The sequence below is a fragment of the Oerskovia gallyi genome (genome assembly GCF_014836745.1).
Taxonomy (GTDB): domain Bacteria; phylum Actinomycetota; class Actinomycetes; order Actinomycetales; family Cellulomonadaceae; genus Oerskovia; species Oerskovia paurometabola.
Window position 1 is genome coordinate 121622 of record NZ_JACSQE010000008.1, and the last position, 45106, is coordinate 166727.

Annotated in this window: 37 protein-coding genes and 1 pseudogene; 19 read left to right on the forward strand and 19 right to left on the reverse strand. The window is 72.8% G+C overall.

Annotation, left to right across the window (positions count from 1 at the left end):
* From H9640_RS19160 to H9640_RS11495, 4 genes and pseudogenes are all read left to right on the forward strand, one after another.
* Positions 1 to 570, forward strand: a pseudogene (locus H9640_RS19160) (DUF4350 domain-containing protein); the annotation flags it as partial.
* An 83-nt stretch (positions 571 to 653) separates the two neighbouring features.
* On the forward strand, positions 654 to 1733 hold the full coding sequence (locus tag H9640_RS11485; protein WP_191790912.1) for an AAA family ATPase: 1080 nt from the start codon (positions 654 to 656) through the stop codon (positions 1731 to 1733).
* A gap of 24 nt (positions 1734 to 1757) precedes the next feature.
* Positions 1758 to 3050, forward strand: coding sequence for a DUF58 domain-containing protein (locus H9640_RS11490; protein WP_191790834.1), 1293 nt, complete (start codon positions 1758 to 1760; stop codon positions 3048 to 3050).
* A 275-nt stretch (positions 3051 to 3325) separates the two neighbouring features.
* Entirely contained in the window at positions 3326 to 4507 is a 1182-nt protein-coding gene (locus tag H9640_RS11495) for a winged helix DNA-binding domain-containing protein (RefSeq protein WP_191790835.1), read from the forward strand.
* Positions 4508 to 4532: 25 nt separating this feature from the next.
* Here H9640_RS11495 and H9640_RS11500 read toward each other — a convergent pair whose 3' ends face one another.
* Positions 4533 to 5522, reverse strand: a complete 990-nt coding sequence (locus tag H9640_RS11500; RefSeq protein ID WP_191790836.1) for a stage II sporulation protein M — start codon at positions 5520 to 5522, stop codon at positions 4533 to 4535.
* A 118-nt stretch (positions 5523 to 5640) separates the two neighbouring features.
* On the opposite strand from H9640_RS11500, the gene H9640_RS11505 reads away from it, so the two are divergent.
* A complete protein-coding gene (locus H9640_RS11505; protein ID WP_191790837.1) occupies positions 5641 to 6462 on the forward strand; it encodes an RDD family protein in 822 nt (273 codons plus the stop codon).
* Here H9640_RS11505 and H9640_RS11510 read toward each other — a convergent pair.
* The 5 genes from H9640_RS11510 to ahcY all read right to left on the reverse strand — a co-directional run bounded on the left by H9640_RS11510 (position 6374) and on the right by ahcY (position 13430).
* Positions 6374 to 7762 carry an acyltransferase family protein gene (locus H9640_RS11510; RefSeq protein WP_191790838.1) on the reverse strand — a complete coding sequence of 463 codons (1389 nt, stop codon included), beginning with the start codon at positions 7760 to 7762 and terminating at the stop codon, positions 6374 to 6376. The genes H9640_RS11505 and H9640_RS11510 overlap by 89 nt on opposite strands.
* A gap of 147 nt (positions 7763 to 7909) precedes the next feature.
* Positions 7910 to 8569 (reverse strand): response regulator transcription factor, encoded by a 660-nt coding sequence (locus H9640_RS11515; protein WP_191790839.1) that lies wholly within the window; start codon positions 8567 to 8569, stop codon positions 7910 to 7912.
* A 79-nt stretch (positions 8570 to 8648) separates the two neighbouring features.
* On the reverse strand, positions 8649 to 10124 hold the full coding sequence (locus H9640_RS11520) for a sensor histidine kinase (RefSeq protein WP_318243753.1): 1476 nt from the start codon (positions 10122 to 10124) through the stop codon (positions 8649 to 8651).
* A 128-nt stretch (positions 10125 to 10252) separates the two neighbouring features.
* The gene (locus H9640_RS11525; RefSeq protein WP_191790841.1) at positions 10253 to 11686 is read right to left on the reverse strand and encodes a hypothetical protein; all 1434 of its coding nucleotides are present in this window, start codon (positions 11684 to 11686) and stop codon (positions 10253 to 10255) included.
* A 211-nt stretch (positions 11687 to 11897) separates the two neighbouring features.
* On the reverse strand, positions 11898 to 13430 hold the full coding sequence (gene ahcY, locus H9640_RS11530; protein ID WP_191790842.1) for an adenosylhomocysteinase: 1533 nt from the start codon (positions 13428 to 13430) through the stop codon (positions 11898 to 11900).
* 625 nt (positions 13431 to 14055) lie between these two features.
* Here ahcY and H9640_RS11535 point away from each other — a divergent pair.
* From H9640_RS11535 to H9640_RS11545, 3 genes are all read left to right on the forward strand, one after another.
* Positions 14056 to 15477: a quaternary amine ABC transporter ATP-binding protein gene (locus H9640_RS11535; protein ID WP_191790843.1), complete on the forward strand. Its 1422-nt coding sequence runs from the start codon at positions 14056 to 14058 to the stop codon at positions 15475 to 15477.
* Complete coding sequence (locus H9640_RS11540) at positions 15474 to 16349, forward strand: ABC transporter permease (protein ID WP_191790844.1); 876 nt, start codon at positions 15474 to 15476, stop codon at positions 16347 to 16349. Before H9640_RS11535 ends, H9640_RS11540 begins: the two co-directional genes overlap by 4 nt.
* A gap of 127 nt (positions 16350 to 16476) precedes the next feature.
* Complete coding sequence (locus tag H9640_RS11545) at positions 16477 to 17394, forward strand: glycine betaine ABC transporter substrate-binding protein (protein WP_191790845.1); 918 nt, start codon at positions 16477 to 16479, stop codon at positions 17392 to 17394.
* Positions 17395 to 17526: 132 nt separating this feature from the next.
* Here H9640_RS11545 and H9640_RS11550 read toward each other — a convergent pair whose 3' ends face one another.
* The 3 genes from H9640_RS11550 to H9640_RS11560 form a co-directional block, all read right to left on the reverse strand.
* Entirely contained in the window at positions 17527 to 18471 is a 945-nt protein-coding gene (locus H9640_RS11550) for a cation diffusion facilitator family transporter (RefSeq protein ID WP_191790846.1), read from the reverse strand.
* Between the two features lie 172 nt (positions 18472 to 18643).
* On the reverse strand, positions 18644 to 18862 hold the full coding sequence (locus H9640_RS11555) for a Trm112 family protein (RefSeq protein ID WP_191790847.1): 219 nt from the start codon (positions 18860 to 18862) through the stop codon (positions 18644 to 18646).
* A 10-nt stretch (positions 18863 to 18872) separates the two neighbouring features.
* Positions 18873 to 20354, reverse strand: a complete 1482-nt coding sequence (locus tag H9640_RS11560) for a phosphomannomutase/phosphoglucomutase (protein ID WP_307824180.1) — start codon at positions 20352 to 20354, stop codon at positions 18873 to 18875.
* A 280-nt stretch (positions 20355 to 20634) separates the two neighbouring features.
* Here H9640_RS11560 and manA point away from each other — a divergent pair, with 280 nt between their 5' ends.
* The gene (manA, locus tag H9640_RS11565) at positions 20635 to 21843 is read left to right on the forward strand and encodes a mannose-6-phosphate isomerase, class I (protein ID WP_191790849.1); all 1209 of its coding nucleotides are present in this window, start codon (positions 20635 to 20637) and stop codon (positions 21841 to 21843) included.
* Positions 21844 to 21864: 21 nt separating this feature from the next.
* Here manA and H9640_RS11570 read toward each other — a convergent pair whose 3' ends face one another.
* Complete coding sequence (locus H9640_RS11570) at positions 21865 to 22218, reverse strand: DUF3499 domain-containing protein (protein WP_030150032.1); 354 nt, start codon at positions 22216 to 22218, stop codon at positions 21865 to 21867.
* A 109-nt stretch (positions 22219 to 22327) separates the two neighbouring features.
* Here H9640_RS11570 and H9640_RS11575 point away from each other — a divergent pair, with 109 nt between their 5' ends.
* Positions 22328 to 22879 (forward strand): metallopeptidase family protein, encoded by a 552-nt coding sequence (locus H9640_RS11575; RefSeq protein WP_318243754.1) that lies wholly within the window; start codon positions 22328 to 22330, stop codon positions 22877 to 22879.
* Position 22880: 1 nt separating this feature from the next.
* Here H9640_RS11575 and H9640_RS11580 read toward each other — a convergent pair whose 3' ends face one another.
* The 3 genes from H9640_RS11580 to H9640_RS11590 form a co-directional block, all read right to left on the reverse strand.
* Positions 22881 to 24593, reverse strand: a complete 1713-nt coding sequence (locus tag H9640_RS11580) for a DUF5719 family protein (protein ID WP_191790850.1) — start codon at positions 24591 to 24593, stop codon at positions 22881 to 22883.
* Positions 24594 to 24598: 5 nt separating this feature from the next.
* Positions 24599 to 28117 (reverse strand): glycosyltransferase, encoded by a 3519-nt coding sequence (locus H9640_RS11585; protein ID WP_191790851.1) that lies wholly within the window; start codon positions 28115 to 28117, stop codon positions 24599 to 24601.
* 108 nt (positions 28118 to 28225) lie between these two features.
* Complete coding sequence (locus H9640_RS11590) at positions 28226 to 28555, reverse strand: WhiB family transcriptional regulator (protein ID WP_036570549.1); 330 nt, start codon at positions 28553 to 28555, stop codon at positions 28226 to 28228.
* Positions 28556 to 28705: 150 nt separating this feature from the next.
* Here H9640_RS11590 and H9640_RS11595 point away from each other — a divergent pair, with 150 nt between their 5' ends.
* The 3 genes from H9640_RS11595 (at position 28706) to rfbA (ending at position 31318) form a co-directional block, all read left to right on the forward strand.
* Entirely contained in the window at positions 28706 to 29476 is a 771-nt protein-coding gene (locus tag H9640_RS11595) for a TIGR03089 family protein (protein WP_225227072.1), read from the forward strand.
* A 75-nt stretch (positions 29477 to 29551) separates the two neighbouring features.
* Positions 29552 to 30424, forward strand: a complete 873-nt coding sequence (locus tag H9640_RS11600) for a glycosyltransferase family 2 protein (RefSeq protein WP_191790852.1) — start codon at positions 29552 to 29554, stop codon at positions 30422 to 30424.
* A 27-nt stretch (positions 30425 to 30451) separates the two neighbouring features.
* A complete protein-coding gene (gene rfbA / locus H9640_RS11605) occupies positions 30452 to 31318 on the forward strand; it encodes a glucose-1-phosphate thymidylyltransferase RfbA (protein ID WP_191790853.1) in 867 nt (288 codons plus the stop codon).
* Between the two features lie 26 nt (positions 31319 to 31344).
* Here rfbA and rfbD read toward each other — a convergent pair whose 3' ends face one another.
* The gene (gene rfbD / locus H9640_RS11610; RefSeq protein ID WP_225227073.1) at positions 31345 to 32232 is read right to left on the reverse strand and encodes a dTDP-4-dehydrorhamnose reductase; all 888 of its coding nucleotides are present in this window, start codon (positions 32230 to 32232) and stop codon (positions 31345 to 31347) included.
* Positions 32233 to 32347: 115 nt separating this feature from the next.
* On the opposite strand from rfbD, the gene H9640_RS11615 reads away from it, so the two are divergent.
* On the forward strand, positions 32348 to 32965 hold the full coding sequence (locus H9640_RS11615; protein WP_191790854.1) for a dTDP-4-dehydrorhamnose 3,5-epimerase family protein: 618 nt from the start codon (positions 32348 to 32350) through the stop codon (positions 32963 to 32965).
* Here the strand turns inward: H9640_RS11615 and H9640_RS11620 are convergent.
* The 5 genes from H9640_RS11620 to H9640_RS11640 all read right to left on the reverse strand — a co-directional run bounded on the left by H9640_RS11620 (position 32946) and on the right by H9640_RS11640 (position 37979).
* Positions 32946 to 34076: a glycosyltransferase family 4 protein gene (locus H9640_RS11620; RefSeq protein ID WP_191790855.1), complete on the reverse strand. Its 1131-nt coding sequence runs from the start codon at positions 34074 to 34076 to the stop codon at positions 32946 to 32948. The genes H9640_RS11615 and H9640_RS11620 overlap by 20 nt on opposite strands.
* A 25-nt stretch (positions 34077 to 34101) precedes the next feature.
* A complete protein-coding gene (locus H9640_RS11625) occupies positions 34102 to 35700 on the reverse strand; it encodes a DUF2142 domain-containing protein (RefSeq protein WP_191790856.1) in 1599 nt (532 codons plus the stop codon).
* Entirely contained in the window at positions 35697 to 36092 is a 396-nt protein-coding gene (locus H9640_RS11630) for a DUF2304 domain-containing protein (RefSeq protein WP_191790857.1), read from the reverse strand. Before H9640_RS11630 ends, H9640_RS11625 begins: the two co-directional genes overlap by 4 nt.
* On the reverse strand, positions 36089 to 36826 hold the full coding sequence (locus tag H9640_RS11635) for a glycosyltransferase family 2 protein (RefSeq protein ID WP_191790858.1): 738 nt from the start codon (positions 36824 to 36826) through the stop codon (positions 36089 to 36091). The genes H9640_RS11630 and H9640_RS11635 overlap by 4 nt, the downstream gene beginning before the upstream one ends.
* Positions 36827 to 36887: 61 nt before the next feature.
* Positions 36888 to 37979 carry a UDP-N-acetylglucosamine 2-epimerase gene (locus H9640_RS11640; protein ID WP_191790859.1) on the reverse strand — a complete coding sequence of 364 codons (1092 nt, stop codon included), beginning with the start codon at positions 37977 to 37979 and terminating at the stop codon, positions 36888 to 36890.
* Between the two features lie 66 nt (positions 37980 to 38045).
* Here H9640_RS11640 and H9640_RS11645 point away from each other — a divergent pair, with 66 nt between their 5' ends.
* From H9640_RS11645 to H9640_RS19645, 5 genes are all read left to right on the forward strand, one after another.
* Complete coding sequence (locus H9640_RS11645) at positions 38046 to 39104, forward strand: glycosyltransferase family 2 protein (protein ID WP_318243755.1); 1059 nt, start codon at positions 38046 to 38048, stop codon at positions 39102 to 39104.
* The gene (locus H9640_RS11650) at positions 39101 to 40375 is read left to right on the forward strand and encodes a lipopolysaccharide biosynthesis protein (protein ID WP_191790861.1); all 1275 of its coding nucleotides are present in this window, start codon (positions 39101 to 39103) and stop codon (positions 40373 to 40375) included. Before H9640_RS11645 ends, H9640_RS11650 begins: the two co-directional genes overlap by 4 nt.
* 106 nt (positions 40376 to 40481) lie before the next feature.
* Entirely contained in the window at positions 40482 to 41609 is a 1128-nt protein-coding gene (locus H9640_RS11655; RefSeq protein WP_318243756.1) for a glycosyltransferase family 4 protein, read from the forward strand.
* The gene (locus H9640_RS11660; protein ID WP_191790862.1) at positions 41606 to 42580 is read left to right on the forward strand and encodes a glycosyltransferase family 2 protein; all 975 of its coding nucleotides are present in this window, start codon (positions 41606 to 41608) and stop codon (positions 42578 to 42580) included. Before H9640_RS11655 ends, H9640_RS11660 begins: the two co-directional genes overlap by 4 nt.
* Before the next feature lie 93 nt (positions 42581 to 42673).
* Positions 42674 to 45067: a glycosyltransferase gene (locus tag H9640_RS19645; protein WP_191790863.1), complete on the forward strand. Its 2394-nt coding sequence runs from the start codon at positions 42674 to 42676 to the stop codon at positions 45065 to 45067.
* Positions 45068 to 45106 lie beyond the last annotated feature (39 nt).

Here is a 45106-nt window from a genome sequence, read left to right on the forward strand (position 1 = left end):
CCCCCCCCCCCCCCCCCGCTGCTCACGAACGCCCGCGTCGACCAGGACGGCAACGCCGCCCTCGCCCTGCGTGCGCTCGGTCGCCACGAGACCCTGACGTGGTTCGTGCCCGACCTGCTGGACACCTCGTCGACCGGCGACTCCTCGGTCGGGGCGGCTGCCCTGCCTCCCTGGGTCACGATCGTGCTCGTCCAGCTCCTGGTCGTCGCCCTGTTCGCGGCCCTCTGGCGCGGCCGCCGCCTCGGACCGCTCGTGACCGAGGACCTCCCGGTCGTCGTCCGCGCGTCCGAGACGACGCGTGGCCGCGGCCGCCTGTACCGCCGGTCCCGCTCCCGCGGGCACGCCGCGGCCGGCCTGCGCGCCCACGGCGCCGACCGCATGGCCTCGCGGCTGGGCCTGCCGCGGTCGGCAGCCGCGCCCGTGCTGATCGACGCGATCGTCCGCGCCACGCACCGCCCGGCCGAGCAGGTCGCGCACCTCTTGTACGGCCCACCACCCGCCGACGACGCAGCGCTGCTCGAGCTCGCGCGTCACCTTGACCAGTTGGAGAGCGAGGTCTTCCACCCGTGACGCACCACCCCGAGGGGTCGAACCCCTATCAGCAGCCCGCGGACCGCTACGCGCCGCCGCAGCCTGCACAGCCGGAGCAGCCCGTGCAGACGGCGCCGTCCTCCGCCCACCCCCACGGCCAGGCCGAGCCCCCGGCGCAGCCGCCCGCCTACGGCGCCCCCGTCGCGCACGCCGTCGCCGACGCACCCACCCAGGCTGCGCCGTCGGGTCCCTCGCACGAGCTCCGCGCGGCCCTCGCGGCCGTGCGGACGGAGGTCGGCAAGGCCGTCGTGGGCCAGGACGCCGCTGTGACGAGCCTGCTCATCGCGATGCTCTGCAAGGGCCACGTGCTGCTCGAGGGCGTGCCCGGTGTCGCCAAGACGCTGCTCGTGCGCACGCTCGCGGCCTCGCTCGACCTGGACACCAAGCGCGTCCAGTTCACGCCGGACCTCATGCCGGGCGACGTCACGGGCTCGCTCGTGTACGACGCACGCACGGCCGAGTTCTCGTTCCGCGAGGGCCCCGTCTTCACGAACCTGCTGCTCGCCGACGAGATCAACCGCACGCCCCCCAAGACCCAGGCCTCGCTGCTCGAGGCCATGGAGGAGCGCCAGGTCTCGGTCGACGGGACGCCGCGGATGCTGCCGGACCCGTTCCTCGTCATCGCGACGCAGAACCCCGTCGAGTACGAGGGCACCTACCCGCTGCCCGAGGCCCAGCTCGACCGCTTCCTGCTCAAGCTCGTCCTGCCGCTGCCCGAGCGCGACCAGGAGATCGAGGTCCTCGCGCGGCACGCCGCGGGCTTCAACCCGCGTGACCTCGCCGCCGCGGGCGTGCGCCCCGTCGCGGGCCGCGAGGTCCTGGACCGCGCGCGCGCCGAGGTCGCCCAGGTCCAGGTCTCGCGCGAGGTCCTCGGCTACGCCGTGGACCTGTGCCGCGCCACCCGCCACTCGCCCTCGCTGTCGCTCGGTGTCTCGCCCCGTGGTGCCACGGCGCTCCTCGCGACCTCGCGCGCGTGGGCGTGGCTGTCGGGTCGTGGGTACGTCACGCCCGACGACGTCAAGGCCCTGGCCCACCCGACGCTGCGCCACCGCGTCCAGCTCCGGCCCGAGGCCGAGCTCGAGGGCGTGACCGCCGAGAGCGTGCTCGACACGGTGCTGGCCTCCGTGCCGGTACCGCGCTGAGCGCCGGCAGCCTGAAGGGATGACATGGCTCTGACGTGGCGCGCGGTCGCGCTGGCGGCCCTGGGCGTGGTCGCCGTCCTCGTGGTGCCCTCGTACGGCACCGTGCTGCTCTGGGCGCTCGTCGTGGTGGCGCTGTGCGCGCTCGACGTGATGCTCGCGGCCTCGCCGCGCCAGGTAGCGGTCGAACGGCGCGTGCCCGGATCGGTGCGCCTCACGGGGCGCACGACGTCGCAGCTCGTCGTGACGAACCTGAGCGGACGGCGCCTGCGGGCCGTGGTGCGCGACGCGTGGGCTCCTTCCGCGGGCGCCCAGCGCAACCGTCACGCCGTGGACCTGCCCGCCGGGGAGTCGGCACGCCTGGTGACCACGCTCGTCCCGACGCGGCGCGGTGACCGCGCCGCGGGCGCGGTCAGGATCCGCTCGGCGGGCCCGCGCGGGCGCGCGGCCCGCCCGGGCTCGCTCGACGTCCCCGGACGGCTGCGAGTGCTCCCCGAGTTCGCCTCGCGCCGCCACCTGCCGAGCAGGCTCGCGCGGCTGCGCGAGATGGACGGCCGCTCGGCCGTCCAGGTGCGGGGCGAGGGGACGGAGTTCGACTCGCTGCGCGAGTACGTGATCGGCGACGACGTCCGCTCGATCGACTGGCGGGCCTCGGCCCGCCGCGCGGACATGGTCGTGCGGACCTGGCGCCCCGAGCGCGACCGCCGCGTCCTGATCGTGCTCGACACGTCCCGGACGTCCGCCGCGCGCATCGGTGACGAGCCGCGGCTCGACGCGAGCATCGAGGCGGCCCTGCTGCTCTCGGCCCTCGCGGGACGCGCGGGCGACCGCGTCGAGCTGTTCGCGTACGACCGCGGCGTGCGTGCCAGGGTCGCGGGGGCGGCCGGCCCCCGGCTCATGCCCGCGCTCGCGGACGCGCTCGCGCCGGTCCAGCCCGCGCTGCTCGAGACCGACTGGCCAGGGCTCGTGGGTTCGGTCCACCAGCGGCTCTCGCAGCGCGCGCTCGTCGTGCTGCTCACGACCCTCGACCCGGCCGCGGTCGAGACCGGCCTGCTCCCCGTGGTCGGGCAGCTGACGTCCACGCACCAGGTGGTCGTCGCCTCGGTCGCGGACCCCGAGGTCGCGGCCCTGCGTGCGGCACGGGACTCGAGCGCCGAGGTCTACGACGCCGCCGCCGCGGCGCGCGTCGAGCTCGAGCGCACCGCGGTCCGCACCGTGCTGTCCCGCAAGGGCGTCGAGGTCGTCGAAGGGCTGCCCGAGGAGCTCGCGCCCCGGCTCGCGGACACCTACCTCGCGCTCAAAGCGGCCGGACGCCTCTGACGCCGGGCGCCCTCACCGCACCGTCACACGGCCCGTCGAGATGCTCCCACCCCACCGCCTAGGCTGGAGGTGGAAACCCCCATCTCCCGAGGAGCACCACCGTGACCCGACCGGCCACCCCGCGCGACCGTGAAGCCCGCAACCGACGGGTCGCGATCATCGTGATCTTCGCGCTGTCCGCGACCTTCGTCATCCCGGCGCTCGGCTTCCTGATCTTCTGACCCGACCGGCCCGCGACGCCGCGCTGAAGGGGCGCCGCGCGGCAGGATGGTCCCATGACCGCCGACGGCCGCCACGGGCCGACCCTCAGCCTCGACGACCTCAACCGGGCGCTCCTGGCCCGTCAGCACCTGCTCGCCCCCGCGCCGTGGGCCCCCGTCGTCGAGGTGGACCACCTCGTGGGACTCCAGTCGCAGGCTCCGACGAGCCCCTACCCGGGGTTGTGGTCACGCCTCGACGGCTTCCGGACCGACGACCTCGCGGACAGGTTCCTGGACCGGTCGGTGACCCGCATCGCGGTCATGCGCGGCACGGTCCACCTCGTCACCGCCGACGACGCCCTCGAGCTCCCCGGTGCCCTGCGCCCTCTGCTCGAGTCCGGGGTGCGCACGGGCAGCGCGCACGCCAAGGCGCTCGTGGGCACGAACCTCGACGACGTCGCCTCGGCCGCGCGGGACCTCCTGACCGGGTCCCCCCTGACCTCGGGCGACCTGGGGCGACTGCTCGGCGAGCGCTGGCCCGACGTCCACCCTCAGCACCTGGCCTACACGGCCCGCTGCTTCCTCCCCCTCGTCCAGGTCACGCCCCGCGGGCTGTGGGGCGCGAACGGCCCTGGCACGACGACGACCTGGACCACGGCCGACGCCTGGTTCGGACGGCCGAGCCGCACGCTCCTCGACCCCGACGAACGCGCCGCTGCGCTCGTGCGCCTCGTCCGCCGCTATCTCGCGGCGTTCGGCCCCGCGACCGTCATGGACGCCCAGCGGTGGGCCGGGCTGACGGGCCTGCGCGACGCCGTCGGGCGGCTGCGGCCCGAGCTCGTGACCTTCACCGGGCCCGACGGGAAGGAGCACCTCGACCTGCCCGACGCCCCGCGCCCCGGTGCGCAGGCCCCCGCTCCCCTGGTGCTCGTGGCCGAGTTCGACAACCTGGTGCTGGGTCACGCGGACCGCGCGCGCGTCGTCGACGACGTCCGCCGCAAGGCCATCACGACCGTCAACGGTCAGGTGCCCGGGACGGTCCTCGTGGACGGCTACGTGGCCGCGACGTGGAAGGTGCGCCGCACCGGGACGCGCTCGGCCACGACGCCCGACGCCGTCGCGCACCTCGACGTCGTCCCGCTCGGGCACACGTTCACGCGCGCGCAGCGGGCCGCGCTCGACGCACGCGGCGGTGAGCTGCTGCGGTTCGTCGCACCCGAGGCGTCCGAGCACGTCGTCACCGTCGCGGGCACGTAGCGCGGCCTCGGCGGACCCGGACGGCTCAGGCCGCGACCGGTGCGACGTCCCCCGCGAGGTCGGCCGAGAGGTCGCCCGTCTCCCCCGCCAGCACGGCCCGGCGCCCGAGCACGATCGTGTACGCCCAGAACGCCCCGAGCGCGATCGCCCCGATGACGATCTTGAGCCACCACGCCATGCCCGACCCGGTGACGAACCCCTCGATCAGCCCCGAGACGGCCAGCACCACCACGAGCCCGATCACGACCGTGAAGAGCGAGCGCCCCTCTTCCGCGAGGGCGCGCAGGCGAGGGCGGGGCCCCGGGTCGACCATGGTCCAGAACAGACGCAGCCCTGCTGCCCCGGCCACGAAGATCGCGGTGAGCTCGAGCAGGCCGTGCGGGGCGATGAGCGTGAGGAAGGTGTCGAGCTCGCCGTAGGACGCCATCATGCCGCCCGTCGAGCCGACCGCCACGGCGTTCGAGAACAGCAGGTACGCCGTGAAGACCCCCGTGATCCCGAACGCGACGCACAGCGCGGCGAGCCACGCGTTGTTGGTCCAGACCACGGCGGCGAAGTCCACCCCGGGGTCGTAGTAGCTCGCGAACGCCTCGTCGACGTAGGCCTCGCGCTGGCTGGGCGTGCCCATCGAGGCGAGCGCGTCGGGGTTGGTGGCGACCCACCAGCCCGAGACCACGGCGACGAGCAGGAACAGGGTCATGACCGTCACGGTCCACCAGCGGATCCGGTAGAGCGCGGCAGGCACCGAGACGGTGGCCAGGCGCGTCACGTCGCGCCACGCGGGCTCGTGCGCGCCCGCGATACGGCCCCTCGCGCGTGCCAGAAGGTCGGAGAGCCGCGTGACGAGGACCGGGTCGGGTGCCGACGAGCGGATCGTCGACAGGTGCGTCGCGACCGACTGGTAGAGGCGGACGAGCTCGTCCGCCTCGGCGCCGTCGAGCGAGCGCTTCTTGGTCAGCTCGGCGAGCCGCGACCACTCGTCGCTGTGCACGGCGTTGAAGGCATCGAGGTCCACGCGGCTACCCTGCCACACCTTGCCCTACAGTGGGCCGGACCCCTCGTCGCGTCCCGGTCACCCCTCCGGGCGCGGCGACGACCCCGCGACCTGTGTCGACGACCCTGGAGGAGCACGCGTGCGAGACGGCATCCTGACCGGCGAGGGAGTGGTCCTCGACGCGCGGCCCGCGTCGTTCGTGACGCGCGCCCTGGGAGCCGTGATCGACCTGGTCGCGCTCGGGATCGTGATCCTGGTCGTCCTGTTCGCCGTGGCGGGGGCCGCGCTCAACGCGGTCAGCATCGACTTCGCCCCGGCGGTGTGGATCGTCCTCGTGGTCCTGATCATGGTCGGCATCCCCACGACGGTCGAGACCCTCTCGCGCGGCCGGTCGCTGGGCAAGCTCGCGACGGGCATCCGCGTCGTGCGCGACGACGGCGGCCCGGTCCGTTTCCGGCACGCCTTCATCCGTGCGCTCGTGGGCGTGGGCGAGCTGTGGATGACGTTCGGCTCGGTCGCCATCGTCGCGTCGCTGTCGAACGACAAGGGCAAGCGGGTCGGCGACATGCTGGCCGGTACCTACGCGATCCGCGTGCGCGGCGGGAAGCCGACGTACGCCGCCATCGCGATGCCGCCCTACCTCGCCGGCTGGGCCGCGCACGCCGACATGCGCCGGCTCCCGGACGGGCTGGCCCTCGCGGTCCGCCAGTTCCTGGGCCGCGCCACCCAGCTCAACCCCGCCTCGCGCGTGCGGATCGGCCAGGAGCTCGCCGGGCGGATCGAGCAGTACGTGGCCCCCGGCCCGCCGCCCGGGACCCCCGCCGAGGACTTCCTGTGCGCTGTCCTCGCCGAGCGGCGCAGCCGGGACTGGGTCAGCGCCCAGCGGGGACGGGTGCTCGCTCAGGAGCAGGGCGAGATGCTCCACCGCCTGCCGTACTCGGTGCCCGACCCCCGGACCTGACGGGCACGTTCCGCGCTCCCGCCCTGCGCGGCGACCCGCCCGCCCGGCCAGGAGCCCCCGCCTCGAACCGCCCGAAGGCCAGCACGAGCGCGCCGAGCACGAGCGCGGCCGCACCGAACCACAGGGGCCGGCTCGCCCACCAGTCGGCGCTCCACGACGCGGGCAGGGGCGTGCCGAGCCCCAGCAGGACCACGCCGAGCACGACGAACATCGCGGTCAGGTGCCACAGGTACAGCGTCATGGACCGCCCCGCGACCCACGCCACGAGGACCGCGCCGCGCCCCTGCGCCCAGCGCACGACGACGTCGCGCACCGCGAGCGCCACGCTCACCTGGAGGACCGCGTGGGTCACGGCGAGCGCGGTCGGCGGCCCGAGGTTGGAGATCGCGTCCCCCGGCATCCCGATGAGGCTCAGCGGGTAGGGACCGGCGACGACGAGGCCCGCCATGGCCGCGAGGGCGCCCGCGGCCACGACGGCGAGCGTGCGGCGGGAGGGCAGCGCGTCACGCCGCACGAGGTCGACGTAGACGATCCCCAGGACGTAGGGCACGGCCCAGCCGAGCAGCACGTTCGCGACGGCCACCTGCTCGACGCCCGCCGCGAAGCGCAGCACGTCGACGACGAAGGGTGCGGCGACGACGACGGCGACCGTGCGCCAGCCCCACGCCCGGTAGGCCCGAAGCAGGGCCGGGGTGACGGCGAGCAGCAGCAGGTACACCCCGAGGAACCACAGGAGCTGCGGCGCGATCCGGGCGACCTGCAGCACGGCCGTCTCCGGCACCCCTGCGACGACGAGCACGACGGCCGCCACGGCCCACGCACCGACGAACGCCGCGACCGGCTTCCAGATGCGCGGCATCCGGCGCCGCACGACGTCCCACCCCGCCGCCACGAGGCCCGGTGCGGCGAGGCCCGGTGCGGCGGGGCCCGGGCGCCAGAGCTGGTACGCGGCCGACGCCCCGGCCGCGAAGAACAGCAGGGGCAGGACCTGCAGGACCCACGTGAGGGTCCACGCGCCGCCGTGCGACAGGGCGTTGCCGATCCCGAGGCGTGCGCCGTCCCACGTGACCTCGGGCATGAGCCAGTGGACGCTCAGGACCGCGAGGGTCGCGAGCGCGCGCACGGCGTCGACGAACACGTCTCGACGCGCGGGAGCGCCGGCGCCTTCCCGACGGCGCGGCGCGGGCTCCCGGCGCCGGGCCGCGGAGGCCGCGACGACGGAGGGCGGGCCCGCGGGCCGCGACGGACGGGGCGCCCGGGTGGGGCGAGCGGGAAGACGAGGGACGTCGACGACGGCCACGGGATGCTCCTCGGGACGAAGGGAAGTGGTTCCCCACCAGTCTCGAAAATCCCGGTACGTCCCGGAATGGGAGACTCCCCCGAGGCCCCGGCGGCGGTCCGGTCACCCGCGCGGGGGATGTCCCCCGCAGGCACCACCGCGACTCGCTCAGTCCCGCAGGTACCTGAGCACCGCGAGCACCCGGCGGTGGTCCCCCGCGTCCTGCGGCAGGCCGAGCTTGCCGAAGATCGCCGTGACGTTCTTCTCCACGGCCCCGTAGGACAGGAACAGGTTCTCCGCGATCGCGGTGTTCGAGCGGCCCTGCGCCATGAGCTCGAGCACCTCGCGCTCGCGCGGCGTGAGGCGCGCCAGGCCGTCGTCCGAGCGTGAGGCTCCCATGAGCTGGCTCACGACCTCGGGGTCGAGCACCGTCTGCCCCGCGGCGATGCGCGTCAGGGCGTCGAGGAACTCGCTCACGTCCGCGACCCGGTCCTTGAGGAGGTAGCCCACGCCCTCGGCGCCGCCCGTGAGCAGCTCGCTCACGAACCGCGTCTCGACGTACTGCGAGAACAGCAGGACCCCCAGCCCCGGCGACGCCGCGCGCAGCGCGAGCGCAGCACGCAGGCCCTCGTCCGTGAACGACGGGGGCATGCGGATGTCGATGATGACGACGTCGGGCAGGTCGCCGAGGGCGGCGAGGCGGGCCACCTCCGCGACGAGCGCGTCGCCGTCGCCCACGGCCGCGACGACCTCGTGGCCTCGACGGGTGAGCAGGGCGACGAGCCCGTCGCGCAGGATGACGGAGTCCTCGGCGATCACGAGCCGCACGGTGGTACCTCTTCTGTGTCGATGGGTCGGCCCGGGCGCCTCGGTCGAGGCGTCCGGGCCGCTCCGCGGGTGGGGCCGGCTACACCCTGCTCGGCAGGACGACCGTGACCACGGTAGGCCCACCGACCGGGCTCACGAGGTCCAACGTGCCGTCGACCGAACGAACCCGCTCCTCGAGGCCCGCGAGCCCCGACCGGTGGCCGCGCGCGTCGGGTGTCGAGATGCGCGCGCCGCCCTGCCCGTCGTCGCGCACGCGCAGGCGCAGCCGCGACCCCAGCTCCTCGACGAGCACGTACACGCCCGTGGCGCGCGCGTGCTTGGCGGCGTTCGTCACGAGCTCGGCGACGCAGAAGTACGCGATGGTCTCGACGGCCGGCGACGGCGCGATGCCCGGGTCCACGTCGACCGTCACGGGCAGCGGGGACCGGGCCGCGAGCGTCTCGAGAGCGACCGCGAGGCCGTTGTCGAGCGCGGGCGGGTGGATGCCCCGGGCCAGCTCGCGCAGCTCGACGAGCGCCTCCTTGGTCGACGCGTGCGCGTTGTCGACGAGCTCGAGCGCCTCGGACGCGTCACCGCCCGCGGCGAGCTGCTCCTTGGCCTCACCGAGCTGCATCGCGACCGCGACGAGCCGAGCCTGGGTGCCGTCGTGCAGGTCCCGCTCGATGCGGCGCAGCTTGGCGTCCGCATCCTCGACGGTCTTGCCACGGGACTTCTCGAGGTCGGCCACGCGCAGGCTCGCCCGGGTGGGGCCCAGCAGGTTGACCGTCAGGAGACGGAAGAGCTGGGCGAACCCGCGCACGATCTGCGGCCACAGCCACCACAGCGCGACGCCCACGGCCGCGAGCGCCGACTGGCGCAGCGGGGTGTCGACGTACCAGTCGGGCCCCATCTGCGCGCCGCGGTGCCACGAGCCGTCGGCAGCCATCTGCGCGGGCAGGAACTGTGACCAGAACCAGTGCGTCGCGGCACCCAGCGAGACGAAGAAGAAGGTCACCGACGTGACGAAGGCGACGAGCGCCAGGAAGAAGCTCACGAACATGAACGTCATGGCCCGCCACCCGGGGCCGTCCGAGAGGTTCGACCAGAGCATGCGCCAGAACCCGCGGCGCTGCGTGTGCGGTGCGGGGGCCAGCACGTCCACCGACAGCATCGACCGCGCCATCGAGCGGTACATGCCGCCCCAGCCGCGCGCCCCGAGGACCAGGGCGCCCGAGACCACGAGGCCCACGACCGTCACGAGGATCCCCGCGGTGAAGCTCACGGTGAACATCACGTACGTGAACGCGAAGGGCGCGACGAGCAGCGACAGCCACAGGTAGCCGAACTCGCGCCAGGTCTGGCGCGAGAACGGCGCCGCCAGGAAGCCGACCGGCTCGCGCAGGTCCACGTAGCGGGGGTCGAGCCCGCCGGGGACGTGCCCGAGGTGGGACAGGTCGCCGGTGGGCGCGGCCGACGGGGTCTCGACGGACACGACCGGCTCGGCGGACGGCGCGTACCCGGGCGAGGGCACGCCGTCGGGTGCGGCGTCGCCGAGCGGCGGCTGGGGGGATGTCACAGCAGACATGGTGGCAGGACTCCTGGGTCTGGTTCGAGCGGTACCACCAGTCTTCCCGACCGGCGCCCGCACGCCCAGGGTGCGCTCCGCCGTCGTGCAGGGGGGATGTCCCCCGTCTCGTGGCGTGCTCAGCGCGCGACGGGGGTCCCGGCCTCCTCCTCGGCGGCCCCCTGCTGCCCGACGGCGCTGCCCGGCTCCCCCGGCCCGCTCACCGTCGCCGCGCCGCGCGCGGGCGCGGACACCACCTGGATCGCGATCACCAGGACGGCCGCGACCAGCGCGATGACCAGGATCGTGGTCCCGCTCGGGTAGCGCGAGAACACCAGGACGGCCAGCGCCCCCGCCAGGACGAGCGCGATCAGCGGCCAGCGCAACCTCGCGACCCAGATCTCGAACGGGTGCGGAGCGCGCCCGCTGTCGCCCGCGTGGCCACGGCTGGCGGCGCGGACCAGCCAGTTGAACCCGCCCCGCACCGCGACCGCAGACCGGCTGGGGCCCGTGAGGTAGGCGGCGAGCACGACGACCACGCCGAACGCGAACACGGCCCGCAGCGACGTGCGCAACGGGACCAGGACGGCGTCGATCAGGGCCGTCGCGGCCGAGGGTGACAGGACGTCCGACGGCACCGCGCTCAGGTACAGCGAGCGGCCTACCGTGATCCCGACCGCGAGGATCGCCATGGCGACGACGTACGCGACGCCCGCGAGGACCACGGCCCGGCGACGCCGCCCGCGCGGGGCCGCCCACACCGCACCGGCCGCGACCAGCAGCGAGAGCCACGGCAGGACGTTCGCGGCCGTGTTGAGGAACGCCACGGCCCGCTGGGCCTTGACCACGTCCTGCGACGTGAACAGCACGAACTGCGGGTCGATCGAGGGCAGGCTCTCGACGAACGTGAATCCTCGAGCGGAGAGCCGCTTGCTGACCTCGTCGATCATGGGACCGAGCGAGAGCGTGACCTGCCCGTTCGCGTCGGCGGTGATCGCGGTGTCCCCCTCCCCCGTGAGGACGGCGACCAGGTTCTTGTGCGCCTGGCGGTTCGCGACGATCCACAGCTCCTCGAACGTCGGCGACGTGACCATGCGGTCGACGGTCGAGCGCACGAACGACTCGCCCTGGCTCGCGAGGAGCGGGGCCAGGGCCTGCACCTGGGCAGGGACCTGCTCGACGTTCTGCGTGAGCGTCGCGAGGGCCTGCGCGGTGACGGTCTCGAGGTCGATCCGTTCGAGGATCGCGTCGGAGACCTGGGTGCTGATCTCCGCCTGGATCGCCGGGTCGGACCCCAGCGGCGTGACGGTCGCGACGTACTTGTCGGTGTCGAGGATCTCGGCACGCACGTACCGCGCGAGGACCGAGCCGAGCATCAGGACGCCCGCGAGGACCAGGAGCACCGCGACGGCCGTCCAGCGGAGCCACCCGCCGTGGTGTGCCGGTGCGGCGACGACCGCCCCGGCGGGCGGTGCGGCACGCTCGGCGCGCAGGCTCTGGACCTCCGCACGCAGCGCCTCGAGCTCCGCTCGTTCGGACTCGCTGATCGTGGGCTCGCTCGGGATCGTCGCCATCGTCTTCTCCTGTCAGCGCGCTGCTGGGACCATCCTTGCGCAGGAGTGCCGGAAGCGCTCAGGGTGACGGGCCGGACCGCCGGCGGTGACGCACCCGCCCGCCGCGCACGACGGGCCGACGACCCCGGGTGACCGCACGCGAGAGGCCGGGCTCCTCCCGGAACCCGGCCCTGCCCCGTCGGACCCCTTGCTCAGGGGCTCACGCGTCCGCTCAGTAGCGGTAGTGCTCCGGCTTGTACGGCCCCTCGACCGGGATGCCGAGGTAGTCCGCCTGGTTCTTCGAGAGCTCGGTCAGGCGAACGCCCAGCGCGTCGAGGTGCAGGCGCGCGACCTTCTCGTCGAGGACCTTGGGCAGGCGGTAGACCTGACGCTCGTACGTGCGCTCGTCCTCCGGGCGCTGGGCATCCTCGAAGAGCTCGATCTGGCCGATGACCTGGTTCGAGAACGAGTTGCTCATGACGAACGACGGGTGGCCCGTCGCGTTGCCCAGGTTCAGCAGGCGCCCCTCGGACAGGACGATGATCGAGCGCGCCTCCTCGCCGTCGCCCGCGGGGAACGTCCACTCGTGGACCTGCGGCTTGATCTCGGTGCGCGTGACGCCCGGGATCTGCGCGAGCCCCGCCATGTCGATCTCGTTGTCGAAGTGGCCGATGTTGCCCACGATCGCCTTGTTCTTCATCGCGGCCATGTGCTCGGCCGTGACCACGTCCTTGTTGCCCGTGGTCGTGATGAAGAAGTCGGCCTCGCCCAGGACGTCCTCGATGCGCGCGACCTGGTAGCCGTCCATCGCGGCCTGCAGCGCGCAGATCGGGTCCACCTCCGAGACGATGACGCGTGCGCCCTGGCCGCGGAACGCCTCGGCCGCCCCCTTGCCCACGTCGCCGTAGCCGGCGACGAACGCGACCTTGCCGCCCATGAGGACGTCCGTCGCACGGTTGATGCCGTCGGGCAGCGAGTGGCGGATGCCGTACTTGTTGTCGAACTTCGACTTGGTGACCGAGTCGTTGACGTTGATGGCCGGGAAGAGCAGCTCGCCCGACTCGGCGAGCTGGTACAGGCGGTGCACGCCCGTGGTCGTCTCCTCGGTCACGCCGAGCAGCTGCTCCGCGATGCCCGTCCAGCGCAGCGGGTCGGCCGCGAGCGCCCGACGCAGGACCGAGCGCACGACGTTCATCTCGTGCGTGTGGTCGGGCTCGCCCGGGAGCGTGTCCGGGGGGACCGTGCCGAGGCGCTCGTACTGCAGCCCCAGGTGGACGAGCATCGTCGCGTCGCCGCCGTCGTCGAGGATGAGGTTCGCGCCCTCGGCGCCGTTGCTCCCCGGCCACAGCAGGATCTGCTCGGTGCAGTCCCAGTACTCCTCGAGGCTCTCGCCCTTCCAGGCGAACACCGGGACGCCCTGCGGGTCCTCGGGCGTGCCGTGGGGGCCGACGACGATCGCCGCGGCGGCCTCGTCCTGCGTCGAGAAGATGTTGCAGCTCGCCCAGCGCACCTGCGCACCGAGCGCGACGAGCGTCTCGATGAGGACGGCCGTCTGGACGGTCATGTGGAGCGAGCCGGCGATGCGCGCGCCCGCGAGCGGCTGCGACGCGCCGAACTCGGCACGCAGCGCCATGAGTCCGGGCATCTCGTGCTCGGCGAGGCGGATCTGGTGGCGTCCCGCTTCCGCGAGGGACAGGTCACGGACCTTGTAACGGCCGGGGACCTCGTCGAAGGAGGCCTGGGCGGTGGGCGTGGCAGAAGACATGGTGCTCCGAACGACGGTTCTGACGGTGTCGTTCCAGACTACCGGGGGTGACTCTCGCAGCGCCGAGGGTGCCCATCGTGGAGGCCGAGGGGCCCGACGGCGTCGCTCGCCGTCGCCGTCGGCGTACCGGAGCATCACCCTCGGCAGGCGGCGCCGTCGCTCTCGGCAGGCGGGAGCGTCGCCGTGGGCCCTCGTCCCCGCCGGCAGTTCGCGCCCGCGCGCGATAGCAAAACTCCCTGACCACTTCAAGATCACGAAGCGATAACGATCCCGTGAATGGTCAAAACCGCGCGCTTTCAACGATTGCACGGTCAAGCATCTCCCTCGAAACCGCCATGCACACCGGCCACTCGGTAGCAATTCGTCCTGGGATCGGGCAGGGTGCTGGAGACAGATCGACCTGTCCGGGCTCGGCACCACGCCGGCCCACGACAGGTCAGCGCCCGTCGCGACTTGCGGCGGCCACCCTCCCGGGTGGCCCCCGGCGGCGGGCCTCGATCCGGTGGACCGTGACGCGCCTCGCGGCGCTGAGCGCACCGGGAGGTCGCTGCCAGGTCACCCTGGCGCCCTCCGCGGAGCGTTCCGGACCCGCCACGACACCTGGAAGGTGGCGAGACCCGCCAGCATGACCGCCAGCAGCACCAGCACGAGCACCGAGCCACCCACGAGCACCACCCCCGTCCTCATCCCGGTCGAGACCGAGCCCTTCCCCGGCGCCCACGGCGCCGACCCCCTGCCCGACGACCGGCCCGTGGCCGTGAGCGTCCGGGGCGTCTACAAGGTCTTCGGCCGCCGCCCGCAGGAGGCGGTCCGCCGCCTGAAGGACGGCGCGAGCCGCGCCGACGTCAAGCCCCTGGGCACGGCCGCTGTCATCGACGCGAGCTTCGACGTCAAGCAGGGCGAGATCTTCGTCGTCATGGGCCTGTCCGGCTCGGGCAAGTCGACGCTCATCCGCATGCTCAACGGCCTGTGGAAGCCCACGGCGGGCCATGTCCTGCTGGGCGACGACGACCTCGCGACCGTGAACGCCAAGGAGCTGCGCGCCCTGCGCCGCAGCCGCGTGAGCATGGTCTTCCAGCACTTCGCGCTCCTGCCCCACCGCACGGTCCTGGACAACGCGGCGTACCCGCTCGAGATCCAGGGCATGGGCAAGGCCGAGCGCCGCGAGAAGGCGCAGCAGGCCCTCGACCTCGTCGGCCTGGGCGGCTGGCAGGACTCGCTGCCGTCACAGCTCTCCGGCGGCATGCGCCAGCGCGTGGGACTCGCCCGGGCACTCGCCGCCGACACCGACGTGCTGCTCATGGACGAGGCGTTCTCCGCGCTCGACCCGCTCATCCGCCGCGAGATGCAGGAGCAGCTCCTCGATCTCCAGCAGACCCTGGGCAAGACCATCATCTTCATCACGCACGACCTCAACGAGGCCATGCACCTGGGCGACCGCATCGCCGTCATGCGCGACGGCCGCACGGTCCAGATCGGCACGGCCGAGGAGATCCTGTCGGACCCCGCGAACGACTACGTCGCGCAGTTCGTCGCCGACGTCGACCGCACGCGCGTCCTGACGGCCGCCTCGGTCATGGTCCGCCCCACGGCCGTCGTGCCGCTCGGTGGCGGCCCCCGTGTCGCGAGCCGCACCATGCGCGAGGCGCAGGTGTCGGCGGCCTACGTCGTCGACCGGCAGCGCGTCCTGCGCGGCGTCGTCCGTGACGACCACGCGGTCGCCCTGCTCAAGTCGAGCGGTGACCACACGACGAGCATCGAGTCGATCGTGCACGACGGCGTCGCTCCCGTGAGCGTCGACACCCCCCTCGCCGAGCTCTTCGCGCCCGCGGCCGAGTCCCCCCTGCCCGTCGCCGTGACGGACGACAAGAACCGCCTGGTCGGCGTCATCCCGCGCGTGACCCTCCTCGAGGCCATGGTGCCGCCCACGCTCGACGACCCCGACGCCGTCGGCCCCGACGAGGACACGGACGACCCGCCCACCGGCGCAGCCGAGGGCGTGACCGCCCCGCACGACGCCGCCACGACGGAAGGAGCGGACGCATGAGCACCACCGACACGTTCGTCCCCCGCCTGCCCCTCGGTGACTGGGTCGACCTCTTCGTCGCCTGGCTCATCGCCTCGTTCAAGCCGTTCTTCGCGGTCGTCAAGGACGTCCTGCTGTCCTGCTACGACGCGCTCGCGCTGGTCCTCCAGGGCCCGCCCTTCGTCGTCGTCGCGCTCGTCCTGGCCGCCCTGGCGTTCTTCGCCAAGGGCTGGAAGCTCGCCGTCACGACCCTCGTCGGCTTCGTCGTCATCGCGAGCGTCGACCAGTGGGACAACGCGATGGCGACCCTCGCCCTGGTGCTCGTCGCCAGCGTGATCGCTCTCGCCATCGGCATCCCGCTGGGCATCTGGGCCGCCCGGAACGACAAGGTCTCACGCGTCGTGCGCCCCGTGCTCGACTTCATGCAGACCATGCCAGGCTTCGTCTACCTCATCCCCATGGTCATGATCTTCCTCACGGGCGCGGTCCCCGGCATCGTCGCGACCGTGGTGTTCGCCCTCGCCCCTGGCGTCCGCTTCACCGAGCTGGGCATCCGCCAGGTGGACTCGGAGGTCGTCGAGGCCGGCCACGCGTTCGGTTCCACGCCCGGGCGCATCCTGCGCCAGATCCAGCTGCCGCTCGCCATGCCGACCATCATGGCCGGCGTCAACCAGGTCATCATGCTCTCGCTCTCGATGGTCGTGCTCGCCGGCCTGGTCGGAGCAGGCGGGCTCGGAGGCGACGTCGTCGCGGCCCTCCAGCGCATCAACATCTCGCTCGGCTTCGAGGCCGGCCTGTCCGTGGTGATCCTCGCGGTCTTCCTCGACCGCGTGACCTCGGCGCTCAGCACCCGTTCTCCCGTCGCCAAGGCCCTCGCGGCCACCGCGGTCTGAGGCGCTGCGGCCGGACGGCACCTGCCGCCCGGCCCACGCCGTCCAGCGCACCCGCACTCCTGCGCACCACCACCAACCCAGGCTCGACCCGCCGCACCCGCGGTCGGTCCGCCGAAGGAAGGACACCATGTCTCCCGCACGTCTCCACCAGGCTCGTCGTCGCACCGCGATCGTCGCCTCCTCGCTCGCTCTCGGGCTCGGGCTCTCGGCCTGCGCCTCGGGCACCGACGCCGGCTCCGGAGGGGCCGACAAGGACATCACGATCGCGATCCACTCGGGCTGGGACGAGGGCATCGCGGTGTCGCACCTGTTCAAGGCCATCCTCGAGGACGAGGGGTACACGGTCCGCACCGAGACGGCCGACCCCGGTGTCGTCTACACGGGCATGGCCGGGGGCGACTTCGACGTCAACTTCGACATGTGGCTGCCCCTCACGCACGCCGACTACAAGGAGCAGTACGGCGACGACCTCGAGGACCTCGGCTACTGGTACGACGACGCCAAGCTGACCGTGGCGGTCAACGAGGACGCCCCCGTCGACAGCCTCGCCGAGCTCGCGGCGAACGCCGACCTGTTCGGCAACCGCATCGTCGGCATCGAGTCCGGTGCGGGCCTGACCCGCATCACGCAGGACGAGGCCATCCCGACCTACGGCCTGGACGACATGGACTTCGTCATCTCCTCGACCCCGGCCATGCTCGCCGAGCTCAAGAGCAAGACCGACGCGGGCGAGAACGTCGCCGTCACGCTGTGGCGCCCCCACTGGGCCTACGACGCGTTCCCCGTCAAGGACCTCGAGGACCCCGACGGCGCCATGGGCGAGGCCGAGAAGATCCACTCGGTCGCCCGCACCGGCTTCACCGAGGACCACCCTGACGTCGCGTCCTGGATCTCCGCGCTCACGCTGAGCGACGAGCAGCTCTTCTCGCTCGAGAACATCATGTTCAACGAGAACGACGGTACCGACAACGACGCCTCGGTACGCGAGTGGCTCGAGGCCAACCCGACGTTCGTCGACGACCTCAAGGCCGCTGCGCAGGCCTGAGCCTCCTCGGGACGAACACGACAGGCCGGCATCCCGTGCGGGTGCCGGCCTGTGGTGCGTCCCAGGCCCGACGGCGGAGGTGGGCCCGCGCACGGCGCCCACCTCCGTCGTCGGGCGCCTGGCGTCCGCACCTCAGCCCGGGGTCGCTCCACCCGAGGCTGCGGGCTCCGCCCGGCGCAGGTCCGGCTCGAGGTAGATGGCGCGCGCGATGGGGACGGCCGCACGGACGCGTTCCTCGGCGGCGACGATCGCGTGGGCGATCGACGCCCCGTCGGCGGTCGCGGTGACCTCGATCTTGGCCGCGACGAGCAGCTCCTCGGGTCCGAGGTGCAGCGTCTTGAGGTGGATGACCGACGCGACGCCCTCGCCCACCAGGGCGCTGCGGATCGCGGCGACGTCGTCACGGCTCGCGGCCTCCCCGAGCAGGAGCGACTTGGTCTCCACGGCCAGCACGATCGCGATGAGGACCAGCAGGATGCCGATGCACGCGGTCCCCGCTGCGTCGTACCGGCCGTCGTCCGTGACCAGGGTCAGTCCCACCCCTCCGAGCGCCAGGACCAGGCCGATCAACGCACCGAAGTCCTCGAGCAGCACCACGGGGAGCTCGGGAGCCTTGGCGTTGCGGACGAACGAGGGCCAGGACTGCTCGCCGCGCACGGTGTTCGACTCGCGGATCGCGGTGCGGAACGAGAACCCCTCCATGCCGATCGCGACCAGCAGCACCGCGATGGGCACCCACTGCCACTCGGTGATGGGGTGCGGGTCCTCCCACTTGTGCCAGGCCTCGTACAGCGCGAACAGGCCACCGACCGTGAACAGCACGATCGAGACGATGAACGCGTAGACGTAGCGCTCGCGGCCGTAGCCGAACGGGTGCTCCTCGTCGGCGGCCCGCCGAGACTTCTTGCCGCCGAGCAGCAGCAGCGCCTGGTTCCCCGAGTCGGCGAGCGAGTGGACGCCCTCGGCGAGCATCGACGACGCTCCCGTGAGTCCCCAGGCGACGAACTTGGTGACCGCGATGCCCATGTTCGCGAGCAGGGCCGCGATCACCGCCCGGTTGCCTCCGTGAGCTGACATGGCGTGGCTCTCCTTCGACTCGGCCGGCCCTGGTCCGGCCCGTGACGCGTGCTCGGTCCAGCATCGCACCGCACGCTCCGGGGAGGGACGCGGAGCGTGGGACACGCCGCGAGCCCGGTACCCGTCGGGGGTACCGGGCTCGCGGTCGTCGTCCGGGGACCAGCTGTGGGGGCTAGAGGGCCCGCGCGTCGCCCTCGAGCAGGACGGGGATGCCGTCGCGCACCGGGTAGGCGAGCGGGCGCTCCGGGTCCGTCGAGCGGAGCTCGGGGCTGCCGTCCGGGGCCGTGCCGTCCACGAGGGTGGCTCCGGTCACGGGGCACCTCAGCGCCTCGCGGACCCACGGGTCGAGGGTGACCGGCCCAGGTGTGCCCGATGTCGTGTCGTCGCTCATGTGCTCGGCCTCAGCTCTCGGTGTCGGTGGCGCGGTTCTCGGCGGAGCGCACGAGCGACAGGACGTCGTCCCGCACCTTCTCCATGATGTCCACGTCGGCCGCCTCGACGTTGAGCCGCAGGAGCGGCTCGGTGTTGGACGCGCGCAGGTTGAACCACCACTGCGGGTGCGATCCCCAGTGGGAGACCGTGAGCCCGTCGAGCTCGTCGACCTCGACCGGTCCGGCCCCCTCCTCGGTCACGTACGCCTGGACCACGCGGGCCCGCGCCGCAGGGACGTCGTCGACCTGGGAGTTGATCTCGCCGCTCGCGGTGTAGGGCTCGTAGACCTCGCCGAGCGCGGACAGCGGGTGCTCCTGCCCGCCCAGGGCCGCGAGCACGTGCATGGCCGCGAGCATGCCCGTGTCCGCGAAGAAGAAGTCGCGGAAGTAGTAGTGGGCGCTGTGCTCGCCGCCGAACACGGCGTCGTTGTCGGCCATCTGCGCCTTGATGAACGAGTGGCCGACGCGGGTACGGACGACCTCCGCGCCCGCTGCGGTCATGAAGTCCGGGACGGCGCGCGACGTGATGAGGTTGTGGATGATCGTCGGGACACGGCCCGCGGCCTTCTCACGCTCGACCTCGCGCAGCCCCACGAGGGCCGTGATCGCGGACGGGGAGACCGGGTCGCCGTGCTCGTCGATCACGAAGCAGCGGTCGGCGTCGCCGTCGAACGCCAGGCCCAGGTCGGCGTCGTGCTCGACGACCGCGGCCTGCAGGTCCACGAGGTTCTTCGGGTCGAGCGGGTTGGCCTCGTGGTTGGGGAAGGTCCCGTCGAGCTCGAAGTACAAGGGCACGACGTCGAGCGGCAGCGCCTCGAGACCTGCCGCGGTCCCCAGGACGGCCGGCGCCGTCAGGCCGCCCATGCCGTTGCCCGCGTCGATGACGACCTTGAGCGGGCGGATGCCCCGCAGGTCCACGAGCGAGCGCAGGAATGCCGCGTAGTCCGCGAGCATGTCCCGGTCGGTGATCTCGCCGCGGTCCTCGACGGGGGCGGGCAGCTCGCCGTCGAGGTACTCCTGGGCCAGCTCGCGCACCGCGACCAGGCCCGAGTCCTGCCCCACGGGGCGCGCGCCGGCACGGCACAGCTTGATGCCGTTGTAGACGGCGGGGTTGTGCGAGGCCGTGAACATCGCCCCGGGGACGTCCAGCGCGCCCGAGGCGTAGTAGAGGCCGTCGGTCGAGCACAGACCGATCCGGACGACGTCCACCCCGGCCTCCGCGAGCCCCTGGGCGAACGCGTCGACCAGCTCGGGCCCGCTGTCGCGCATGTCCCGCCCGACGGCGACGCGCGGGCGGGCGGGCGATCCCTCGGCCCCGCTCACCTCGGGGAGCACGACGACGCGTGCGAAGGCTGCGCCGATCGCTCGGGCAACCTGCGGGTTGAACTGGTCCGGGACGGTGCCGCGGACGTCGTAGGCCTTGATCAGCTGGGTCAGGTCGATGCTCGTCACGGAGACAGCGTATCGGTGCGGGCGACCGACCGACCGAACCACGCACCGCCTGCTGAGGAGTGCCCGGACCCGCCCGCTCGGCCGAGCACTCCGGTCGGGGGGCCACGCCGTCACGCGGCGCCGCCTGACGGCGTGGCCTCGGCAACACACCATCGGGCCCGTGGAGATACTGCGACGGACCCCCTATCCTGGCTCGACGCCCTCTCACCACGGCCGTCGCCGACAGCGGGCACCACACCCTCCGGGGCTCTCCCCAGAACGAACGGCAGCGCAGAAGTACATGATCGATCGTCCGAGGCACCTTCAGAACACCGTCCAGCACTACGACTGGGGCTCGCGCACCGCCATCCCCGAGATGCTGGGCGACCAGCCCGACGGGCGGCCGCACGCGGAGCTGTGGCTCGGCGCCCACCCCAGCGGCTCGTCCCGTCTCGTCGGTGAGGACCTGACGCCTCTGCAGACGGCGATCCTCTCCGCTCCCGAGCGGACGCTGGGCGCTCGGGTGATCGACGAGTTCGGCCCCCGCCTCCCGTACCTGATGAAGGTCCTGTCCGCGGAGAGCGCCCTGTCGATCCAGGTCCACCCGCGACCGCACGACGCCCGTGCGGGATACAACAGCGAGAACGTGCTCGGCCTGCCGCCCGGGGACACCCGCCGCAGCTTCCACGACGACCAGCACAAGCCCGAGATGATCGTGGCGCTGAGCCAGTTCGACGGGCTTGCGGGCTTTCGTCAGCCCCGAGCCATCCTGCGGCTGCTCGCAGGGCTCCCTGGCCGGCTGGTCGCGACCATGCGGTCGAGCCTCGAGGAGGACTCGACGGCGGAGGGCATGCGGCGCGCCTTCTCCTGCCTGCTGGACGCACGAGGATCGCTCGACGTCGGCGCCGACATCGAGACCACGCTCGAGGGCATCCGCGGGCGCGTCGCGACGTCACCGTCGACGCGCGCCGACGCGACCGTGGCGATGCTCGCGAAGCAGCACCCGGGCGACCCCGGGGCCCTCGCCTCGTTGATGCTCAACCGCTTCACGCTCGAGCCGGGAGAGGCGCTCTTCATCCCGTCCGGGGAGATCCACGCGTACCTCTCCGGCACAGGGGTCGAGATCATGGCGAGCTCGGACAACGTGCTGCGCGCGGGACTCACCACCAAGCTCGTCGACACGGGAGCGCTCCTCGCGTGCGCGTCCTTCACGGCCCGCCCGCCCGTCGCCCCCACGTGCACCGCGTCCGGCGAGCACCACGAGGTTCGTCACTACCGCGCGCCCGTCGCCGAGTTCGCGCTCGTGGTGGCCGAGTCCTCGGTGGACGACGACATCGCCCTCCCGTCCGAGGGACCGCGCATCGTGCTCTGCCTCGACGGTGCCGTGGCGCTCTCGACCGGCGGCGAGGACTTCACGCTGGAGCAGGGGCAGTCCGTGTTCGTGCCCCACGTCTCGGGCAGGACGACGGTCCGGGGAGACGGCCAGATCGTCTGCGCCTACGTCCCCTGACGACGAACGCCCGTGGGAGCCTCAGTCACCCTCGGCACGCAGCACCCGCAGGTGACCGCGCCGCCCGACCTCGGTGACGTCGTCGGGCTCGGGGCCGGGGCGCGGACGGCCGGCCTCCCGGACGGCCTCGGCGAGCGCCGAGAGGTCGTCGGCGCTCGGGCCGGTCTCGACGAAGTGCTGCGCGAGGCGCACGACCTCCCAGCCGCGGGGCGCGGTCAGGCGCTCGGCGTGCTCGGCGCACAGGTCGTAGCTGTGGGGCTCGGCCAGGTGGGCCAGGGGCCCGAGCACGGCGGTCGAGTCCGCGTAGACGTAGGTGAGGGTCGCCACCGAAGCACGGGTGCATGCGGTGCGCGAACACTGTCTGACGGATCTCACGCGCTGACACTACGCCCTGAGCGGTGGTCGCGGTGCCATACACGCCGTGCGGCAGGTTCGCACGTCGTGCTCAGGGCGCCGGGACCGCGGTTCGTCTAGGCTCGGAGGCGTGCCCGGTCACTCGCCCTCCCCCGCCCCGCACGGCTCGCGCCGTCGCCCCGAGAAGACGTCGACCGACGCCCCGGCGCCGCTCGTCGCCTCGCTGCGCATCCCCGCCCGCGGCCCGGACCTCAACGACGTCGGGCCGCACCCACGCCGCCGGGACCGCCGAGGTCGAGGAATCCGCGGACCGCTCCTGCCGCCCTCGGCTCCGGCGAACCGCACCCGCGGAGAGAAGTTCGACGAGCAGGTGATCGCGACCATCGGCCTGATCGAGCGAGGATGGTCGCGGCAGCTCCACGGCACCGAGTTCGCGGTCGAGGACGTGCCGCCCTCGGACCCGGCCCCCTGGGAGGACGCAGGGGTCCCCCTCGGGCGCTACTTTCCCGCCGACGCGGGACAGCCGGCCCGCATCGTCGTCTACCGCCGCCCCGTCGAGTCCCGGGCGTTCGACGACGACGACCTGGCCGACCTGGTGCGCGACGTCGTCGTCGAACAGGTCGCGCACATGCTCGCGCGCACGCCGGAGGAGATCGACCCCCGCTACCAGCGCGGTCGCTGAGTCAGTCGGGCAGCCCCGCGGTACGCGTGGCACGGACGTCCACGCTCCCCTGGCTCTCGGCCGCAGGGACCGGCAGGAGCACGGACACCAAGGTGCCCGGCGCGCCCTCCGGCGCCCCGGTGAGCGAGGCTCCAGCCGTCGCCAGGACCGACCAGACCGGGTCCGACCCACCCTGGTCGGTACCCGCCTCGTCCTCGCGCGCATCGAGCGTCAGGACGGCGGGGTCGACACCTCCACCCAGCTCGACGGCGCCGAACGTGACGGTCGACCCCGCGGGCACCTCGAGCGCCCTCTCCCCGAGCAGGACGCCGTCCGGCCCGTAGGCGCGCAACGTGCCCCGGAAGGCACCGGTCGGCTCGGAGTCCTCGGAACGCTCCCGAGGGACCGCACCCACGCGGACCACGCTCGACGTTCCGGGCACGAGCGTGACGGTGCCACGGTCGCGCGTCCGGTGGGGGCGGGCGGGCGTGGCGTCCTCCTCGGAGGCGGCTGCGGCGACCGCGGTCGACGCGATCCACGCACGGTCGACCTGCGCCGCGCCCGAGGGCGAGTCCTCGGCGGCGTCGCCCGCCCGGGCCTCGACCGCGCCCGCCACGACGGGCACCGTCGAGTCCACGACGACGGTGTAGGACCCGGCGGGCAGACCGCCCAGGGACTGGTCCGTCACGACCCCCGGCGCGAGCTCGACCTGCTCGCCACCACGTACCCGCACCCGACCGTCGGCGCCGTAGACCGTCAGCGTCGCCGTCCCCGCCTCGGCACCCGGCGCGAGAAGCCTGACCTGGGGCGCCAGCACGTCGTCGACGGCCTCGCCCGAGCTCGTGAAGGAGACGGCCGTGCCGAGTGACGGCGCGGCCCCGGGGACGACGTAGTCGACGCCCAGCGGCACGAGGCCGGCCAGCGTGCTGTGCTGCAGGTAGGCCGCGACCGTCCCGCCGGTCGACTCGACGCGGACCGCGAGCCGCCGCTGCTCGGGCGCGGCCGCCTCGACCAGCGTCATGACCTCGCCGCCGGGCGGGACCAGGTACTGGCCACCACCGCTCAGGACGACCGGACCGCCAGGACCCCACACCTCGATCCGCACGGTCGCGGGGGTGCGGCCGGGGTTCTGGAGCACGAGCTGAGCACTGCTGCCGACCTCGGTGCTCCCCCCGACCAGCCAGTGGTCGATGTCCGGGGTCGCGCAGCTCGCGGCCGCGAGCCCGCGCAGGTCGCCCGCGGTCGTCGTCGACGCCACGGCGGCGGCGACCCGGGTGTCCACCGGCATCCCGGCACCCACCCGCAGAGCCTGCCCCTCGGACACGTCGGCCAGCGAGACCACCGTGGCCCCGGAGTCGTCCTGCTCGAGCGGTGCCGAGTCGAGCGCCTCGAGCCCCGTGAGCGTCACGGGCGTCTCGCCTGGCCCCCCCGTCGCCCCCGCACCGACCACCCCGGCGCGGAGCACGGTCGTCGTCTCGACGGGCGCGGCGCCGAACTGGGCGTCACCCACCTGGGTCGAGTCCGCCAGGCGGACGGGGGCGGGGCACACGAGCGTCCGCTCGGGCGTCGACGCCTCGATCCGCTCGACGTCAGGCACGGCCCCGGCGACGGACCCGAAGTTCCCCGGCAGCCCGACGGCGGCCACGGCCCCCGTGAGGGCGACGGCCAGCAGGCCGGTGCCGATCGTCGCGACCCGGCGGAGCACGGGACGAGGTCTGGAAGATCTGGTGGTCACGGGCACTACCTCGTTCCGGTCCGACGACGTCCCACCGGTACGGCGAGGAGCACGAAGATCAGCAGGGTCAGCCCCGCCACGGCGAGCCAGGGCGGCCGGTGCGCGGGGACGAAGTCGATCGACAGGGAACCCGCCTCGGAGCCGAGGAGGAAGGCCTGGCGTCCGTCGACCTCGGCGCGCTCGAGGACGCGCCCGTCGAGCGTCGCGACCCACCCAGGGTCCGCGGTCTCGGCGAGCACGATCGCGCGCTCGGCACCGCCCGCCTCGACACGCGTCTCGACCGACTTGTCGTCGGCGGGAAGGAGCCGCTCGACCACGACGGGCCCGGCCTCGTCCTCCTGGCCGGAGGTCGGCACGGCAGCGACCACCCGCGCCCACGCCGGCGCGTCCGTCTCCAGCGGACCGGGAGCGACGCGCCACAGGACCGACGTCTGGCCCTCCGTCACGCGCTCGAGCCCCGGCACCATGTCGAGACGGGCCACGAGCTCGGCGCGCTCACGCTCGGCGACGGCGTCCTCGGTCGTCGAGGTCGGCAGCACGACGGCCCCGACGCCCAGGTCGCCGAGCTCGCGCGCCGCACCGGCAGCACTCCCCGTCGCCATGCCTGCCACGACCGCGGGCAGGTCTCCCTGCGCGTACGCCGGGTCGGTCATGGCCCGCGCCTGCACGACGCTCGACGCGTCGATCATCTGCGGGCCGTCCCCTCGCAGGAGCGCGTACTCGAGGACGCCGCCGGGGGCGAGCTCGAGCGACAGGACGCGCACCTCGCGTTCGGAGTCCTGCATCTGCTGGCCGACCTTGGGGACCACCGGCTCGGTGGCGACGACCAGGTCTCCGACGGCCCCGTCGCGATCGGTGGCCGCCATGGTCCACGACACCACCGATGCGACAGGGACCACGACCGCGACCAGCGCGAGCAGAGCGACGCTGCCTGCCCGCCACCCGGCGAGCGTGCGCTCCCGTCGCTCGCCACGCGGGCCCTCCTCGGGGGGAGACTGCAGGCCGACCGTGCCTGCGGACGACTCTCCGGACGTCTGCGCGACCTCCGCCTCCGGGATCGCGACCGGGTCGCCCTCCGGGGCAGGCCGCCGAGCGGTCCGCAGCCCGGGAGCACCGAGCAGAGCAGCGCCCAGCAGCCCCAGCAGGACGACCGAGACCCCGGCCCCGGGCCAGCCGTGGACGGGCCCCTCGGCCGAGCCGGCGACCTCGATCGCCCCGGTGACCACGGCGGCCGCGAGGCCCAGCGCGGCGATGAACCATGCACAGGCCACACCCGCCACCCGTGCGCGGAAGAGGGCGAGCACGGCCAGCACGGCCACCAGGGCTCCCGTCGCCATCGGCGCGAGACGTGCGACCTCACCGAGCACACCGCCGTCCAGACCGAACCACGGGGCACCCGTCACCGGGAGGCCGAGCAGCTGCTGCCAGGCCGGTGCCGCGTCGGAACCGACGGGTACTCCGGGCCCGGTCGCCAGGAGGCGCCACCCGCCGTCCGTCCAGGTGGTGCCGATGCGGTACCAGAAGGGAGCGAGGAGCACGAGCGAGGGAAGCAGCACCAGGAGCAGGTACCGGCGGTGCTGACGGGCCGCCACCGCGACCACGCCCAACGCCAGGACGAACACCGGGAGGAGGATCGGGGCTCCGCACACCGCGACGAGCAGGGCGAGCCCGGCGGCTGCCGCCGCGCCGACCGATCCTGGCCGCCGGCGTCGAAGCGCACGGCGCCCCGACGGGTGGACACGGCCGGGTGCCCCCAGGGCGGGGCTGAGCTCGTCGTACGCCTGCACCCCGAGGGCACGCAGGATCCCCAGCGCGGCCCAGGGAAGAGCGGCGTGCGCGACGAGGGCACCGAGCCGCCCGTCGCCGAGCGCGAGGACGAAGGAGGGGGCCGCCACCCACACGATCGCCGCCCAGGCGCGCAGCGAGACCGAGCGGGTCACCCCGCCCGCGGCGAACCAGGCGCCCAGCCCCGCCACCACGAACGACAGCACCACCATGACGCCGACCGCCGGCTGCAGCGACCCGCCGCCGAGCAGCGCCAACGGGAGGAGGAACGTCGTGAAGGGGTCCGCAGGTGCGGGCGCTCCCAGCCCGTCCGCGACCCAGCCACCGGTCGCCGCCTGCCAGATGGCCGCGAGGCTCCCGTCCGCCGGGAGGAGCTCGCCACCGACGAAGCGTCCACCCGCGGCAAGAGCCCCCAGCACGGACCCGAAGACGGTCGCGGTCAGTGCGAGGAGGCCGAGCGTCAGCAGCCCGAGCATGGCCCGACGCCGACGACCGATCGCGCGGAGCTCGGCCCGCTCGAGATCCGTGGGAGCCGTCGAGACCCGGTGCTCCTCGGCGTTCGCCAGCCGGTGGTCCCGGCGCTCCCCGAGGACGTCGCGCCAGGAGCCCTGGAGAGGTGTCAGCGCGCGTCGGGGAAGGACGCTCGTGCGGCGGACCGCCCGGCGAGACCTGGCTAGCGCGGGGAGCCGCACGACGGCCCAGAGCGGCGCCAGGAGCTCGTCCCGCGCCTGTGCCGGTCGCTTGATCGCGAGACGGTACATCGCCTGGAACGGCGCCCACAGGATCATGGCGAGCACGGCCGGCACGAGCATCGGCCACGCGACGCTCACGAGCCGGTAGTGCAGGTGGCTGCGCCGCCGAGGTCCGTACGACGCCTCGACGTCCGGCGTCCGGGACTCGTCCTCGTCCTCGTGGCGCCCCTCGTCGCGCAGGTCGAGGAGCGACGCCTGCGCGTGCCGGACCACGGCACGCGGCACGACCACGACACGGTGCCCCGCGAGGCGCGCGCGGCGGCAGAAGTCGAGCCCGTCACCGAACACCCCGTACTCGGGGTCGGTACCCTCCAGCGCCTGCCAGACCGACGTGCGCACCAGCGCCCCGGCGAGGCCCACCGCGAAGACGTCCTCGCGGGCGTCGTGCTGGCCCTGGTCGATCTCGTGCTCGTCGATCCCGGTCATCCGGCGACCGAGCGGGGAGACCGTGAACCCGACCTCGAGGAGCACCCCGTCGGAGTCGCCGTCCAGGTCCCAGCGGCGCTGCTTCGCGCCCGCGACCGCCACGGCGTTCGAGTGCTCGACCGCCCGGAGCTGCTCCGCCAGGGCGCCGGGCTCGGGGGTGGAGTCGTCGTGCAGGAGCCAGAGCCAGGTCGGCGAGTCCTGTGCGCCGCGAGACGCGAGCGCGATGTCCACGGCCTGCCCGAAGGTGCGTGCGTGAGGGGCCGCGAGGAAACGCGCGCCACCGAGCTGGAGCTCCTGGTACTCGCTCATCGCCTGGGACGCGGCGACGTCCACCACGATCACGGCGTCCGGGGCGACCGACTGCGACCGGACGGCGTCGAGCGTGTGCGGCAGGTAGCGGGTGTGGCCCTGGGTGACGACCACCGCGGTCACGGAGACGACGGCGGGCACCGAGCCGGTCACCGCCGCAGCGGCGTGGGGCGACGCACCACGTGCGCGCTGCTGCGCCGCACCTGGCTGCTGGAAGGGACCGGTCACCGTGGTCGTGTCTGAAGAAGTCATCCTGGCCACATCATGACCCGCGCTCTGCGCAGATCGTGGGACCTCGACACGGCAGGTCGTCGACCCGAGCGACAGTTCGCCCGCTCCGACCTGATGGCCGGAGAGTGCTCAGACCACCCGGCGCTTGAGCTTGCGACGCTCGCGCTCGGAGAGCCCGCCCCAGATGCCGAAGCGCTCGTCGTGCTCGAGCGCGTACTCGAGGCACTCGGCCCGGACCTCGCAGCCCGTGCAGACCTTCTTGGCCTCGCGCGTCGATCCCCCCTTCTCGGGGAAGAACGCCTCGGGGTCGGTCTGAGCGCACAGCGCGCGCTCCTGCCAACCCATGAGCCCGTCGTCCACGACCTCGCCGAAGAGAGGCAGCACAGGAGCCACCGTCTCTACCGGCTGACCTGCGTCCGAGGGAAAGGCCCCCAGATCATCGCCCAGCACGTTCCACATGATGCGCCCCTTCATGCCGTTATATGAAAACTGCATTAGAGAAATTACACGCGTGTCATCCACGTCCGTCAAGCCGAAATGTGCTATCCGGGCGATTCGGTGGGTGAAATCACGACGTCGGACGTCTCGGCGCGTCCTAGGCTGGGCCGCATGGCCGCATCCTCGACCCCTCCTATGCACATCGCTGACCTGCAGCGTCTCATCACCCGAGACCCCGGTCGACCACGTCTCACCTGGTACGGAGAGGACGGCGAGCGCGTCGAGCTGTCGGGCGCGGTCCTGCACAACTGGGTCAACAAAACCGTCAACCTGCTCGTCGAGGAATTCGACGCCGCCCCCGGAACCCGTGTGCTGCTCGACCTTCCACCGCACTGGCGTTCGATCGTCTGGGCGCTCGCCACGTGGCGAACAGGTGCCACGCTCGTGCTGGCTCAGCCCTCGCCGGGTGGAGACGCCGTCCGGCAGGAGGAGGCCCGCGGCATCGACGTCGTCGTGACCTCGCGCCCCGCCTCCTGGGCGGGGACCGGCGCACAGCTCGTCGCGGTCCCGCTGCCTGCGCTCGCCCGCCGGTTCGACGGCGACCTGCCCGCCGGCGCGATCGACGCAGGCTCGGCCGTCATGACCTACGGCGACCAGATCGGCTGGGTCGAGGAGGCCGACCCCGACGCCGTCGCGATCGAGCCCGACGTCTCCCACGACGGGCTCGTCGCCTGGGCCCTCGCCAGCGCACCGGTCCCGTCGGCGTCCGCGCCCCGGACCCTCGTCGGCGAGGAGCACGCGCTCCCGCTGCTGCGCCGGACGCTGGGGGCTCTGGCGCTCGACGGATCGGTGGTCGTGACCTCGTCCACGACCACCGGCGCGCTCGTGAACGACCCCGCACGCCTCGCGCGCCTCCGAGAGACCGAGAGAATCACCGACTGACGTGCGGGAACGCTTCCCACCCCCCGCCAGGAGTGGTTCGAGCGGGCCGTTCCGGTCGATAGGCTGTGCGACATCATGAGCAGCCCCGCCGGCGCACCCAACGCCCTCCGTGTCATCTGCGTCGTCTACAACCCCGGGACGGAGCTCGTCGACTTCGCGACCTCGCTCCGGACGGCGACCACCCGCACGACAGAGCTCGTCCTCGTGAACAACGGTGGGCCGAGCGACATCGCGCGACGGCTCGCCCAGGAGGAAGGGACCCGCCTCGTCGAGTCCGGCGGCAACCTGGGCTACGGCCGCGCGGCGAACCTCGGGGCCCGCGGGGCGGGAGGCGACTGGGTCGTCGTCGCCAATCCCGACCTCGTCTGGGCACCAGGCTCCCTCGACGTCCTCCTCGAGGCGGGCACCCGCCACGAGCGGGCAGGCTCGCTCGGCCCTCGGATCCTCAACACCGACGGGACCGAGTACCCGTCAGCGCGCGCGATCCCCTCCCTCCGCCTGGGTGCCGGGCACGCGGTGCTGGGCAAGGTCTGGCCGAGCAACCCGTGGTCGACCGCCTACCGGAGCGCGAACACCTCGAGGAGCGACACCGAGCGGGCCGCGGGCTGGCTGTCCGGGGCGTGCCTCCTGCTCCGGCGCGAGGCCTTCGAGCAGGTCGGAGGGTTCGACGAGGGCTACTTCATGTTCTTCGAGGACCTCGACCTGGGAGACCGCCTCGGGCAGGCCGGCTGGGCGAACGTGTTCGTCCCGGCAGCGGTCGTGACCCACGTGCAGGGCGTGTCGTGGAAGAAGGACCCGGCGCCCATGATCCGTGCGCACCACGTCAGCGCCCGCCGCTACCTGACGGGACGCTACGGTGCCTGGTACCAGGCACCGCTGCGCTGGTTGCTCTCGCTCGGGCTGGCCGCGCGCGAGCGGATCGAGATCAGGACCGCACGGCGCGGCTGATCCGCAGCATGCGGCACAATGGCCCGCATGCGTGGAATCATCCTGGCCGGCGGATCCGGCACTCGTCTGCACCCGATCACCCTCGGCATCAGCAAGCAGCTCGTCCCCGTCTACGACAAGCCGATGATCTACTACCCGCTCTCCACACTGATCCTCGCGGGTATCAAGGACATCCTGATCATCACGACGCCGCACGACGCCGACCAGTTCCGACGGCTGCTGGGCGACGGCTCGCAGTTCGGCGTCTCGATCGAGTACACCGTCCAGGCCGAGCCGAACGGCCTCGCCCAGGCGTTCGTCCTGGGGGCGGACTTCATCGGCAACGACGCCGCCGCGCTCGTCCTGGGCGACAACATCTTCTACGGCCCCGGGATGGGCTCGACGCTCTCCCGGTACGCCGACCTCGACGGCGGCGCCGTCTTCGCCTACCGCGTCGCCGACCCGACGTCCTACGGGGTCGTCGAGTTCGACGCCGACGGCAAGGCGCTCTCGCTCGAGGAGAAGCCGGCCGAGCCCAAGTCGAACTACGCGGTCCCCGGCCTGTACTTCTACGACAACGACGTCGTCGCGATCGCCCGTGACCTCGCCCCGTCCGCCCGAGGGGAGTACGAGATCACGGACGTGAACCGGACCTACCTCGAGCAAGGACGTCTGCAGGTCGAGGTCCTCCCGCGCGGCACCGCCTGGCTCGACACCGGGACGTTCGACTCGCTCGTCGAGGCGTCCGACTTCGTGAAGACGATCGAGCACCGCCAGGGGCTCAAGGTCGGCGCTCCCGAGGAGGTCGCCTGGCGCCGAGGGTTCCTGTCCGACGACGAGCTGCGCGAACGTGCGGAGAAGCTCGTCAAGTCCGGCTACGGCACCTACCTGCTCGGTCTGCTCGAGCGCGACTGACGCACCGGCCGTGCGACGAAGGGCGGTCAGGCGAGCACGGCGGCCGCGGCGAGCTGCCACCGCTCGCGCCACGGACCGATCGGCTCGACACCGATGCGCTCGAGCGCCTCGTGCCCCAGCACCGAGTAGGCAGGCCGGGGAGCCTTGCTGGCGAAGGCCGCGCTCGTGGTGCGCTGAAGGTCGACCTCGGCCCCCGACGACGCGACGACCGCCTCCGTGAACCCGAACCACGAGGTGCTGCCGCTCGAGGTGCCGTGGTAGGTGCCGCTCGGTGCACCGGCCTGGACCAGGCGCACGATCAGGTCGGCCAGGTCGACCGTCCAGGTGGGCTGCCCGACCTGGTCGTCGACGACCGAGAGCGAGTCCCGCTCCCCCGCGAGGCGTGCCATGGTCTTCGGGAAGCACGCACCCCGTGCGCCGTAGAGCCACGCGGTGCGCACGATCAGGTGGTCCGGGTTCTCCGCCCGGACCGCCCACTCGCCGGCGGCCTTGGTCCGGCCGTAGGCCGAGCGGGGCGCGATCGGGGCGTCCTCGGGGTACGGGATGTCCGCATGCCCGTCGAACACGTAGTCGGTCGACACCTGGACGAGACGGGCGCCGGTCCCGGCCGTGGCCCGGGCCAGGTTCGCGGCCCCCACCCCGTTGACCGAGAACGCCCCGGCCTCCTGCTCCTCCGCGTCGTCGACCGCGGTCCAGGCGGCACAGTTGACCACGACGTCGAACCCCTCGACGCTCGACGTGACGGAGACCGGGTCCGTGATGTCGATCGTGGACCTGTCCGCGGGCGTCACGTCGACACCCGCGCCCGTGAGCCGCGACATCATGTCCTGGCCGAGCATTCCCCGAGCCCCGACGACGAGCCATCGCCGCCCGTCGGCTCGAAGGTCGGGCTCGGCCTGGTACGTCTCCGTCAAGGGTCCTCCATCGATCTCCGCTCGCCCGCCGGGCCGGATGCCTCGGCCGACGGCCACGTATGATCTTAGGGCCTGCGGCGCCACCCCCGCGGGCCCCACCAGTCGAGGAGAAACGTTGCAGTACAGAGAGCTCGCAGTTCCCGGCGCCTGGGAGATCACCCCGAAGACCTTCGGCGATCCTCGCGGCGTCTTCCTCGAGTGGTTCAAGGCCGATGCCTTCGCGGAGGCCCTCGGGCACCCCCTCGACCTCCAGCAGGCCAACTGCTCGGTCTCGGCCGCCGGTGTGCTCCGGGGGATCCACTTCGCCGACGTGCCGCCGGGCCAGGCCAAGTACGTGACGTGCGCCAAGGGAGCGGTCCTCGACGTCGTGGTCGACATCCGTGTCGGCTCGCCGACGTTCGGCCGGTGGGACTCGGTCCTCCTCGACGACGTGGACCGCCGCGCCATCTACCTCGGCGAGGGTCTGGGCCACGCGTTCATGTCGCTCGAGGACGACTCGACCGTCCTCTACCTCTGCTCCACGGGGTACTCGCCCGGGCGCGAGCACGGCATCCACCCGCTCGACCCCGAGGTCGGCATCGAGTGGCCGACCGTCGGTCGCGACGGGACCTCCCTGACGCCGCTCCTGTCGGAGAAGGACCTCGCGGCGCCGAGCCTGAGCGAGGCCGCCGCGCAGGGACTCCTCCCCACCGCGGACGCGGTCGAGGCGTACGTCACCTCCCTGCGCGCCTGACCGCCGACTCGTAGGCCTCGACGTGGGTCTGCGCCGCCCGGGCCCAGGTGAAGTCCTGCGCCCGGGCCACGGCGGCCCCGCTCAGCAGCTCTCGGCGTGCAGGGTCCTCGAGCAGGCCTCGGAGCGCCACGGCGATGTCCTCGTCGGCCGTCCCGCAGTACGCCACCGCGTCTCCACCGACCTCGGGCAACGAGAGCTCTCGGGTCGTGAGGACGGTCGCCCCGCACGCCATCGCCTCGAGCACCGGTAGCCCGAAGCCCTCACCGAGGCTCGGGTAGGCGAGGACGGTCGCGCCGCCGAGGAAGGCGGGCAGGTCGTCGAGCGGCAGGTATCCGGGCCGACGGACCGTCAGACGGTCGGGCACCTTGGCGATCTCCACGTCGATCGCGTCGTCCCACCCACGGCCGCCCGCGAGGACCAGAGCAGGTGGCGTGGTGAGACCCTCGCAGGCCCGCACCCACCCGCGGACGAGCGCGGGCACGTTCTTGCGAGGCTCGAGCGTCCCGAGGAACCCCACGTACGGCAGGTTCCCGATGTCGAGGGTGCTGCGGACCCGCTCCTGCTCGGACGGGCTCGTCGCGTGGAACCTGGCGTGGTCGACGCCGTGGTACGCCACGAAGAACTTGTCCTGCTGGCCACCGACGAGACGCAGCACCTCGTCCCTCGTCGCTCGCGAGGGGACCACGAGGGCATCCGCCCGCCGGGACGCCAGCCGGATCGCGTTCCGGAAGAACACGGCCTTCGAGCGCAGGTGCAGCTCAGGCGTCGTGAAGAAGGTCGCGTCGTGGAGCGTCACGACGACGGGGACGCCCGCCGCGAGCGGCAACGTGTAGTGCGGGCTGTGGACGACGTCGGGGCGCACCTTGCGGATCAGAGCGGGCAGGCCCGTCTGCTCCCACGCCATGCGCACCGCACGACGACCGGCAGACGGCGGGGCGGAGACCAACCTGGCCTCGGGGGCGATCTTCCCGTAGGCGTCGAGGTCTCGTGGCTGTACCGCGAGCGTCAGGTCGACCCCTGCCGCGATCAGCTCGGGGACCAGGTCGTCGACGTAGCGCCCCACACCGCCCCGGTCGGCGGGGACTGCGGTGGCGTCGAGCAGGACGTGCACAGAGAGGCTCCGATCGGGTGGGGGGCTACGGCCGAGGCTCGCCCGGTCGCTCGCCCGCGTGCGGTGCAAGGTCGGCACGACGGTCGACGAGCTGAGCAGACGCGATCACCAACGTGGCGACCGCGACGAACGAACCGACCAGCCAGACCACCTCGGCAGAGACGGGAAGATCGCTCCACCACCACTCCCCCGGCACCAGCCGTGCACCTGTGATGTCGTTGCCCGTCACGTAGCGGCGGATGTTCTCGTACAACGACACGATGCTCGCGGCGCCGATCGCGCACACGACGACCCACCGCTGGACCGGTGTCAGCGCGAACGCCCGTCGCTCCGTGCTGAGCGCCGCGACGGCCGCGAGGACGATGAGCAACGGGTAGATGTAACGAGCCTGGACGCTGCCCAGGGGCTGCTCCGCCGTCGCCTCGATGTAGGTCGGCAGGAGGACCGCCGCAAGAGCCACGAGAGCCACCATGATGCCGCGCCACCGGCCGACGTAGCCGATCGCGACGAAGAGGACCGCGAAGAAGGCGCCGGTCGTCGAGACCCACACGATCCCCGACATCGGGGTGTCGAGCCAACCGAGCGGGCTCAGCCCCAGAGCGCCGACCCAGTAGTGCAGAGCCTCCCAGGCGACGAAGACGAAGTTGCTCGGCCCGCGGCCCGCGGCCTGGCCTGCCGCGCCGGCCTGACCGGCCGTCAGGTAGCTCACCGCCGAGACGACCGCAAGGAGCACGGGCAGCACCAGCCGGACGAGGAAGGTCCGCGAGAGGCGACCGGCTGCCAGGGCCACGACCGACGCCGCGCCGATCGCGATGATCGCGTAGGCGGATGCGTCGGCCCGGGCGCTCGAGGCCATGGCCACCGCGGCCACCGAGACCACGCCGAGCAGCACCGTCCTCCAGCGCCGCGTCGAGCTCAGGAAACCGAAGACCCCGAAGAAGAGGGTCAGCGCCGAGACGACGGCCCAGCTGCTGGGGTTCACGGACGGGATGATGAACGCTCCCAGCGGGACCAGGGTGACGACCGCGGTCGCGACGAGACCGCGTCGAGCCCTACCCTGCGACGCGACGAACGTGAGGCCGATCATCGCGACGGCCAGCACGGCGTTCACGAGGCGCATCACCAGCACGGAGCGTTCGACGTCCGGCCCGACGAACAGGCTCATCACGTTGTAGAACCCCGGAGGGTACGAGCCCGCGTGCGCGCCGAAGTTCCCGCGTTCGGTCTCGACGAGCTCCTCGTCGTCGAAGACGTGGTCGGGGCTCTGGCACGCCCCCGAGACGGCGCTGTCGAAGGCGAAGCACGGAGCGTTGCGTACCTGCGGCGGGATCATGACGGACTGGCCGTCGGCGGGAACCTCGCAGGCGCCCTCACGGTCACCTTGCGCGCACCAGATGCTCGCGAGGTGATAGTCCTCGTCCGGGCTCGAGCCGACGGGTGAGGACAGTGCCCACGCACCGAAGTAGGTCAGGAGGAGCACGAGTGCGGCACCGACGAGCAGCGCGGGGCGACGGGCACCCGCAGCCCGGGACCAGCGGTCGCGGGGTCGGGCGGGCTCGATCGCTCCGACGGCCTTGGCCGGGTCCTCGGCGCGGTCGGCACTCACCCGGGTGTCCTCGCTCATCGCTCGTCGACCTCGACGTCCCGGCCCGGTGCTGCTCCCGTGACGGTCTCCGACGGGAGCCGTCGCTCGAGGTCCAGCCGCAGCATCGCCACCTCCTCGGCGAGGGTTCGCGTCTCCTCCTCCAGCGTCGTCAGTTCGACGCTCATCTGGATGCAGACCCCGAGCAGCACCGCCAGCGCCGCTGCGAAGAGAAGGTTGCTGGGCGTAGCGACGCCCACGAGGCGCGCGATCGCCTCGACCACCGCAGGAAAGGCACCCACGACGCAGACGGCCAGCGCGAGCACGAGCCATGCCGCGGCGTACTTCTCCTTGAGACGGCGCGTCCGGAGCATCGCGACCAGGAAGAGGACTGCCACGACGCAGACGGCGAGGGCCAGGAAATACAGCTTCATCGTTGCTCACGCTCGTTCGTCACAGGTCGGGTCAGGGCGATCACGAGGGCGAGGATCGCCCGCAGGAGGAAGAAGGCCGCCTTGACGGGGTTGTGCGACGGGGTGCCCGCCGCACGGGGGCGCATCGACACACCCACCTGTCGGACCCGCAGGCCGGACCGCGCCGAGATCACGAGCGACTCGACCGTGTCGCCGAGGTACTCGGCAGGGTACTCCCGCGCGAAGAGCTCGATCGCCCGCCGGTTGGAGGCCTTGAAGCCGGAGGTCGTGTCGGTGAGCCGGGTCCCCGCCACACGAGAGAGCACTCCGGACAGCAGGCTCATCGCCCAGCGACGCGGACCGCGCACCGAGTACGTCCCCTCGCCCGCGAAGCGGGCTCCGATCACGACGTCCGCGTCCTCGGCCGCCATCGTCGCGAGAAGGCGCCCGACCTCGTGCGGGTCGTGCTGCCCGTCGGCGTCGAGCTGGACCGCGTACTGGTAGCCCTCGTTCCGCGCGAACTTGTAGCCCGCGCGCATCGCACCGCCCACCCCGAGGTTGAGCGGCAGGTCCAGGACCATCGTCCGACCTCGGCGCGCGACCTCGCTCGTGCGGTCCGTCGATCCGTCGTTGACGACCAGCACGTCCGCTGTCGGCAGGGTCGCCAGGACGTCGTCGAGCACGCCGGGCAGTGCCTCCTGCTCGTTCCAGGCAGGCAGGATGACGAGAACCTGCTGGGGGAAGTGGTCGGTCACGTGAGGGAATCCTACCGGTTGCGGGACGGGTGCAGGTGTGCGATGGGCAGACGGCCGAGCGTCAGCCGAGCCGCCCGATGGTCTCGACGACCACCGCGCTCGGACGGGCGTCGTCGGTACGGTCACTCGTCCGGTAGTCGTCCACGTGAGCGAGGAAGTGCGCGAGCCGACCGGTCTCCATCCCGGTCAGGACCACGTTCTGGCCGAGCCCCTGGTGCCGCTCCGTCTTGACGCGGTGCACGGCGCACGGGATCCCGAGGTGCGCGCACTCCTCCTGCATGCCTCCGCTGTCGGTGACGACGAAGTCCGCCCCCGAGAGCACGGGCAGGAAGTCGACGTAGCGGAGCTTGTCCCGCAGCACGAAGCGGTCGTCGAACACGGCCAGCAGCCCGTACTCGCGGAGCCGCTCCTTCTCGGACTCGCCCGCGAAGTACACGATCGGCACGCGCGCCGAGTGCTCCTTGAGGACCGCGAGGGCGGCGGCGTAGGCCTCCTGGTCCCGGACGAGCTCGAAGCGGTGGAGCGTGGCGACCGCGTAGCCGTCGGGAAGCTCCGACCTGAGGTCACCGCTGCTCTTGGCGAGCGCCTGCCGCACCGAGTCGATCACGGTGTTGCCCCCCGTCACCACGACACCCTTGCGCCCCGCGAGGTTCTTCGCCTCGACGTCGCTCGGCGCGAAGTGGAGGTGAGCGAGCCGCGCCGTGACCTTGCGGTTGATCTCCTCCGGGAACGGGTGCATCAGGTGCCCGCTGCGCAGACCGGCCTCGACGTGACCGACCTTCGCGCCGAGCGAGCGTCCGATCATCGCGCCGATGAGCGTCGTGAAGGTGTCGCCGTGGACGAGCACGATCGCCGTCGTGCCGTCCGCGCGCAGGCGAGCACGCAGCTCCTTGCGCCGAGAGGTGACGGTCCGCAAGATGCGGAACATCCACCCGGGGACCTGCGAGGTCTTGGCGAGGTTCTGCGCACCCTGCTCCGGCACGAGCCACACCGTGGGGGCGGGGAGGTCGAGGTCGGCGAGGACTCCCGGGAGCTCCTTGACGTGCTGCCCGGTGTACCAGATCTCCGACGTTCGCCCGCGGCTCGCGAGCTCGTGATGGACAGGGGCGATCTTGATGAGCTCGGCCGTGGTGCCGACGATGAAGGCGATCAAGGTTGCTGCTTCCTCCGTGGTTTGCGGGCAAGCCTACAGGCAGATCTGGACCGCTATCCTGGGGCCGTGCTCACCTCACTCCCCGACGCCGCACCCCCGACGAGCGTCACCCTGACGGCCCTCAGCGTGGTCATCCCCGTGTACAACGAGGAGACCTGGATCCGCCGGTCGGTCACGGCCGTCCTCGAGGCGGGCGAGAGCGCAGGCCTCGAGCTGGAGGTCGTCGTGGTCGACGACGGCAGCAGCGACGGCACGCCCGCCGTGGTCGACGACCTCGCGGCGTCCCCTCGGGTCAGGGTCGTCCACCAGGCCAACGCCGGCAGGATGGCGGCTCGCGTCGCCGGGGTCCGCGCGGCGACGAACCCCTGGGTACTGCTCCTCGACGCGCGCGTCGTCGTGACGCCGCAGGCGTTCGGGTGGCTGGTCGCGAACCTCCCGCAGCATCCCTCCGCGCGGGTCTGGTGCGGGCACGTGGACGTCGCGGCCAAGGGCAGCCCGACCGCCGCCTTCTGGTCCGGGCTGACCAAGATCGGCTGGCGCAGGTACACGAAGAATCCCCGCCTGGTCTCGTTCGGGGCCGAGGACTTCGACCAGTACCCGAAGGGCACGACCGCACTGTTCCTCGAGCGCGACTACTTCCTCGAGCTGGCCGCAGGGTTCGACTCGCTCTTCGACACGCAGGCGCTCGCGAGCGACGACACGAGGCTGCTGCGCAGGGCCGCCACCGAGCGTCGGATCTGGCTCTCCCCGCAGTTCGCGTTCACCTACCACGGCAAGGCCGGGGCGAAGGGCTTCCGTCGACAGGCGTACTTCCGGGGCACGACGTTCGTCGACAGCTACCTGGGCCAGTCGGCCCTGCTGGGTGGCGCCCTCGTCGGGGCGAGCGTCGTGGGGGTGGGCCTCGCCGTGCTGGCCGTGCTCGAGCCCAAGGTGGGGCTTCCTGCCCTGGGCGCCGCATGGCTGCTCGTGCCGATGGCGGTCGGCGTGGCCGGTGGCAACAGACGCGAGGTCGGCGCGGCCGCCGCGCTCACTCCGGCCTTCGTCGTCCTGTTCGGCGCAGGGGTCCTCCGGGGCTACTTCCTGGCCGCACGCTCGGCGGTCCGTGGAAGAACGCGCACCTCGTGAGCGAGCGTCGCGCAGGTTCGCGGGTGCTCGGGGTAGGGCTGGCGATCGCCGTCTCGAGCGTCGTCGGCTACCTGCTGCTCGCACTGATCGGTCGCGCCCTCTCCCCCGAGGACTTCGGGCTCTTCGTCTCCTACTGGGGAGTGCTCTTCGGTCTGGCGAGCTCGCTCTCCACGATCGAGCAGGAGGCCGCCAAGCAGTCCGCCGAGGGCGCGACCGCCGGGCGCGCCCCGATCCACAGGGTCGCGATCTCCGCCGCGGTCATCGCGACCGCGGCGGCAGCGCTCACGCTCCTGCCCCCGGTCGCCGAGCGCCTCTACGGCGAGGCCGACAGCCGGCTCGGGGTGCTCGTGGTGCTCGCCACGCTCGGGTTCGCCGTCCAGTTCATGGTCCGTGGTCTGCTGATGGGCAACGACCGCATCCCGGCCTACAGCGGGATCGTGATCGCCGAGGCAGCGGTTCGGCTCCTCGTGCTCCTCGCGGTGTGGGTCACGGTCGGCGTCACGCTCGGCACCGCCGCCGCCGCGGTCGCGGTCGGTTCGTACGCCTGGATCGGTTGGATCCGCCAGGCCCGTCGTGTCGACCGCCGCGAGGCGGGTCCCGCCGCGACGTCGACGGGTTGGCGCGCACCGTTCGCCCGGGCCGGCTCGCTCATGCTCGCCGCCGCGCTCATGGCCTGCATGATCACGGGCTACCCGACGATGGTGACCGCGTTCTCCGGGGGCACGCTGGGAGTGGAGGGCGGGATCGTCTTCGCGGCCCTCACGGTGTCCCGCGTACCCCTCCTGTTCGTCGCGCCGCTCCAGGCCCTCGCCGTCCCCACGATCGTGGCGTGGCGGCAGGACCCGACGAAGACGACCCACGACTCGCGCCGGCTTCTCGTCCTCGGGGCGCTCGGTGTTCTCGGGATCGCCCTGGTGGGGTCCGTCGCGGCATGGTTCGTCGGCCCGTGGGGGGTGCAGCTCGCCTACGGCGCGAACTACGTCGTGGCACCGGAGGCCGTGGCCGGGCTCGTCTTCTCCGCCTGCGTCCTGGGCCTGCTGCAGCTCATGTCGGCAGCACTGGTCGCGTTCGGGAGCTATCGCTGGATGATCGTGGTGTGGGGCGTGTCCGTCGCGACGACCGCGGTGTGGCTGCTCCTGAGCCCGCTGGACATCGTCGCCTCGACAGTCGTGGGAGCCGTCCTGGGCCCCGTCGCGGGCAGCGTCCTCGCGCTCACCACGCTCTGGAGGCTCACCGGCGTCGACGCGACGGTCGCAGGCCGGGTCGCCTGAACCGCGGGAGACCACCTCGCGCGTTGCGGTGCGGCAGTCGTCCGCCCGCGCGTCGAAGCACGTCCGCCGTCACGGACGGGACCAGCGGACGAACTAGTCTGTCCGGGTGAACGAACAGGCGCCACGCATCAACGTCTCGATGACCGTCGAGCAGCTCTGGCAGGACGTCCCGGGCGGGTCCGGCACGTACATCAAGGAGCTCGCGGCGCAGCTCGTGGGGCGTGCCGACGTGGCACCGACGGGCATCCGTGCCCGAGGCGCCGCCGGAGACACGAAGGGCCTGCCCCCTACCCTCCCGGTCCTCGCCTCGCGGCTGCCCCGCCCCGCTCTGTACGAGGCATGGTCCAGGCTCAGAAGGCCCTCGGTCCCGTCGGACGGCCCCGTCGACGTCGTGCACGCGACGACGTGGGCGATCCCTCCACGCTCGGCGCCGCTCGTCGTGACGGTCCACGACCTCGCCTTCGAGCGTAGCCCGCAGCACTTCACGCCTCGGGGGGTGCGCTTCTTCGAGCGGGCTCTCGAGATCACGCGCGACGAGGCGGACGTCGTCGTGGTGCCCTCGCGCGCCACGATGCTGGACTGCGTCGAGGCCGGCATCGAGAAGGACAGGATCCACGTCGTGCCCCACGGGACGTCCGCGGCCGACGTGACCGACGCAGCGGTGGCCGACTTCAGGGCGCGGCACGGGCTCGCACGCGACTTCGTCCTGTGGTGCGGGACCCTGGAACCCCGCAAGAACGTCGGGCGCCTGCTGGCGGCCTTCGAGCGCAGCGTCGACGACCACGACCTCGACCTGGTGCTGATCGGACCGAACGGTTGGGGAAGCACGTCGTCAGAGGTCCGCACCGCTCTCACGAACCTGCCCTCGGGCCGGGTCCACGTGCTGGGTCACGTGACGTGGGACGACCTGCAGGTCGCCTACTCCGCGGCCCGCGTGTTCTGCTTCCCGTCCCTCTGGGAGGGGTTCGGCATGCCCGTGCTCGAGGCCCAGGCCCACGGGACGCCGGTCGTCACGTCAGCCGGGACATCGATGGCCGAGGTGGTCGGCGACGGAGCGCTCCTCGTCGACCCGCTCGACGCCGACGCGATCGCCCACGCCCTCACCCTGGCAGCCGGTCCGCAGCACGACGAGCTCGCCTCCGCCGCGCTCCGCAACGCCGAGGCGTACACCTGGCGGAGAGCGGCAGACCTCACCGTCCAGGCCTACCGTGACGCCCTGGGGGTGACCGCATGACGCCCTCGCCGCTGATCCGGGCCGTGGTCGTCAACTGGAACGGTGCCCATCTGCTCGACGACTGCCTGCGTTCGCTGCTGGAGCAGGACCTCGCGCCCGGTGAGCTCGAGGTCGTCGTCGTCGACAACGCCTCCACCGACGGGTCGGTAGCCCTCCTCGAGGAGCGCTACCCGGACGTCCGCGTCGTCGTGAACTCCACCAACCGCGGCTTCGCCGGTGGGGTCGACTCGGGCCTGCTCGACGTCACGGCACGCTACGTCGCTCTGCTGAACAACGACGCCACCTTCGCCCCGGACGCCCTGCGCCGCATGATCGAGGACCTCGACGGCCCGGGCAACGAGGACGTCGGGGCGGTGACGGCGCACATGGTGCTCGTCGACCCGGACCCGGCGGGCCGGGTGCTCGTGAACTCGACGGGCAACGTCCTGACCCGGACGGGCAGCGCCGGGGACCGTGACTGGCTGGCGGTCGACGGCACGGTCACCCCTGATCGTGACGTCTTCGGGTTCTGCGGCGGTGCGGCTCTCCTGCGCACGGCCACGCTCGCGGACGTCGGCGGCTTCGACGACCGCCTGTTCCTCTACTACGAGGACACCGACCTGTCGTGGCGCATGCGTGCCCGCGGCTGGCGAGTCGTGTACGAGCCGCGTGCCGTCGCCCACCACCAGCACTCCGCGAGCTCGGGGTCCTCGAGCCCACTGTTCCGCTACTACAACACCCGCAACTCCCTCGTGGTCTTCTCCCGGCACGCCCCGGCGGCTGTCGTGGTCACCTCGTTCGTGCGCCAGGTCGCCGGAGCCGTGCGGCACTCCGCCCTCCGCACCGAGCCGGCCGACCTGGTCCGAGCGCGCTGGAGGGCTCTCCGCGACGCCCTCAGGCTGCTGCCCGGGGCGCTCGACGAGCGTCGTCGTACGTGGCGGGGGGCGCGAGCCCGTCGAGCGGACGTGTTCGCCCTCGGCACCCGACGCTGAACCCTGCCGACAGTCCCTCGGGGGTCGACAGCGAGCCACTCCTCGCGAGGTAGGCTCGCGTTCCCCCGTCTCATCGCACACCGTGGAGCACGAGTGCACATCGCGATCGTCGTCACCGCCGGGCAGGCTGCGGCCGCCCGCGCCACCGTCCGGTCTCTCCAGGCGGTCGAGCCGTCGGCCACACCGATCGTCCTGGACGTCGGCGGGACGTACACCGTCACCGGTGGCGAAGAGGTCCTCCGCCCCGCCGCCCTCGACGTCGACGCCGGCCCCCTCCACCGGTCCGCGATCCTGCTCGACGACGAGCAGCTCGTCCGTCTCCTCCAGGTGCACCTGGCGGCCCGCTCGCTCAGGGACGGGGCGAGCGTGCTGCTCACCTCGCCCGGCGTCGTGTTCACGTCGTCACCGAGGCGAGTCGTCGACGCCGCGCGCGCGACCGGGGCCTGCTTCGTCCCCCGCACCTCCAGCCCCCTGACGGACGGACGGCTTCCGGACCTCGAGGCGCTCTCCGTGCAGGGAGTGCTCTCGACGGACCTCGTCGGTCTGGCGCCGGCGGGCGTCGAGCACCTCACGAGGTGGCTCGCCGTGGCGCACGACTGGACCGTCGGACCGAGCTGGCTCGACCTCGTGGCCGGACTCGTACCGCACTCGCTGCTCCAGGACGACGCTGTGCTCGTCTCCCGGTGGAGCACCGGAGCGTCGGCGCTCCTGCGTACCGAGGGCTCTCGCGGGATGACGCTCGACGGCGACGAGGTCGTCGCGGTCGACCTCTCGGCCATGGATCCCGCCCGCCCGTGGATCTTCGACACCCGCGACGACCGGCGCTCACGCACCCTTCTGAGCGAGCATCCCGCCCTCGCGGCCCTCGTCGCTCATGAGGCCGCCGAGCGCGCCTCGGAGGCCGGGTCGGCCTCCTCCGACCCCCTCGAGGCCTGGCAGGAGACGTCCACCGGTGTCCCCGTCCATGCCGAGCTGCGTGCCCTCTACCGCGACCACGCCGACGACCCCGTCGCACCACCCGACCCGTTCGCCCCTTCGGACGCCGCATCACTGACGGCCTGGTTGCTCGAACCGGTCCCCACCGGGCACACCGCACCCGTCGCCCGCTACCTGGCCTCGGTCTACGAGCACCGCAGCGACCTGCGCGACGCGTTCCCCCTGGTCCCCGGTCAGCACACCCGCGCATTCCTCGACTGGGCCGAGGCCCACGGCACGCACGAGGAACGCTACGACCCCGACCTCCTGCGCGACGCGGTCGCCGCCTCGCGACGAGCAGCCACGGGGGCAGGACCGGTCGTGGCCGACTCCCCGCGGCGCGGGGTCAACGTGGTGGGCTATCTGAGCGGCGAGCTGGGGGTCGGCGAGTCCGCCCGGCTCATGACGGGCGCACTGGCCGCGGCCGACGTCCCGTACATCACGGTCCCGGTCGTCAACCGGCTCCAGAGCCGCACCAGCGCGACCTACCAGGCCTCGACCTCCGCTCATGCGCTGAGCACGACCCTGCTGTGCGTGAACGCGGACCAGACACCGGAGATCGTGGCCGCGCTAGGGGACCTCGCCGCGAAGACCTACCGGATCGGCATGTGGTACTGGGAGGTCGAGGACTTCCCCCCGTCGCAGCACGCAGGGTTCGACGCGGTCGACGAGGTCTGGGTCGCGACGGACTTCGTCCGCGAAGCGATCGAGCCTCACTCCCCGGTCCCTGTCCTCACCGTCCCGCCGCCTCTCCCGCAACGCAGCGACCGCGCCCTCGAGGCACCCGTCGGCCTGGGGCTTCCCGAGGGCCGCCCCGTGTTCCTCTTCGCGTTCGACTATCTCAGCACCGCCGAGCGCAAGAATCCCTGGGGCGTGGTCGCGGCGTTCCGGGCGGCGTTCGCGCCCGACGAAGGACCGATCCTGGTGATCAAGTCGATCAACGGCGACCGACGCGAGGCGGAGGCCGAGCGTCTGAGGCTGCTGGTGGCCGACGAGCCGGACGTCTTCCTCGTCGAGCGGTATCTCAGCGGCGACGAGCGCGACGCTCTCGTCGCCTCGTGCACCTGCTACGTGTCGCTGCACCGCGCCGAGGGCCTGGGACTGACACTTGCCGAGGCCATGGCGTGGGGCAAACCCGTCATCGCCACGGCCTACTCCGGGAACATGCAGTTCATGACGGACGACAACTCCTTCCTGGTCCCGTGGACCCCTGTGCCGATCCCTCCGGGCAACGAGCCCTACCCGGCCGGCAGCACCTGGGCGGACCCGGACCTGGCGGTCGCGGCGCGATGGATGAGGACCGTCGTCGACTCACCCGAGCAGGCAGCCGCGAAGGGCAGGGCGGCCGCACGCGACATCCGGACGCGGCACTCCCCCGCGGCCGCGGGCCGCCTGATCGCCGAACGGCTCGCACAGGTCGCAGCGGTCGATGCCTCCCGAGCGCAGGCCGCGCAGGCAGGCAAGGTCTGGCGCCAGGTCAAGCGTCGTCTGCCCGTGATCGGGCGAGGCTGACTCCTCCGGACGGGACCGGTCGTGGCCGCCTCCCCCCGG

What these genes read in the sequence shown, in the direction of transcription:
- H9640_RS11540 (WP_191790844.1), top strand. Translation starts at nt 15,474, where the DNA reads ATGAGCACCACCGACACGTTCGTCCCCCGCCTGCCCCTCGGTGACTGG.
- rfbA (WP_191790853.1), top strand. Translation starts at nt 30,452, where the DNA reads ATGCGTGGAATCATCCTGGCCGGCGGATCCGGCACTCGTCTGCACCCG.
- H9640_RS11535 (WP_191790843.1), top strand. Translation starts at nt 14,056, where the DNA reads ATGACCGCCAGCAGCACCAGCACGAGCACCGAGCCACCCACGAGCACC.
- H9640_RS11625 (WP_191790856.1), bottom strand. Translation starts at nt 35,700, where the DNA reads ATGAGCGAGGACACCCGGGTGAGTGCCGACCGCGCCGAGGACCCGGCC.
- H9640_RS11545 (WP_191790845.1), top strand. Translation starts at nt 16,477, where the DNA reads ATGTCTCCCGCACGTCTCCACCAGGCTCGTCGTCGCACCGCGATCGTC.
- H9640_RS11555 (WP_191790847.1), bottom strand. Translation starts at nt 18,862, where the DNA reads ATGAGCGACGACACGACATCGGGCACACCTGGGCCGGTCACCCTCGAC.
- H9640_RS11595 (WP_225227072.1), top strand. Translation starts at nt 28,706, where the DNA reads ATGGCCGCATCCTCGACCCCTCCTATGCACATCGCTGACCTGCAGCGT.
- H9640_RS11590 (WP_036570549.1), bottom strand. Translation starts at nt 28,555, where the DNA reads ATGTGGAACGTGCTGGGCGATGATCTGGGGGCCTTTCCCTCGGACGCA.
- manA (WP_191790849.1), top strand. Translation starts at nt 20,635, where the DNA reads ATGATCGATCGTCCGAGGCACCTTCAGAACACCGTCCAGCACTACGAC.
- H9640_RS11550 (WP_191790846.1), bottom strand. Translation starts at nt 18,471, where the DNA reads ATGTCAGCTCACGGAGGCAACCGGGCGGTGATCGCGGCCCTGCTCGCG.
- H9640_RS11600 (WP_191790852.1), top strand. Translation starts at nt 29,552, where the DNA reads ATGAGCAGCCCCGCCGGCGCACCCAACGCCCTCCGTGTCATCTGCGTC.
- H9640_RS11490 (WP_191790834.1), top strand. Translation starts at nt 1,758, where the DNA reads ATGGCTCTGACGTGGCGCGCGGTCGCGCTGGCGGCCCTGGGCGTGGTC.
- H9640_RS11660 (WP_191790862.1), top strand. Translation starts at nt 41,606, where the DNA reads ATGACGCCCTCGCCGCTGATCCGGGCCGTGGTCGTCAACTGGAACGGT.
- H9640_RS11630 (WP_191790857.1), bottom strand. Translation starts at nt 36,092, where the DNA reads ATGAAGCTGTATTTCCTGGCCCTCGCCGTCTGCGTCGTGGCAGTCCTC.
- H9640_RS11525 (WP_191790841.1), bottom strand. Translation starts at nt 11,686, where the DNA reads ATGGCGACGATCCCGAGCGAGCCCACGATCAGCGAGTCCGAACGAGCG.
- ahcY (WP_191790842.1), bottom strand. Translation starts at nt 13,430, where the DNA reads ATGTCTTCTGCCACGCCCACCGCCCAGGCCTCCTTCGACGAGGTCCCC.
- H9640_RS11585 (WP_191790851.1), bottom strand. Translation starts at nt 28,117, where the DNA reads ATGACTTCTTCAGACACGACCACGGTGACCGGTCCCTTCCAGCAGCCA.
- H9640_RS11495 (WP_191790835.1), top strand. Translation starts at nt 3,326, where the DNA reads ATGACCGCCGACGGCCGCCACGGGCCGACCCTCAGCCTCGACGACCTC.